Annotated in this window: 39 protein-coding genes (1 of these 39 running past the window's edge); 19 read left to right on the top strand and 20 right to left on the bottom strand. The window is 70.2% G+C overall.

What is annotated here, in order from left to right:
- A protein-coding gene (locus BR39_RS0119590; protein ID WP_029915338.1) for a TetR/AcrR family transcriptional regulator crosses the window boundary here: on the top strand, positions 1 to 6 show its end. The gene continues 582 nt to the left of window position 1, outside the view; only the last 6 of its 588 coding nucleotides appear in the window; its start codon lies off the left edge, out of view; it ends in the stop codon at positions 4 to 6.
- A 73-nt stretch (positions 7 to 79) separates the two neighbouring features.
- A complete protein-coding gene (gene galA / locus BR39_RS0119585; RefSeq protein ID WP_051695940.1) occupies positions 80 to 2,521 on the top strand; it encodes a beta-galactosidase GalA in 2,442 nt (813 codons plus the stop codon).
- 16 nt (positions 2,522 to 2,537) lie between these two features.
- Here galA and BR39_RS25905 read toward each other — a convergent pair whose 3' ends face one another.
- On the bottom strand, positions 2,538 to 3,350 hold the full coding sequence (locus BR39_RS25905) for an OmpA family protein (RefSeq protein ID WP_081916923.1): 813 nt from the start codon (positions 3,348 to 3,350) through the stop codon (positions 2,538 to 2,540).
- 304 nt (positions 3,351 to 3,654) lie between these two features.
- On the opposite strand from BR39_RS25905, the gene BR39_RS0119575 reads away from it, so the two are divergent.
- Positions 3,655 to 5,586: a PAS domain-containing sensor histidine kinase gene (locus tag BR39_RS0119575; protein WP_051695937.1), complete on the top strand. Its 1,932-nt coding sequence runs from the start codon at positions 3,655 to 3,657 to the stop codon at positions 5,584 to 5,586.
- Here the strand turns inward: BR39_RS0119575 and BR39_RS0119570 are convergent.
- From BR39_RS0119570 to BR39_RS0119545, 6 genes are all read right to left on the bottom strand, one after another.
- A complete protein-coding gene (locus tag BR39_RS0119570) occupies positions 5,583 to 6,821 on the bottom strand; it encodes a polysaccharide lyase family 1 protein (protein WP_051695935.1) in 1,239 nt (412 codons plus the stop codon). The genes BR39_RS0119575 and BR39_RS0119570 overlap by 4 nt on opposite strands.
- 12 nt (positions 6,822 to 6,833) lie before the next feature.
- Positions 6,834 to 9,950 carry a sugar-binding domain-containing protein gene (locus BR39_RS0119565; protein ID WP_051695933.1) on the bottom strand — a complete coding sequence of 1,039 codons (3,117 nt, stop codon included), beginning with the start codon at positions 9,948 to 9,950 and terminating at the stop codon, positions 6,834 to 6,836.
- Positions 9,947 to 10,918: a pectinesterase family protein gene (locus tag BR39_RS0119560; RefSeq protein WP_231499520.1), complete on the bottom strand. Its 972-nt coding sequence runs from the start codon at positions 10,916 to 10,918 to the stop codon at positions 9,947 to 9,949. Before BR39_RS0119560 ends, BR39_RS0119565 begins: the two co-directional genes overlap by 4 nt.
- Before the next feature lie 2 nt (positions 10,919 to 10,920).
- A complete protein-coding gene (locus BR39_RS0119555; RefSeq protein ID WP_029915324.1) occupies positions 10,921 to 13,269 on the bottom strand; it encodes a glycoside hydrolase N-terminal domain-containing protein in 2,349 nt (782 codons plus the stop codon).
- Positions 13,270 to 13,293: 24 nt separating this feature from the next.
- On the bottom strand, positions 13,294 to 14,139 hold the full coding sequence (locus BR39_RS0119550) for a rhamnogalacturonan acetylesterase (protein WP_029915322.1): 846 nt from the start codon (positions 14,137 to 14,139) through the stop codon (positions 13,294 to 13,296).
- Between the two features lie 142 nt (positions 14,140 to 14,281).
- Complete coding sequence (locus tag BR39_RS0119545) at positions 14,282 to 17,773, bottom strand: TonB-dependent receptor domain-containing protein (protein ID WP_081916921.1); 3,492 nt, start codon at positions 17,771 to 17,773, stop codon at positions 14,282 to 14,284.
- A 309-nt stretch (positions 17,774 to 18,082) separates the two neighbouring features.
- On the opposite strand from BR39_RS0119545, the gene BR39_RS0119540 reads away from it, so the two are divergent.
- The 3 genes from BR39_RS0119540 to BR39_RS0119530 are packed head-to-tail and all read left to right on the top strand — an operon-like array spanning position 18,083 to position 22,800.
- Positions 18,083 to 18,727 carry an RNA polymerase sigma factor gene (locus tag BR39_RS0119540; protein ID WP_029915318.1) on the top strand — a complete coding sequence of 215 codons (645 nt, stop codon included), beginning with the start codon at positions 18,083 to 18,085 and terminating at the stop codon, positions 18,725 to 18,727.
- Entirely contained in the window at positions 18,705 to 19,691 is a 987-nt protein-coding gene (locus BR39_RS25900) for a FecR domain-containing protein (RefSeq protein WP_051695932.1), read from the top strand. Before BR39_RS0119540 ends, BR39_RS25900 begins: the two co-directional genes overlap by 23 nt.
- Positions 19,681 to 22,800: a TonB-dependent receptor gene (locus BR39_RS0119530; RefSeq protein WP_029915314.1), complete on the top strand. Its 3,120-nt coding sequence runs from the start codon at positions 19,681 to 19,683 to the stop codon at positions 22,798 to 22,800. Before BR39_RS25900 ends, BR39_RS0119530 begins: the two co-directional genes overlap by 11 nt.
- Before the next feature lies 1 nt (position 22,801).
- Here the strand turns inward: BR39_RS0119530 and BR39_RS0119525 are convergent, their stop codons facing one another.
- On the bottom strand, positions 22,802 to 23,836 hold the full coding sequence (locus BR39_RS0119525; protein ID WP_051695930.1) for a LacI family DNA-binding transcriptional regulator: 1,035 nt from the start codon (positions 23,834 to 23,836) through the stop codon (positions 22,802 to 22,804).
- A gap of 217 nt (positions 23,837 to 24,053) precedes the next feature.
- Here BR39_RS0119525 and BR39_RS0119520 point away from each other — a divergent pair, with 217 nt between their 5' ends.
- The 6 genes from BR39_RS0119520 (at position 24,054) to rhaT (ending at position 35,478) form a co-directional block, all read left to right on the top strand.
- Positions 24,054 to 25,619 (top strand): glycoside hydrolase family 28 protein, encoded by a 1,566-nt coding sequence (locus tag BR39_RS0119520; protein ID WP_231499519.1) that lies wholly within the window; start codon positions 24,054 to 24,056, stop codon positions 25,617 to 25,619.
- Positions 25,620 to 25,672: 53 nt separating this feature from the next.
- A complete protein-coding gene (locus BR39_RS0119515; protein WP_029915308.1) occupies positions 25,673 to 28,747 on the top strand; it encodes a TonB-dependent receptor domain-containing protein in 3,075 nt (1,024 codons plus the stop codon).
- Between the two features lie 163 nt (positions 28,748 to 28,910).
- On the top strand, positions 28,911 to 30,545 hold the full coding sequence (locus BR39_RS0119510; protein WP_051695929.1) for a glycoside hydrolase 43 family protein: 1,635 nt from the start codon (positions 28,911 to 28,913) through the stop codon (positions 30,543 to 30,545).
- The gene (locus tag BR39_RS0119505; protein WP_231499518.1) at positions 30,542 to 32,791 is read left to right on the top strand and encodes a hypothetical protein; all 2,250 of its coding nucleotides are present in this window, start codon (positions 30,542 to 30,544) and stop codon (positions 32,789 to 32,791) included. Before BR39_RS0119510 ends, BR39_RS0119505 begins: the two co-directional genes overlap by 4 nt.
- A gap of 68 nt (positions 32,792 to 32,859) precedes the next feature.
- A complete protein-coding gene (gene uxaC, locus BR39_RS0119500; RefSeq protein ID WP_029915301.1) occupies positions 32,860 to 34,311 on the top strand; it encodes a glucuronate isomerase in 1,452 nt (483 codons plus the stop codon).
- Between the two features lie 72 nt (positions 34,312 to 34,383).
- Positions 34,384 to 35,478: an L-rhamnose/proton symporter RhaT gene (rhaT, locus tag BR39_RS0119495; RefSeq protein ID WP_029915299.1), complete on the top strand. Its 1,095-nt coding sequence runs from the start codon at positions 34,384 to 34,386 to the stop codon at positions 35,476 to 35,478.
- Here rhaT and BR39_RS0119490 read toward each other — a convergent pair.
- Entirely contained in the window at positions 35,475 to 36,254 is a 780-nt protein-coding gene (locus BR39_RS0119490) for an IclR family transcriptional regulator (protein ID WP_029915297.1), read from the bottom strand. The two genes, rhaT and BR39_RS0119490, sit on opposite strands and share 4 nt — an antisense overlap.
- Before the next feature lie 178 nt (positions 36,255 to 36,432).
- On the opposite strand from BR39_RS0119490, the gene BR39_RS0119485 reads away from it, so the two are divergent.
- Positions 36,433 to 36,627: a hypothetical protein gene (locus BR39_RS0119485; RefSeq protein ID WP_029915295.1), complete on the top strand. Its 195-nt coding sequence runs from the start codon at positions 36,433 to 36,435 to the stop codon at positions 36,625 to 36,627.
- 180 nt (positions 36,628 to 36,807) lie between these two features.
- On the opposite strand, the gene BR39_RS0119480 is transcribed toward BR39_RS0119485, so the two are convergent.
- Positions 36,808 to 37,533: a glutathione S-transferase family protein gene (locus tag BR39_RS0119480; RefSeq protein ID WP_029915293.1), complete on the bottom strand. Its 726-nt coding sequence runs from the start codon at positions 37,531 to 37,533 to the stop codon at positions 36,808 to 36,810.
- A 137-nt stretch (positions 37,534 to 37,670) separates the two neighbouring features.
- Between BR39_RS0119480 and BR39_RS0119475 the strand changes: the two genes are divergently transcribed.
- Complete coding sequence (locus tag BR39_RS0119475) at positions 37,671 to 38,390, top strand: YafY family protein (protein ID WP_029915292.1); 720 nt, start codon at positions 37,671 to 37,673, stop codon at positions 38,388 to 38,390.
- Here BR39_RS0119475 and BR39_RS0119470 read toward each other — a convergent pair.
- The 4 genes from BR39_RS0119470 to BR39_RS0119455 all read right to left on the bottom strand — a co-directional run bounded on the left by BR39_RS0119470 (position 38,387) and on the right by BR39_RS0119455 (position 42,161).
- On the bottom strand, positions 38,387 to 38,800 hold the full coding sequence (locus tag BR39_RS0119470; protein WP_029915290.1) for a hypothetical protein: 414 nt from the start codon (positions 38,798 to 38,800) through the stop codon (positions 38,387 to 38,389). The two genes, BR39_RS0119475 and BR39_RS0119470, sit on opposite strands and share 4 nt — an antisense overlap.
- 51 nt (positions 38,801 to 38,851) lie before the next feature.
- Positions 38,852 to 39,832: an alpha/beta hydrolase gene (locus tag BR39_RS0119465; protein ID WP_029915287.1), complete on the bottom strand. Its 981-nt coding sequence runs from the start codon at positions 39,830 to 39,832 to the stop codon at positions 38,852 to 38,854.
- Between the two features lie 232 nt (positions 39,833 to 40,064).
- Entirely contained in the window at positions 40,065 to 40,871 is an 807-nt protein-coding gene (locus tag BR39_RS0119460; RefSeq protein WP_029915285.1) for an RNA methyltransferase, read from the bottom strand.
- Positions 40,872 to 40,889: 18 nt separating this feature from the next.
- Complete coding sequence (locus tag BR39_RS0119455; RefSeq protein ID WP_029915283.1) at positions 40,890 to 42,161, bottom strand: MFS transporter; 1,272 nt, start codon at positions 42,159 to 42,161, stop codon at positions 40,890 to 40,892.
- Positions 42,162 to 42,387: 226 nt separating this feature from the next.
- Between BR39_RS0119455 and BR39_RS0119450 the strand changes: the two genes are divergently transcribed.
- On the top strand, positions 42,388 to 43,443 hold the full coding sequence (locus BR39_RS0119450; RefSeq protein ID WP_029915281.1) for a LacI family DNA-binding transcriptional regulator: 1,056 nt from the start codon (positions 42,388 to 42,390) through the stop codon (positions 43,441 to 43,443).
- Positions 43,444 to 43,449: 6 nt separating this feature from the next.
- On the opposite strand, the gene BR39_RS0119445 is transcribed toward BR39_RS0119450, so the two are convergent.
- The 3 genes from BR39_RS0119445 to BR39_RS0119435 all read right to left on the bottom strand — a co-directional run bounded on the left by BR39_RS0119445 (position 43,450) and on the right by BR39_RS0119435 (position 48,925).
- Entirely contained in the window at positions 43,450 to 44,745 is a 1,296-nt protein-coding gene (locus BR39_RS0119445) for an MFS transporter (RefSeq protein WP_029915273.1), read from the bottom strand.
- On the bottom strand, positions 44,738 to 45,820 hold the full coding sequence (locus tag BR39_RS0119440) for a LacI family DNA-binding transcriptional regulator (protein ID WP_029915271.1): 1,083 nt from the start codon (positions 45,818 to 45,820) through the stop codon (positions 44,738 to 44,740). Before BR39_RS0119440 ends, BR39_RS0119445 begins: the two co-directional genes overlap by 8 nt.
- A gap of 252 nt (positions 45,821 to 46,072) precedes the next feature.
- The gene (locus BR39_RS0119435) at positions 46,073 to 48,925 is read right to left on the bottom strand and encodes a TonB-dependent siderophore receptor (protein WP_231499517.1); all 2,853 of its coding nucleotides are present in this window, start codon (positions 48,923 to 48,925) and stop codon (positions 46,073 to 46,075) included.
- Between BR39_RS0119435 and BR39_RS27115 the strand changes: the two genes are divergently transcribed.
- Positions 48,906 to 49,043: a hypothetical protein gene (locus BR39_RS27115; RefSeq protein WP_231499516.1), complete on the top strand. Its 138-nt coding sequence runs from the start codon at positions 48,906 to 48,908 to the stop codon at positions 49,041 to 49,043. The two genes, BR39_RS0119435 and BR39_RS27115, sit on opposite strands and share 20 nt — an antisense overlap.
- 153 nt (positions 49,044 to 49,196) lie before the next feature.
- On the opposite strand, the gene BR39_RS0119430 is transcribed toward BR39_RS27115, so the two are convergent.
- On the bottom strand, positions 49,197 to 52,235 hold the full coding sequence (locus BR39_RS0119430) for a glycosyl hydrolase family 28-related protein (RefSeq protein ID WP_029915267.1): 3,039 nt from the start codon (positions 52,233 to 52,235) through the stop codon (positions 49,197 to 49,199).
- A gap of 70 nt (positions 52,236 to 52,305) precedes the next feature.
- Positions 52,306 to 55,311 (bottom strand): glycosyl hydrolase family 28-related protein, encoded by a 3,006-nt coding sequence (locus tag BR39_RS0119425; protein WP_029915265.1) that lies wholly within the window; start codon positions 55,309 to 55,311, stop codon positions 52,306 to 52,308.
- Between the two features lie 168 nt (positions 55,312 to 55,479).
- Here BR39_RS0119425 and BR39_RS0119420 point away from each other — a divergent pair, with 168 nt between their 5' ends.
- Positions 55,480 to 56,058 carry a gluconokinase gene (locus BR39_RS0119420; RefSeq protein WP_029915263.1) on the top strand — a complete coding sequence of 193 codons (579 nt, stop codon included), beginning with the start codon at positions 55,480 to 55,482 and terminating at the stop codon, positions 56,056 to 56,058.
- On the opposite strand, the gene BR39_RS0119415 is transcribed toward BR39_RS0119420, so the two are convergent.
- The gene (locus tag BR39_RS0119415) at positions 56,055 to 56,732 is read right to left on the bottom strand and encodes a FadR/GntR family transcriptional regulator (protein WP_029915262.1); all 678 of its coding nucleotides are present in this window, start codon (positions 56,730 to 56,732) and stop codon (positions 56,055 to 56,057) included. The genes BR39_RS0119420 and BR39_RS0119415 overlap by 4 nt on opposite strands.
- A gap of 278 nt (positions 56,733 to 57,010) precedes the next feature.
- Between BR39_RS0119415 and BR39_RS0119410 the strand changes: the two genes are divergently transcribed.
- Both BR39_RS0119410 and BR39_RS0119405 read left to right on the top strand, forming a co-directional pair.
- Positions 57,011 to 57,271, top strand: coding sequence for a helix-turn-helix transcriptional regulator (locus tag BR39_RS0119410; RefSeq protein WP_029915259.1), 261 nt, complete (start codon positions 57,011 to 57,013; stop codon positions 57,269 to 57,271).
- Positions 57,272 to 57,410: 139 nt separating this feature from the next.
- Positions 57,411 to 57,671: twin-arginine translocation signal domain-containing protein (locus tag BR39_RS0119405; RefSeq protein ID WP_029915258.1), on the top strand; the 261-nt coding region annotated here is incomplete at its 3' end.

Below are 57,671 nucleotides of genomic sequence, written 5' to 3'. Positions count from 1 at the left end.
CGCTGAAGGCGCGGCTTTTCTCCCTTTTCGTCCACCCTTATTGTCGTACAAATAGGGCGACAACGACAGGGAGACGGGAATGCGCCGACGGGACCTGCTGACGCTCGGCGCGATGGCGATGGCCTCGCCCGCCCTGGCCCAATCGAAACCCGTCGGGGGCAAGGAGCCGTCGGGCGATGCGACCTCGGCCGCGGCCCCGGCCGGGCCCAGCGGCCGCGAGACGATCCTGCTGGACGCCGACTGGCGCTTCCATCGCGGCGACATCCCCTTCCCCAAGGTGCGCGGCGACAGCCCGACCTATGAGAGCACCAAGGCCGGGGCGGCGCGCGGGGCGGCGGCGATCAAGTACGACGACAGCGCCTGGCGCGCGCTGGACCTGCCGCACGACTTCGTCGTCGAGGGGCCCTTCGATCCCGACGAGAACCCGGCCCAGGGCTACCGCCCCAAGGGCGTGGCCTGGTACCGTCGGACCTTGACCCTGGACCCGGCCGACCGCGGCAAGCACCTGGAGCTGGTGTTCGAGGGCGTGGCGGTGAACGCCACGGTCTGGGTCAACGGCGACGTCGTGGCCCACAGCTACAGCGCCTACAGCGCCATCACCGTCGACCTGACCGCCATCGCCCACTACGGCGACACGCCCAACGTCATCGCCGTGCGGGTGGACGCCGATCCGATCGAGGGCTGGTGGTACGAGGGCGGCGGCCTCTATCGCCACGTCTGGCTGGTCAAGCGCCCGCCCGTCCACCTGGTCGCCGACGGGGTCTACGCCCACCCGCGCAAGCGCGACGACGGCCGCTGGATCGTGCCCGTCGAGGCCACCGTCGGCAGCATCGCCGACACGGCCAAGGCGGCGACCCTCGACGTCGCCCTGCTCGATCCGGAAGGCCGCGTGGTCGCCCGCGCCCAGGCGTCGGGATCGGTCGCGCCGCTGGACACCGCCGTCCTGCGGACGGAGCTGGCGGTGGCGGCGCCGCGCCTGTGGTCGGTCGACGATCCCGCGCTCTACAGCGTGCGCACCCGGGTGCTGGTCGATGGCCAGCCCGCCGACGAACTGGTCACGCCCGCCGGCTTCCGCACCCAGCGCTTCGATCCCGACAAGGGCTTCTTCCTCAACGACAGGCCGCTGAAGATCCAGGGCGTCTGCATCCACCAGGACCACGCCGGCCTGGGCGTGGCCCTGCCCGACTCGATCATCGAGTTCCGGCTGCGGCGGCTGAAGGCGCTGGGCTGCAACGCCATCCGCAGCTCGCACAACGCCCCGACCAAGGCCCTGCTCGACGCCGCCGACCGGATGGGCTTCCTCGTGATGGACGAGAACCGGATCTTCAACGCCAGCCCCGACTACGCCCGGCTGCTGTCATGGCTGGTGCGGCGCGACCGCAACCATCCCAGCGTGATCCTGTGGTCGGTGTTCAACGAGGAGCCGCTGCAGGGGACCGAGGCCGGCTACCAGCTGGTCCGGCGCATGGCCAAGATCGTCAAGGACCTGGACGACACGCGCCCGGTCACGGCGGCGATCAGCGGCGGCATGTTCAACCCGGTCAACGTCACCCAGGCCGTCGACGTGGTCGGCTTCAACTATCAGATCAAGGACTACGACCGCTTCCACGCGGCCCACCCCACCCTGCCGCTGACCAGCTCGGAGGACACCTCGGCGATCATGACGCGCGGCGAGTGGGCCACCGACATGAAGCGCAACCTGCTGGCCGCCTATGACGACGAGTTCCGCCCCTGGGGCGCCACCCACCGCGCGGCGTGGAAGGCCATCGCCGAGCGGCCGTTCCTGGCGGGCGCCTTCGTCTGGACGGGCTTCGACTATCGCGGCGAGCCCCAGCCCTTCACCTGGCCGACGGCCAGTTCGTCCTTCGGGATCATGGACCTGTGCGGCTTCGAGAAGACCGCCTTCTACATCCACCAGTCGCAATGGGTGCATGACCGCCCGGTGCTGCACCTGGTCCCGCACTGGAACTGGGCCGGGCGCGAGGGTCAGCCGATCAAGGTGATGGCCTTCACCAACTGCGACACGGTGGAGCTGCGCCTGAACGGCAAGCTGGTCTCCAGGCAGGCCAACGACCTCTACGAGGGCGTGACCTGGCAGGTCCCCTACGCGCCGGGTCGGCTGGAGGCGATCGGGGTGACCGGCGGCAAGGTCGTGGCCCGCGCCGTCGTCGAGACCACCGGCGCGCCCGTGGCCCTGCGCCTGACGCCGGACCGCGCGAGCCTGGCCGGCGACGGCCGGGACGCCGCGCCGATCCGGGTCGAGGCCATCGACGCCAAGGGTCGGCCCGTGCCGACGGCGCAGCACGCGGTGCGGTTCGCGATCGAGGGCGGGCGGATCATCGGCCTGGGCAACGGCGACGCCAATAGCCACGAGCCGGAACAGGGCGACCGCCGCAGCCTCTACAACGGCCTGGCCCAGGTGATCGTCCAGACCCGGAAGGGCGGGTCCGGAAACGTCCTCGCCGTCACCGCCCAGGCGCAGGGCCTGAAGCCGGCGACGGCTCGGATCGCGGTGACCTGATCGGTTCGAGGCTCGATCAGTTCCCGGCCGGCACGCTGGCCTTGCTGACCAGGATCGTCACGGTCACCCGACGGGCTTCGCCGTCGTTCTTGGGCGGATCGGGGTCCTGGGCGACGGTGCTCTCGCCCAGGGCGGCCGGCGGGACGAAATAGACCGGCAGGACGCCCGCGCTCTCGATCAGGTACTCCTTCACGGCGACCGCGCGGCGGGCGCTGAGGCGCTTGTTGGCGGCGGCGTTGCCGGTCGGATCGGCGCGGCCGACCACGGCCAGGCGGTAGCCCGCCTTGATCGTCTTGGCCTTGGCCGCGATGTCCTGCAGGTCCTGCTTGCCCTGGTCGGTGAGCGTCGCGCTGCCGACCGCGAAGAACACCTTGGTGCGGCCCGCCGCCACCAGGTTGCCGATGTTGTTCAGCCGTTCTTCCTGCTCGGCGATCGCCTGCTTGTTGGCCGCGACGCCCTCTTCGGTCTGGTTGATCCCGGCCGCGATCTGCCGGGCGGTCTTCAGATCGGACTTCTTGAAGGTGACCGATTGGGCGACCAGGCCGGTGTCGGTCGGTATGCCCCTGAACTCGATGGCCAGGCCGCGGATCAGGTCCTCGGGCGAACCGCTCTCACGCTGCAGCACGCCCGCGCCGGCGGTGGCCGTGATCTTGGTGTCCGGCGTCAGGGTGAGGGTCTGCTGTTCCGTGCCGATCTTCACCCCCAGGGTGTTGTCGGTATGCGACGTGATGATGCCCTTGTAGACCGTGGCCTCCTGGGCGAATGAGAGTCCAGGCAGGGCCATCAGCACCGCCCCGAACATAGCGACCACCGCTTTGCGGATATCCATGTTGCGCGTTCTCCATCACCCGCGCTCCGGCCTCCCGGTGCGGCGGCGTCGTAGCGGCGCAGGCTCGCTCAGGTGGTAGCGCGGCCAAAACTCGCGCGACATCCGTTCAACACCTGAGCTCGGCCTCAGACATCCCCCGAGTGCGCCGTGGGTCCGACCGTCGATTTGGCCGGGTCGCGCGCGCCGGTTGCGTGCGCCCGCCAAGCGCGCGATGCTGCCCCCTCGATGATACCGTCGCCTTGCGGAACCTCGTCGGAACAGTCGGGTTCCACCTCAGCACAGCGCCCCAGGTATGTCTGATTTAATGCTCTCTCGTCGTCTGACGGACCTCGCCCAGGCCGAGCGCTTCCAGCTGCTGCTCGGGGCGGTGAAGGACTACGCGATCTATCTGCTCGACGCCGAGGGCCACGTCGCGACCTGGAACACCGGCGCCCAGCTGTTCAAGGGCTACACCGCCGACGAGATCATCGGCCGGCATTTCTCGACCTTCTACACCGAGGAGGACCGCGCCGCGGGCCTGCCCGAACGCGCCCTGCGGACCGCCGCGGAGCAGGGCCGCTTCGAGGCCGAGGGCTGGCGGGTGCGCAAGGACGGCACGGGCTTCTGGGCGCACGTGGTGATCGACCCGGTCGTCGAGGACGGCGAGCTGATCGGCTACGCCAAGATCACCCGCGACGTCTCCGACCGGCGCGCCGCCGACCAGGCGCTGCGGGACAGCGAACGGCGCTTCCAGATCCTGGTCCAGGGCGTCCACGACTACGCCATCTACATGCTCGATCAGGAGGGCGTGGTCACCAACTGGAACGCCGGCGCGCAGGCGATCAAGGGCTACGCCGCCGACGAGATCGTCGGTCGCCACTTCTCGCTGTTCTACACCCCCGAGGACCGCGAGGCGGGCGCCCCGGCCAGGGCCCTGGCCACGGCCCTTCGCGAGGGCAAGTTCTCGGGCGAGGCCCAGCGCGTGCGCAAGAACGGCGAGCGGTTCTGGGCCAGCGTGGTGATCGACCCGATCCGCGACGAGTCCGGCCAGCTTCTAGGCTTCGCCAAGGTGACCCGCGACATCACCGAACGCCGCCGGGCCGAGGAAGAGCTGGAGCAGTCGCGCGAAGCCCTGGTCCAGGCCCAGAAGATGGAAGCCATCGGCCGGCTGACCGGCGGCGTCGCCCACGACTTCAACAACCTGCTGACGGTGATCCGCGCCTCGGCCGACTTCCTGCGCCGCCCCGGCCTGGCCGAGGACAAGCGCGCCCGCTATGTCGAGGCGATCGCCGAGACCGCCGAGCGCGCCGCCACCCTGACCGGCCAGCTCCTGGCCTTCGCCCGCCGCCAGCCCCTGCAGCCCGAGGTCTTCGACGTCTGCGCGCGCCTGCAGGGTCTGCTCCGGATCATCGGCAGCACGATCGGCTCGTCGGTGACCATCGAGATCGACCTGCCCGAGACCGAGCACGTGGTCGAGGCCGACCCCAGCCAGTTCGACACCGCGGTCCTCAACATGGTCATCAACGCCCGGGACGCCATGCCGCGCGGCGGGACGATCAGGATCGCCGCGCGGACCGTCGACGGGGTCCCCGCGGTGCGCGGCCACGCCCCGGCCCTCGGCGCCTTCGTGGCGGTCGACATCGCCGACGACGGCACGGGCATGTCGCCCGAGACGCTGAAGAAGATCTTCGAGCCGTTCTTCACCACCAAGCCCGTCGACAAGGGCACGGGCCTGGGTCTCAGCCAGGTCTACGGCTTCGCCAAGCAGTCGCGGGGCGAGATCGACGTCGAGAGCCGGCTGGACGTGGGCACGACCTTCACCCTCTACCTGCCCAGCGCGGACGGCCGGGCCCTGAGCGGCCCCGCGCCCGATCCGGCCCTGGTCGATCTGGCGACGGTCGCCCGTCGCCGCATCCTGCTGGTCGAGGACAACGAGGGCGTCGGCCGGTTCGCCGCCGGCCTGCTGAAGGAGCTGGGCCAGGCGGTCACCTGGGTGGGCGACGGCCAGGCCGCGCTCAAGCAGCTGAACAACAGCCGCGACGCCTTCGACCTGGTGTTCTCCGACGTGGTCATGCCCGGCATGAGCGGGATCGAGCTGGCCCAGCACATCCAGCAGCGCTGGCCCGACCTGCAGGTGGTGCTGACCAGCGGCTACAGCCACGTCATCGCCGAGCAGGGCTCGCAGGGCTTCCCCCTGGTGCGCAAGCCGTATTCGATCGACGGCCTGCTGGCGATCCTGGGGTCGCGGTCGACCTAGGGCGGATAGCCTCCGACGTCCTTCTCGTCGTCGATCACCCGGCCGGTCCCCGCGCGCACCTCCGCGACGATGCGGCGGTCGACGGCGTCGCGGTCCCACGGTCGGGCGCCGGCATTGGCCAGGACCTTGGCCTCGACCTTGCGGGCGTCGATGGCCTGAAAGCCCTCCGGCCATACCGGCGGCTTGTCCAGCGACCGGATCTTCGCCAGCGGCTCGGCGGGGATCACGCGGTTGGCCGGCATCGGCCGGCCGTCGGCGTAGGCGGCCAGGTTGTCGTGGGCGTAGAGGTCCAGGTCGCCCTGCCCCTCGACGATCAGGAACGGCAGGCGAAGGTCGGTCGAGGCGCCGCCCTTGACCACGTTGCCCACCAGGGCCAGCCGCCCGTTCCGCCAGGCGTGGCCCTTCCACTCCTCCGCATTGAGCGCGTAGTGCATGGCCCGCGTGCCGGGGTCGTAGATCAGGTTGTTGGCCGACACCGCCTCGACCCCGCCCTTGAACAGCTGGTTGCGCTCGCGGTTGTGGGCGTAGAGGTTGCCGACGATCAGCACCTGGGTGGCGTTGTCGTGGATCAGGCTGCCTTTGGAATGCTCGCCCTTGGCGTGGCTGGCGTTCGACAGGCCCTCGGCGACGATGTTGTTGCTGAAGGTGATCCGGTGCGAGGTCCCCTCCCGCCAGCCCTTCGGGTCCTCGCCGCCGGTGAAGCGCGGGCCCGAGGCCGACAGGTTCTCGTCGGTGGCCCAGCTGATCGAGCAGTGGTCCACGATCACGTCGTGGGCCTTCCAACAGGTGATGCCGTCCACCTCCCAGCCGCTGCGCGCCGCCGCCCCGTCGCGGCCGGCCCGCACGCGGAGGTGGCGGACGATGACGTCGTGGGTCTCGATGGCCAGGTCGCCCTTGATCAGGGTCACGCCCGGCGACGGCGCGGTTTCGCCGGCGATGGTCAGGAAGGGCTCGACGATCCGGACGTTCCTGCGGCCCAGGTCGATCACCCCGGCCACATCGAAGACCACGGTGCGCGGGCCCTTGGCGGCGACCGCCGCGCGGAACGAGCCAGGACCGTCGGCGGCCAGGGTGGTGACCCGGATCACCGTCCCGCCGTCGCCGCCGGGCGTGCCGGCCGCCCAGCCCAGGCGCTCGAACATCCGCGGCGGGGGCGCCGCCGCCAGGACGCCGGACGCCGGCAGCACGAGGGCGCCGCCCAGCAGCAGGGCGCGACGGGACAGGGCGTGGGTCATCTTAAATCTCCCTCAAGCGCCGCGCGCCAGCCAGTCGACGGCGTTGGCCAGCCAGCGCCGCTGCAACGGACCGGCCATGTCGGGCAGCCGGTGCACCAGCACCCGCATGCCGTCCTTGCGGGCGATGAAACTGGCCGCGCCGTTCCTGCGGTCGTGGTCGCGGCTGTAGGCGGCGATCACCTCCACGCCCGCGCCTTCGACCAACAGGCCGTTCGAGGGCTGGCCCTCGACCTGGTGCAGCACGCTCATCCCCATGTCGACCGGCAGGCCAGCGAAGGTGGGATGGGCGCGGACATAGTTCCAGTTGCCCATCCAGGGGGCGCGCAGGCCGCCGACCGCGCCGGCGTGGTCGAACAGGCCCAGGCCCGAGAGCTGCCGGGCGACGCCCTCGGCCAGGCCGTCCTCCTGGACCATGGCCAGCAGCGGCGCGCCGGCCTTGACCGCCGCCAGCACCTCGGCCGGCAGGTCGCCCAGGACCACCACGGGCTTGTCGCCCTTCTTGGGCTGGGCCTCCAGACCCGTCTGCTCGCCCACCTGCCGGCGGACGATCTCGTCGCTCTTCAGGCCCGAGGCGATGATCCCGTCGTAGCGGACGCCCGGCTTGAACTCCTCGACCAGCAGGCCGGCGACGCCCGCCAGCTGGTCGCGCAGGCTCTTGGCGATGCCCGAGACGCCGATGCGGATCGGCTTGGCGGGCTTGGCCGCCGGGGCCGTCACCCAGATCTCGCGGTCGGAGACGACCTCCCCCAGGGCGATGCGGATGCGGTTCAGGCCCGGCCGGGTCAGGGCCGGCGTCTTCACGCTCTCGGCGACCAGATAGCTGAAGCGGTCGGCCGTCTGGGCCGGGACCGGCCAGCGGCCCAGGGCCTCGACCACGCCATCGGGCCCGACCAGGCTCAGCACCATCTCGCCCGACGCGGGCTTACCGGTGTCGTTCAGCAGATAGAGGTCCAGCTCGGCGCGGTCGCCGACCCCATAGGCCAGGGCCCTCGGCTTGGCGATGGCCAGCACCGGCCGCAGGCTCTGGCTCAGCAGGGCCGGATCGGCCTTGAAGCCGCGCAGCACGTCGACGATGCCCGAATGGTTCTCGATCGCGGTCGACTCCCATCCCGAGATCGCCGCGACATCGACCGTCTCGCCGATCCGGATGTTCTCCAGGTACTCGCGCCACGCCTCGTAGGCCTTGCGGCCCACCGACAGGAACAGGGCCTCGCTGGTCGGGAACGCCTTCTGGAAGCCCCAGCGCTCGAGATAGCTGTTGGTCGCCGCGACGATGGCCCTGTGGTCCTCCAGGTCGTAGCTCTTGCCGCCCTTGGCCAGGATCTCGACCAGCATGGCCGGGTGGTTGTCGGCCACGGCGCAGCCCTGCATCTCGCCGAACTCGACGATGAACGGCTTGCCGGTCTGGCGGTGGATGTAGTCGTCCTTGCCCTGGTAGAACTTGTCGTACCACTGGTCGCCGGCGCCCTGGTGGTTCACCCACCAGCCGCCCCACGTGTCCTTGTCCGAGCGCCAGTAGCGGTTGTCATAGGGCAGGTACATGGCCTGGGCCGCGCCGCGCGCCACGAAGCCGTCGTTGAGGATGACCGTCCGGCTGGGATCGATGTCGTGGATCGCCTTCAGCACCGCCTGGACGTCGGGGTTCTCCAGGTTGGCGCCGATCTCGTTCTGCAGGGTGTACTGGACCAGCGACGGGTGCGAGCGGAAGGCCCGGGCCATGGCCCGGCACTTCTCGACCAGGAAGTCGCGGCTGAAGGCGTCGGCCGGCGACAGGGTCTCGCCCGGCTTGAGGTCGCGGCCGATGGCGTGGCGGCCGCCGCCGGGCTCCATCACCCGCAGCAGGCCCATCTCGTCCATCGCCGTGAAGACCTCGGGCTTGCCGACGTTGCGGTGGAAGTGGAGCGTGTTGAGGCCCAGGGTCTTGGCCGAGGTCACCTCGCGGCGCGCCAGCTCGGGCGTCGGCCACAGGCCGTTGAAGCCCCAATAGCCCCACGAGATCGCCGAATACAGCCGCACCCGCCGGCCGTTCAGGCGCAGCAGGGCGTCGCTGCCCAGGCCCTCGGGCGCGAACCAGCGGAAGCCGAAGCGGACCTCGCGGGCGTCGACGGCGCCCTTCCCTTCCGTCCACCGCAGTCGCAGGCGATGGAGGACGGGCGTGTCCAGGTCCCACAGCTTGGCGTCAGGCGCATGGACCGCGAACCGGGCCCGCAGGCGACGGTCGTCCAGCCGCTCCAGAGCCTCCAGCCTGACCTCGGCGGCGACCGGTCGGCCCTGGTCGTCGACCACGGCCGCCGAGGCCTTGGCCTTCAGGCGGTCCAGCCCGCTCGCGGCCAGAGGCTTCTCCAGCGCGATCTCCATGAAGGCGGTGACGCGGCGCGGGTCGGGGGTGTTCAGCACCCAGGCCTCGTCGATCCGCGCGGCCAGGGGATGGACGCTCAGGGTCAGGCCCCGGTCCAGCCCGCCGAAGCCGTGCGAGGCGAACAGCTTGGCCTTGCCCCAGGTCATGGTGGTGCTGTCGCGCCAGTCGAACCGGCCGCCGGGATTGGTGATGCGGATCGCCAGGCGGTTGGGCTGGCCGGGCCGCATGGCCCGCGTCAGGTCGCAGGCGATCGGCAGCTCCGACATGATCGAATAGCCGACCAGCTGCTCGTTCAGGAACACCTCGGCCCGCAGGCGCGCGCCGCGGATGTTCAGCATCACCCGCCGCCCCTTGGCGCCGGCCGGGATGTCGATCGTCCGACTCCACCACGACACGCCCTTGTAGGCGCCGTAGCGCGGCACGTCGTCGTCCTCGGCGTAGCGGTATTCGTCCGGGCCGTAGGGCCGCGTGCCGAACTGGCCCCAGACGTGCTGCTCGACCGTGGTCGGCAGGGTCACGGCGATCGCGTCCGGCGAGGCCAGGGCGCCCCAGCCGCCGGTCGGCGGATTGACCGGCAGGGTCGCCAGGTCGAAGCGGCCCGGCAGGTGGATGTCGTCGTCCTTCCAGGCGGCGGCCTGGTCGATCCACAGCTTCCAGCCGTCGTCGGGGATCGACAGGTCGTCGGTCGCGGCCAAGGCGGCGCTCGGAGCCAGGCCGGCGGCGGCGCTGACGCCCGCGAGGGCGAGGAAATTCCGGCGATCCAGGCTCACGGACGCCACCCGTCGGCGCCGGCCAGGAAGACGTCTCGAGACCAGACCTTGGCCTCGTCGGCGGTCAACTGCCGGCTCTGCGGCGCGCGGGTCGAGGGACTGGCCCCCTGCCCCGTCGAGGCGAACTCGCGGTAGGTCGCGGTGCTGAACGTGTCGGTCTTGCCCGGCGTCCACTCGCGCCAGCCCGCCGGCTCCAGCTCGGCGTCGATCCGGGTGCGCATGAAGATCACCGTGGCGTAGGGCCGCCAGGCGCGGCCGAACCACAGCTCGCCCACCTTAGGGTCGGCGGTGATCCGGCAGCGGTCGAAGACATAGGCGCTGTCCTGGTCGGGACGGACCTTGCTCTGGGCGGTGATCATCACGGTCTCGTGGGCGATGCCGTGGATGTGGCAGCGGTCGAAGAAGGCCTTGGCGTCGCCGAAGATGAAGTCGACATGGCCCTCGATGTAGCAGTCCTTGAAGTACTGGCGGCTGGGGGCGGTCTTCTTGCTGGCGGCGTAGAGGGTGTCCTGGGCGCCCAGCAGGCGGACCTTTTCCAGCACGGCGCGGTCGGCGGTGATGGCCAGGGCCACGGCCTGGGACGGGCGGCTGTCCTTGAGGTGATAGTCGTTCTGGATGGTCAGGTTGCGGGCCCGGAAGCCGTCGCCCGACACGTTGACCGAGGCCGACTTGAAGGTGCCGCCGGCGGTGATCGCCCCGTCGCTCCAGACCAGCACCACGTCCTGCGGGCGCTTGCCCTTGCCGACCAGGCGAACGTTCGGCTTCGAGATCTCCAGCTTCTCGCGATACTCGCCGGGCGCCAGCTCCAGGGTCCCGCCGTCGGCCGGCAGGGCGTTCACGGCGGCCTGGACGGTGGCGTAGGCCCCGCCCTTGCCGACCTTCAGGGTGGCGGCCCGGGCGTCGCCGCCGACGCATAGCGCCGCGACGCCGCAGACCAGGGCGAGACGCCGGTTCAGGAGGGTGGTCACGCTCAGGCTCTCCGCAGCACGCCGTCGCGCGCCGTCAGGCGGACGCGCTGGCCCTTCTTGAGGTCGAGGTCGATCGCGGCGGCGCCGTAGCGCACGTGGTGGCGGCCATCGGCGGCGGCGGTCAGCACCGCCGTCTCCAGCTTGCCGCGGGACCAGATCACGTCCACCCCCACCGCCCCCCGGGCCCGCAGGCCGGTCAGATGTCCGGTCGGCCAGGTCGACGGCAGGGCCGGCAGCAGCAGGATCTGGTCGTTGCGGCTCTGCAGGATCATCTCGGTCATGCCCGAGGTCCCGCCGAAATTGCCGTCGATCTGGAACGGCGGGTGGGCGTCGAACATGTTGGGATAGGTCCGCTCGGGACCCAGCAGCAGAGACAGGATCCTGTGCGCCCGGTCGCCGTCGCCCAGACGCGACCACAGGTTCAGCCGCCAGGCGATGGCCCAGCCGGTCGAGATGTCGCCCCGGGTGTTCAGCGACACCTTGGCCGCGTCGGCCAGCTTGGGCGTGGTGTCGACGGCGATCTGGTCGCTGGGGAACACGCCGTACAGGTGCGAGACGTGGCGGTGATGGATGTCGTCGGCGTCGGCGTCCCAATCCTCCTGCCACTCCTGCAGCTGGCCGTCCTTGCCGATCTTGTAGGGCGCCAGCTTCTCGCGGGCGGCCGTCAGCTGGGCGGCGAAGTCGGCGTCGTTCCCCAGGATGGCGGCCGACTTGATGCAGGCGGTGAACAGGTCGCGGATGATCGCCTGGTCCATGGTCGGCCCCGCGGTCAGGGACGAGCCGTGGCCGTGGCTGTTCTCCGGCGAGATCGACGGGTTGGTGACCAGCTTGCCGGACTTGGGATCGACCACCAGGGCGTCCAGGAAGAACAGGGCCGAGCCGCGCATCAGCGGATAGACGTCGGCCAGGTAGGCGCGGTCGCGGCTATAGTCGTAGTGATCCCACAAGTGCTTGCAGAGCCAGGCCCCGCCCGTCGGCCACACGCCGAACTTGGCGCCGTCGATCGGCCCGCTGGCCCGCCACAGGTCGGTGTTGTGGTGGGCGACCCAGCCGCGGGCGTCGTACATCACCTTGGCCGTGCGGGCGCCGGTGACGGACAGATCGCGGACCATCTCGATCAGCGGGGTCACGCACTCGGCCAGGCCCGTCGGCTCGGCCGGCCAGTAGTTCATCTCGGTGTTGATGTTGATGGTGTACTTGCCGCCCCACGGCGGGAAGGTCTTGTCGTTCCACACGCCCTGCAGGTTGGCGGCCTGACCGCCGGGTCGCGAGCAGGCGATCAGCAGATAGCGGCCGTACTGGTAGTACAGCGCCGCCAGGGCCGGGTCGTCGGTGGTCTGCGAGACCTTAATGCGCTCGTCGGTCGGGTTCAGGGCCGCCGTGGTGGTCCCGAAATCGACGCCCACGCGGCGGAACAGCGCCCGGTGGTCGGTCTGGTGGGCGGCCAGCAGGGTCCGCCAGCCCTTGGCCGAGGCCTTGGCCAGCACCGCCTTGTTGATCGCGACCGGGTCGCCGCCCACGTCGTCGAAGCGGCGATAGCTGGTGGCGGCGGCGATCAGCAGCAGCACCTCGTCGGCGTCCGCCACCGACAGCACGCCGTCCTTGGCGCTCAGCGTCCCGCCCTTGTTCAGCACCTGGACGCGGCATTCGAACGTCAGCTTCGCCGGGATGTCCTGCTGGCTGTCGTTGGCGCCGGCCAGGATCAGGGTGTCGCGTCCCTCGACGCTGGAGACCGGCTTGGACTTCAGCGGGCTGTCGAACGACAGGTCGACCGAGATCGCCCTGCCCTTGTCGGCGCTGAGCCGCACGGCGATGACCCGGTCCGGATAGCTGCCGATGACCTGGCGGGTGTAGGTCGTCCCGCCGACCGCGAAGCGGGTCGTGGCGATCGCGCCGTCCAGGTCCAGGTCGCGGACATAGCCGGTCGGCTGGCCGTCCAGGCCGGGGAAGGCCAGCTTCAGGTCGCCGATGGTCTGGTACGACATCTGCCGCTTGGGCGTGGCCATGAAGCGGGCGTCGGCCACCTCGGTCGCCTTGGCGTAGTCGCCGGCGTCGATCAGGGCGCGGATCTCCGGCAGGGCCTTCAGCGCCTCGGGATTGGCCGGGTCGTAGGGCCCGCCCGCCCACAGGGTGTCCTCGTTCAGCTGCAGCCGCTCGGCCGCCACCCCGCCGAACACCATCGCGCCCATGCGGCCCGAGCCGATCGGCAGGGCCTCGACCCACTCCTTGGCCGGCTGGCGGTACCAGAGGCGCAGGGGCGAGGCCGGCGCGGCTGCGCGCGCCGAGCTCAGGCCGCCGGTCGCGGCGGCGCCGGCGGCCAGCGCCAGGGTGGTTCTACGGGTCAGGCGCACGGCGAGGTCCTTCGAGACGCGGAACTAGGGGATCAGGAAGCGGCGCAGGGCCGGCACGGCCTTGGCCAGGTCGGCGGTGACGATCGTCGCGAAGTAGTCCGCGCCGGTCTCGCCCAGGTGGGTGTAGTCGAACGACAGCTTGGCCTGGCCCATCGGCTCGACGGCGGCGTTGTTCTGAGCGGGCGGCGGCGTGTCGGCGGCGATCGTCGTGCCCGTCCGGGCCGCCTCCAGCACGTGGGACGCCGGCGGGCGCTGGGCGAAGCGCGTCGCCTCGGCCGCGCCCATCGCCTGGACGGCCGCGTGGCTGTCGGCGTGCAGGTCGACCAGGGGCGCGCCGGTCTCGGCCGCGACCTTGCGGACCGCCTCGGCCCAGGGGCCCAGGTCGTCGACCAGCTGGCCGCCCTTGAACTGGCGGCGGGTCAGCGGGGTCACCAGCACCGGCTTGCCGCCGGCCGCGCGGATCTCGTCGACATAGGCCTTCAGATTGGCCGGGAATTCCGTGGCCAGGTCGGTCGAGCGCCCCGGCTTGCCGGGCTGGTCGTTATGGCCGAACTGGACCAGCACGTAGGTGTCGTTGAAGCCGCCTGATTTGATCTCGTCCAGCGCCAAGGCCCACGATCCTTCCGTCCGGTAGTTGCCGCTGCTGCGGCCGCCCCGGGCCAGATTGATGCAGGCGGCGAACGACGTCACGTGCTTGGCGCAGAAGCTGGGTCCCCAGCCGCCCTGGACGGCCGTCGTGGAGTCGCCGACCAGCACGATCTTGATCGCGTTGAAGTGCGGCGGCGGGTTGGGGACCGGCGTCTGGGCCCGGGCGGCGGAGGCGGAACCGACCGCCAGGCCGGCGGCGAGGACAAGGGCCGTGAAACGCATCCGTCGACTCCGGACTCGGTACAGGAAAAAAGGTGACGGACGGCCGGAAAGGACGGCCATCCGCCGAAGTCACCGCGGGAGGCGGCTTGGCGATCGGCCGCGATCGCGCCGGCGTCGAGCCGGGCGACCGCGCCGGATGGGGTCAGTACTTGTAGCGGATGCCGATCCGGTAGTTCGGGCCGGCGCCGCCGTAGGACTGGATGACCGGGTCGTTGTAGCTGAACCGTTCGGACATCTCGTTGGTGATGTTCAGCGCCTCGAAGGTGATGCTGACCTGTTCGATCGGCGAGTAGCGCATGGAAAAGTCGACGTTCATGGTCGACTTGGCGCCGTTGAACTCGTTGATCAGCGGGCTGTCGCACGCCGCGCCGGTGGATTGCAGGCCCGGATCGCAGTTGCCCGCCGCCAGCGGATAGGCGGTGTAGTACTGGTCGCGATAGGCCGTGGAGATGCGGGCGTTGAACTTGTCGGTCTCGTAGTAGACCGTGAAGTTGACGCCCTTGGGCGACGAGCCCAGCCACGGCGCCTTGCCGTAGGTCGGCGCCTTGGTGACCACGCCGGTCGTGGCGTTCACCGACCCCGGATCCAGGATGTAGGTCAGCTCGGTGTCCAGCTTGGTGGCGTTGAACTGGATGCCCAGGTTCTTGAAGTACCAGGGCAGGAAGGTCAGGTCCTGCTGGAAGTTGAACTCCCAGCCCTGGAGGACCCCGCCGGGCGCGTCGCGGACCTGACGGGCCAGGAACGGATAGTTGGCGTCGATATAGGCCCGGCGCAGCACGTCGGCGCCGGTCGCGCCCGGGAACTGGGCCTTCAGCGCGGTGATCGCGTCGGCGTCGAGGAACTCGGTCAGCGGCGCTTCGTAGAAGATCGTCTGCGGGTACGACGAGATGTCCTTGCGGAAGTAGGCCAGGCTGATCAGGCCGCCCGGACGGAAGTACCACTCGGCCGCCAGGTCGTAGGCCTCGCCGCGGAACGGCGACAGCTTGGGATTGCCCACCGTCAGCGTGCCGCCCGTCGTCGAGCCGTCGCCCGGGACGCTGATGCCGGTCACGGCCGGCGACAGGTTGCCCAGCAGCGGACGGGCCATGACCTTGGCCGCGGCGGCGCGGATGTAGAAGTTGTGGAAGGCCTCGAACGTCACGTTGCCCGACGGCAGGGTGTCGTCATAGCTGTTGCCGCCGTAGATCGGCCGGCCGGCGGTGGTTTCGCCCTGGGCGTCCACGGCGGTGTGGGTCTGGCGGATGCCGACATTGCCCGACAGGCGCCGCCCGTCCAGGACGTCGTAGTTGAAGTCGAACTCGGCGTAGTAGGCGTAGTTCTTCTCGCTCACCGCGAACGAGGCCGAGCGGTTGCGCTTCCGCGTGATGCGGTAGTCGCCGTACTTGTTGATGCAGTTGCAGGTGAAGCCGAAGACCTTGTCGAAGGCTTCCAGGCTGGGCGCGAAGAAGCTGGTCGTCGTACCCTCCGGCACGTCCAGGCCCTGACCGAACTCGATGACCTGGCCCAGCGAGGCGATGCTGACGCCGGCTTCCTTCTCGGTCGGGTTCAGCAGGTCGCTGTTGCGCTCGAACTGGTTGGTGCTGAACTCGTACTTGCGCCCGGTGGCGCCGAACTTCAGCGACCAGTTGTCGTCCACCTCGTAGGTGAAGTCGGCCTTCACGCCCTTGTAGGTGTTGTCGGTCTCGCGCTTGTAATTGCGCATGGCCGAGAAGCCCTTGATGATCCCCCACTTCTTGGGATCGGCGGCGTTGAAGCCGGCGTCGAACCGCGGCATGCCGGTGGCGCCGCGCTCGTCGAAGATGAAGGCCTCCTGGGCGTCCATGTAGTTGAACTCGACCAGGGTGCCCTGGTTGTCGTTCTTGGACTCCGACATGCCCGCGCTGAACTGGCCGCGGAACTTGTCGCTGAACTCGTGGGTCAGGTCGAGCGACACCTGCTTGAAGTCGGTCGTGTAGGCGCCGCGGTCGGCGTACGAGCGCCAGTCGACGTTGCCCAGCTTCAGATATTCGGCGTTCTGGCCCACGACCTCGGCGTCGAGCAGCTTGACCGACGGACGGCCGATCAGGTCGCCGCGGAACGGCAGCGAGGCTTCGGGTCCGGCGTAACCGGGCGACAGCGGGTTCGTATAGTACTCGTACGGATCGAGGTTGTAGGGCGTGTAGCTGAAGCTGTAGCCCGGCAGCGGGGTCGTGCCGTACAGCGACTGGCCGCAGTCCTGGCCGGGGTTCAGGTCGGTCTCGTCGGCGTAGGTGCAGGTGCCGGGATACAGCGCGCGGCGCTGGGCCGCCGTCATGGCCGTTCCGGCGCGCGCGGTCGCCGTGGGGACGTTCGCGCCGTACTGGTAGCTGGCGTTGGTGTTGTTGCGGTTCAGACCGACGGGCGAGAGGCCGTAGTTGGTGGTCTCGCTCTTGAAGCGCGAATACAGGGCGTCGACCGTCAGCTTGGTGCGTTCGCTGATCTCGATCTGGAACGCGGCGGTCAGGCCCAGGCGCTCGGTGTCGACGTCCTTCTCGGTCAGCGACGGCAGGGCCGGGAAGCGGATCAGCGAGTCGTTGCAGCCCGGGCTGGTCGGGGTCACGCCCGCGACGGGCGCCGCCGTGGCGGCCGCGCAGTTCGGATAGAGCTTGGCGTAGGCCGCCGGGTCCGAGCCGGTCATCTCGGCGTAGGCGGCCGGGTTGGCCAGCGGGTTGTAGTAGTTGGCCGGGTTGGCCTTGTAGGCGTCCAGCGCCGCGCCCGTCAGGGTGGTCGGGATCAGGGCGCGGAACACCGTGCCGGTCGGGGCGGCGAAGCCGGCGCGGCCGGGCAGCTCGTCGCCGGTCCAGGTCGAGCCGCGATAGGTGTAGTCCGACGAGCCGCCGCCGCGCGCATAGCTGTCGTCCACCGACTTGCGCTTGGCGTAGGCGCCCGAGACCAGCATGCCGACCTTGCCGTCGAACCACCGGTCAGAGGCCAGGGCGGTCAGGCGCGGGCTGTGGGTCTTGCCGTTCTCGTAATAGGAATCCTCGGCCGAGGCCGCGAAGGCGGCGCCCTTGTAGTCGAAGGGCTTGCCGGTGATCAGGTCGACCGTCGCGCCCAGCGAGCCTTCGTCCGCAGAGGCCGACGACGACTTGGTCACCCGCACCGAGCTGAACAGCTCCGAGGCGAAGGCGTTGAAGTCGAAGGCCCGCGAGCGGTTGGGGCTGGAGCCGGAGTCGTTGGCGGCGCCCGTCGACAGCGCCTCCATGTTGTTGATCCGCACGCGGCTGAAGTCGCCGCTCAGGCCGCGGACGCTGATCGTGCGCCCCTCGCCGTTGTCGCGGTCGATCGAGATGCCGGGCAGGCGCTGCAGGGATTCGGCCAGGTTCGAATCCGGGAAGTCGGCGATGTCCTCGGCGTTGATGGCGTCGAGCATGACGTCCGAGGTCTTCTTGGTCTCCATCGCGCTGCGCAGCGAGGCGCGGTAGCCGGTGACGACCACCTCGTCGACGGTGTTCTCGACGGCGGCGCCCTGACCGGCCGGGGTCTGGGCCGTCTGGGCCTGGGCGGCGGTCGTCGCCAGACCCATCGAAAGGCCCGCCGTCAGAGCGGCCGTCAGCGCCAGGCGCGATGAGTTGCGCAGCAGGGCGCAGGTGTGCGGATGCATGGACTTGGTCATGGACTCTTCCTCCCCAGATCGTCCTGGCGGTTCGCGAGCCGCCATTTTTCGTCCGGCCTTTTGTCACCGGTGTCATTAGGATAGACATGGCGAGAACGCGGAGAAAAGAGGAAAAGTTAGCGGTATCATACTAAAATTGCTGAATATTTTTCCCCTTTTCAGAGCGGAAGGAAACGACGATTTCGCCATGTCGATCCGCACAAAAAAGTTCGTGTCGCTCCGATTTTTTTCGCTTCCGGTTGATCGCGGGGCCCTTCCCCCTCATCGTCGCGGCCTCAAGAAAAAGACCGACGTGACTGGGGAGCACCGGTGTTCGAGGCGAAGACGCCCAAGCTTCGAATCGTCAGGCCAAGCCGCGTCGAGCCAACCGGCGTCGGGCCGGATCGCGTCGAAGGCCGATGGCGCGACCGTCCGTCCTATTCGGCGACCTACGCCCGCGAATGGCGCGACGTCTGCGCCTTCCTGCGCGCCCGGTTCGGCCCCGGCCCTCCCGATCCGGAGGACGTGGCCCAGCAGGCCTTCTTCAAGCTGGGCGAGCTGCAGGGCGCCGAGCGGCTGGAAAGCCCACGGGCCTTCGTGTTCCGCGTGGCGATCAACCTGATGCTGGACGAACGCCGCAGCCTGGCGCGGGCCACCCGGACCCTGGACTCCTCGGCGCCGCTGCTGGCGATGGACAGCGAGGAGGCCCCGGACCTGGAGCGCAGCCTGATCGCCAAGCAGCAGATGGGCCTGCTGGAGAAGGTCGTGCAGGGCCTGCCCGACCGGCACCGCCAATACCTGCTGGCCAACCGTCTGGACGGCCAGAGCTTCGTGGCGATCGCCGAGCGCTTCGGCGTCTCGCAGTCGCTGGTCCGCAAGACCGTCGAGGAGGCCCTGGCCGTCTGCCAGCGCGCCCTGATCCATGGAACCGCCGATTACCGAGGACTGTCGCGTGAACGAAGCCGTCGATCCTGACTCGCCGATCGGCCGGACCGCCCGCGCCTGGGCCCTGGCGGTGGCGGGCGAGGACTTCCCGCCCGAGCGGTCGCGGCTGTTCGGCGCGTGGCTGGACGCCGACCCGCTGCACCGTCGCGCCTATGAGGAGGCCGAAGGCGTGGTCCTGATGCTGGGCGACCTGCGGAGCCTGGGCGTCGCCCCGGCCGCGGCGCGCCCCGCCGCGCGCCGCCCCTCCCCCTGGCGGGTTCCGACCCTGGCCACCGCCGGCGGTCTGCTGGCGGCCTGCCTGGCCCTCGCCGTCTTCGCCCTCCCCGGCCCCGCCTACGACACGCGACCGGGCGAGACCCGCCAGATCGCCCTGAACGACGGCAGCCAGATCACCCTGGCGCCGGCCTCGCGCCTGCGGGCCGCCTCGCGCTGGCGGCCGCGCGCCCTGTCGCTGGAGCGCGGCGAAGCCTTCTTCGTCGTCGCCCACCAGGACGGCCATCCGTTCACGGTCCAGGCCGGCGACGCCTTGGTGCGCGTGGTCGGCACGCGGTTCAACGTCCACCACGGCGCCGACCGCGACGTGCGGGTCGAGGTCGAACAGGGCGTGGTCCAGGTCTCGGACGGCGACGAGGAGCGTGCGGTCACCCTGCGCGCCGGCCAGACCGCGCTGGCCGACGCGCGCGGCGTCAGCGTCGGCGCGCTGGCCCGGCCGGACCTGGCCGGCGGCTGGCGCCAGGGCCGCCTGGCCTACGAGGACGCGCCCCTGGCCGAGGTGGTCGCCGACCTCAACCGCTACGGCCGGAGCCCGTTGGCCATCGGTTCGGCCTCGACGGGCCGGATGAAGGTCACCGCCGCCTTCGACATCGCCCAGGCCGACCGCTTCGTCGCCGAACTGCCGCGCGTGCTGCCCGTGCGCCTGGTCCCCGACGGCCAGGGCGGACGGGTCCTGGTGGCCGCCGATCCGAAACGCGCGCCGGAGCCTCATGCCCGGTGACACCCGCGTCGCCGGTCTCGGCTTCCGACTGGCCGGCCTCTCGGCGGCGCTGGCCCTCGGCCTGAGCCTGGCGCCGGCGACGGTCCAGGCCGCGCCGGCCAGGCCCGTCGACCTGCCCGCCCAGCCGCTGTCGACCGCCCTGCTGGCCCTGTCGCGCCAGACGGGCGCCATCATCATCGCGCCCGCCGCCCTGGTCCGGGGCCGGTCGGCGCCGGCGGTGCGCGGCCGCCTGGAGCCGGCCGAAGCGGCGCGGCGGCTGCTGCGCGGGTCCGACCTGGAGCTGTCGGTCAGCGCCGACGGGGTGATCAGCATCCGCCCCGCCGCGCCCCCGCCCGCCGTCGCCCCCTCGCGGCCCCGCCTGCTGCCGCCCGAGGACAGCGAGCCCGCCGCCCTGGGCGCCGTCCAGGTGATCGCCCGCGACGCCGTCAGCGAGGCGCTGTGGCGCAAGCGGCTGTCCGCCGAGAGCAGCGACATCCTCCTGGGCGACGACCTGCGCGGCCTGGCCGAGCCCAGCCTGGGAAACGCCATGCAGATGCTACCCGGCGTGGCGGTCACCAACGACGGCGGCGAAGGCCGGCAGGTCAGCGTGCGCGGGGTGGGCAGCGAGTTCACCCGAGTGCGCATCAACGGCATGGAGACCCTGGCGACCTTCGGCGGCTCGAACGCCGGCGGCGGCACCAATCGCGGCCGGGCCTTCGACTTCAACGTCTTCGCCAGCGACCTCTTCAACCAGATCCGCGTGCAGAAGACCCCGTCGGCCGATGTCGACGAGGGCTCGCTGGGCGCGACCGTCGACCTGCAGACCCGCTCGCCGCTGGAAGGCCCCCGCTCCCGGGCCCAGCTGACCGTCGAGGCGGCGTACAACTTCGGCAGCGACAAGGCCGTCCCGCGCGTCTCGGCGATCCTGTCGCGCCGCAGCCAGGACGACCGGTTCGGGGTCCTGGTCTCGGGCGCCTACGCCAAGCGGGCGGTCGCCGATGTCGGCACCAACGCCGGGCAATGGCAGGCCGGCGACACGGTCTATCCCGGGTTTGGCGAGGCCGCGCCCGGCGCGCCCGACCTGGCCGCCCTGAACGCCGCCCTCCATCCCCGCATCCCCCGGCTGGAGGCCTTCAGCGTCGAGCAGGAGCGCCTGGGCCTGACCGGCAGCCTGCAGTGGCGGCCGACCGACCGCACCGACCTGTCCCTGGACCTCCTCTATTCTGAACTGTCCTCGGAGCGGCGCGAGGACCTGCTGGAGAGCTTCACCTTCCGCACGTCGGGCGCCTGCCGCGCGCCGCTCAACCCCGACTGCGGCCTGGCCGCGGTGCGGGTGCGCGACGCCACGATCGTCACCCCGCGGCCGGGCCTGTCGGCCCTGGTCGCCGGCACGTTCGACAATGTCGACGTCCGCGCCGAGTCGCGGCTGGACCGGCTGAAGACCATCTTCCGCCAGACCACCCTGTCGGTCAGCCAGCGGCTTTCGGACCAGCTGACCTTGAAGGCCCTGGCCGGCTACAGCCGGTCCGATTTCGGCAATCCGCTGCAGGCCACGGTCCAGCTGGACCAGTACGACGTCCAGGGATTCCGCTACGACTTCAGCGACCGCCGGCGGCCGCTGATCGACTTCGGCTCGGCCGACCTGACGAGCGGCGCCGGCCTGACCCTGGCCGAGGTCCGCTCGGAACCCAACTGGGTGGACAACAGCTTCAAGACCGTCGGCCTCGACCTGGAATGGACGCCGTCGAGCGTCCTGACCGTTCGGGGCGGGGCGCAGCACAAGGTCTATCGCACCGACGCCATCGCCAAGGCGCGGTCGGACGGCAGCATCGCCAACCTCAACGCCGACATCCCGCCGACCCTGGCGGCGATCCCGCCGTCCGCCTACCTGCGCCAGGCCTGGTCGGACCGCTTCGCGACCGCGGCGGGCACGCCCGACGCCTGGCTGGCGCCGGACGTCGCCAAGGCCTTCGCCCTGTTCCAGGCGGCCTGCGCGTCCGGCGCCTGCGGCGCGCTGGACCTGGGCCCCGAGCCGCTGCTGGGCCTCAACTACGCGGTCGAGGAGCACGACACCTCCGCCTATCTGCAGGCGGCCTTCGCGGTTCCCGCGATGCTGTCGCTGCACGGCGACCTGGGCCTGCGCTACGCCCACACCCGCCAGGCGTCCCAAGGCTTCACCACCGATCCCGCCGCGCCCGGCTTCGTGGCCCCGGTGTCGGCGACGCGGGACTATGACGACCTGCTGCCGTCGCTCAACCTGGCCGTCGAGCCGCGCCACGACCTGCTGCTGCGCTTCGCCGCCGCGCGGGTGATGGCCCGGCCGGACCTGCGCAGCCTGCGCCCCGGCATCAACGTCTCGACCGGAGGCCTTCGGTCGGTCTCGTCCGGCGACCCGTTCCTGCGCCCGGCCCGCGCCGACACCCTGGACACCGCCCTGGAATGGTACTTCGCCCCCGGCGCGATCCTCTCGGCGGCGGTGTTCCACAAGACCATCCATTCCAGCGTCCAGGTCACCTCCACCGCGCCGACGGTGTTCTCCGACAATCCGTTCGACCTGCCCGACAGCATCGCGACCACGGCGTGCGGCCGCCTGCCCGGCTGCGCGGCGGACCTGCCGATCTGGCAGTTCCTGACGCGGACCGACCAGGGCGGCGGCCATCTGGACGGGATCGAGCTGGCCTTCCAGGCGCCGCTGGACCGGGTCAGGCCGTCCCTGCGCGGCTGGAGCGTCCGGGGCGGAGTGACCTACACCCGCTCGCGCATGCGGTTCTGGGCCCTGGACGGCACGCCGTTCATCGCCCACGACAGCCTGGGCTCGCCGCGCGTCGTGGGCACGATCACCACCGCCTATCGCCGCAACGGCCTGGACCTGCGCGCGACCCTGTCGCATCGCGGCCGCTACCTGACCGCCGTCCCCGCCCCGACCGGAGGCGACATGGACGGGGTCAACGCCTACACCAGCCTGGACCTGTCGGCCCGCTACCGGATCGCGCGCGGCTGGTGGCTGACGGCGGCGGGCGGCAACCTGCTGGACCGGGCCCAGCGCCAGTTCACCGACAGCAGCGACCTGGCCAACTACCAGCACCACACCGGACGCGAGGTCCGCCTGGGGCTGGAAGCGCGGTTCTAGCCTAGACCGCCCCGGGGGCGGCCATCGACTGGCGCTGGATCAGGCTGAGCGCGATCGGCTCGTGCGACGATGCGCTCTTCGGGTCCTCGATCATGGCCAGCAGGCTCTCCGTCGCCAGCCGGGCCATCTCGGTCAGGGGGCGGCGGATCGTGGTCAGGGCCGGCGTGATCATCGCGGCCAGGTCGCTGCCGTCGAACCCGGCCACCGACAGCTGGCCGGGGACGTCGACGCCGCGCTCGCGGGCGGCCTTGATCACCGCCGCCGCCATGATGTCGTTGCAGGCGAAGATGGCCGTGGGCGGCTGGTTGAGCGAGAGCAGCGCATCGGCCGCGGCCAGGCCGCTGTCGAAGCCGTAGTCGCCCTTCTGGAGATAGGCGTCCGGCATCGGCCCGGGCAGCGCCGCCAGGAAGCCGGCCTTGCGCTGCTGGGCAGAGCGGAAGTGCGGCGGGCCTTCGATCATGGCGATCCGGCGATGGCCCAGCTCGACCAGTCGCCGGCCCAGCTCGAACGTCGCCCCCCGCTCGTCGCTGACCAGCATGCAGGGATATTCCGGCAGCGACACCGAGGCGATGCCCACCGAAGGCACGCCCAGCTGGGTCAGGCGCGCCGGGATCGCGGCGATCTCGGAGGTGGGCGGCAGCACGATCAGCCCGTCGACCCGCGAGCGCCGCACGAAGCTCTCGACGTCGGCGGCCACCTCGGGATCGCCGAACCGCACCGGGTGGACGACCAGCTCGTAGCCGTGCCGCGAGCAGGTCTCGACGATGCCCCGCTGCAGGGCGCTGATCACGTGGGCGTTGGGGTCGTCCTGCACCACCGCGATCAGGAACGAGCGCCCCGAGGCCAGGGCCCGGGCGCGGATGCTGGGGCTGTAGCCGAGCCGCGCGATGGTCTCCAGGACCGTCTTGCGGGTCTCGTCGCCGACATTGGGCGCCTTGTTGAGCACCCGCGAGACCGTGCGAATCGAGACGCCCGCCGCCTCGGCCACGTCGTCGATCGTCACCGACAGTGTCGCGCCGAATTCGCCTTGAGCCACCGAAGCCCTCCCGTTTTCCCACCATATGGCATAGCGCGCCTTTGACAGCGTTGCCAGCGCTAGCAGCTCATGTGCCAGCGCTGGCATTTTCAATGCTACCGGTACCAAAATCATTTGACACCGGTGGTATCCGACTGTTTCCTGCCTGCAACGAGCCTGCGGAAGACAGGTTTTCAACGAGGGGACGCGCAGGATGAGACTGGATCGAAGAGGGCTCGTGCTCGCGGGCCTGGCCGGCGCCTCGGCGCTCTCCGCCGCCCCTGCTTCCGCCCAACCCCAAGACCTTCGGGCCAAGCGCACCGACCCGGCCGCCCACTGGTTCAACATCCGCGACTTCGGCGCCGTGGGCGACGGCGCGGCCGTCGACTCCCCCGCCGTCAACAAGGCCATCGACGCCGCCGCGGCCCAGGGCGGCGGCGTCGTGCATTTCCCGCCCGGGACCTACGCCTGCTACACCCTGCGCCTGAAGAGCAGGGTCACCCTGCACCTGGGCGAAGGCGCCGTGCTGCTGGCAGCCGCCCCGACCGGCGTCGCGCCCAACGGCTATGACGATCCCGGCCCCGGCGCCGGCAACGCCTATCAGGACTACGGTCACAGCCACTGGACCAACAGCCTGATCTTCGGCGAGGGCCTGCACGACATCGCCATCGTCGGGACCGGCCTGATCTGGGGAAAGGGCCTGACCCGCGGCCACCGCTTCCCCGACGATCCGCCGGACGTTTCCGGCCCCGGCGTCGGCGACAAGGCGATCGCCCTGAAGAACTGCCGCAACGTGCTGCTGCGCGATTTCAAGATCCTGCAAGGCGGCTGGTTCGCCCTGCTGGCCACGGGCGTGGACAACATGACGATCGACAACCTGATCGTCGACACCAACCGCGACGGCCTGGACATCGACTGCTGCCGCAACGTGCGGGTCACCAACTGCACGATCAACTCGCCGTGGGACGACGGCATCTGCCCCAAGAGCTCGTTCGCCCTGGGCTATGCCCGCCCCACCGAGAACCTGACGATCTCCGACTGCCTGCTGACCGGCAACTACGAGATGGGCTCGGTGATCGACGGCACCTGGAAGACCATGCCGCCCGGCTTCCACGGCTACGGCCGGATCAAGCTGGGCACGGAGTCGAACGGCGGCTTCAAGAACGTGACGATCACCAACTGCGTGTTCGACCACTGCTACGGCATCGCCCTGGAGACGATGGACGGGGCGCTGACCGAAGACATCGCCATCAGCAACATCACCATGCGCGGCCTGGGCTTCCCGCCCCTGTTCCTGCGCCTGGGCAGCCGCATGCGCGGCCCGGCCGGCGTCGAGGTGGGCAAGCTGCGGCGGATCACGATCCAGAACATCGTCAGCCACGGGGCCACGTTCCAGCCCTCGATCATCGCCGGCGTGGCCGGCCATCCGGTCGAGGACGTCAAGATCAGCGACGTCTACTTCCATTCGCAGGGCGGCGGCTCGGCCGAGCTGGCCCGCCGCCAGCCGCCCGAGGCCGACAAGGCCTATCCGGACCCGGACATGTTCGGCGACCTGCCCGCCACCGGCTTCTTCATCCGCCACGCCCGCAACATCGAGATGAGCAACGTCGAGATCGCGGTCGAGGCGCCCGACGCCCGCCCCGCCTTCTGGATGCGGGACGTCCAGGACATCGACCTCTTCCGACTCCGCCTGCCCAAGGCCCCGGCCAACTTCGCGCTGGACCAGGTCACGGGCTTCCGGAGCTTCGGCGGCCGCTGGCTCGAGGATCACCGTTTCGACGGGACCGTCAGCCAGACCTTCTAACCGACCTTATGCGCAACGAGCGGCCCCAAGAGCCGCCTCAGGAGGGAACGACAATGAACAAGCACTACTTCGGCGCGGCTTCGCCCGCCGTCCTGGCCGCGGCTCTGCTGCTTGTGCCAGCGCTGGCACAAGCCCAGGCCACGCCGCCGGCGACCGCCAACGACGACGCATCGACGGTCGAGACCGTGGTGGTCACCGGCTCGCGCCTGGCCTCGCGGGGCTTCAGCGCACCGACGCCGGTGTCGGTCGTGGGGGCCGAGGAGTTCAAGCTGTCCGGCACTGTGAACGCCGAACAGCTGCTGGGCACCAACCCGCAGTTCGTGGGCTCGCAGAACAACGGCCAGACCGCCAACACCGTGCCCGGCGGCACCGCCACGCTGAACCTGCGCGGCTTCGGGGCGCAGCGGAACCTGGTGCTGGTCAACGGCCGGCGCTTCGCCATCGCCGGCGCCGACCAGACCACCGACATCAACACGATCCCCGTCTCGCTGATCAAGCAGACCGAGGTGGTGACCGGCGGCTCGTCGGCGGTCTACGGCTCGGACGCCATCACCGGCGTCGTCAACTTCATCATGCGCGAGGATTTCGAAGGGGTCGAACTCAACGGCCAGACCAGCTGGGACAGCCACACCACCACCCCGACCTACAACCTCGACCTGACGGTGGGCGGCAACTTCGCCGAGGGCCGCGGCAACGCCGTGGTCTCGGTCAACTACCTGGATCGCGGCGCCATCTCGCGCGGCATGCGCGGGCACTGGACCTATGACTCCCTGTCGGACGGCTGCGTCACCGCCGGCTCGTTCAGCAAGAGCAAGGCCGGCGTGCCGCTGGCCATCCCGGCCGGCCAGACCTGCGCCCAGGCCGGCGGCCGCATGGGCCTGATCGCCGGCGGCAGCGGCGACATCCCCAACGGCCGCTTCACCGGCGTGCCGACCGTCGGCGGCGCGGGCTCGACCCCGGGCCTGGACGCGGCCCTGATCGCCGCCGGCCTGAGCGGCATGGGCTCGCGCGGCTTCACCTTCGACACCGCCGGCACGACGGCCCGCCCCGCCCTGACCCCGCAGGACGACTTCAACCTGGGTCCCGACAACTACCTGATCATCCCGCAGAAGCGCTGGATGCTGAACGCCTTCAGCCACTACGACTTCAACAGCCGGATGACGGGCTACGTGGAGGGCCACTTCAGCAACAACGTCGTCGACATGCAGCTGGCGCCGACCAACATCAACGGCCCGTTCCTGTTCAACACCAACAACCCCTATCTCTCGCCCCAGATGCAGGAGGTGCTCCGGCAGATGGACCTGAAGGAGGTGGGGACCACGACGGTGACCACCGGCACCGCCACCCGCACCACCGTGGCCGGCGACGGCCTGGCGGTGATCAATGTCGGCCGCCGCCTCAAGGAGATCGGCCTGCGCCGCAACAACGCCGAGCGCAACGTCTGGCGCTTCGCGACCGGCCTGCGCGGCGACCTGGGCAGCGTCTCGGACAGCTTCCTGCGCAACCTCAGCTACGACGCCTACTACACCTACGCCCGCACCTCCGAGACCGACCACCAGGAGGGCAACGCCTCGCGCAGCCGCTTCCAGGCCAACCTGCTGTCGGTGGGCGGCGCCCCGCCGGTGCTGAACATCTTCGGGGCCAACATCTCGACGGCCGGGGTCCAGGCGATCTCGATCGCGGCCACCAACATCACCGAGGCCGAGCAGCAGGTCGCGGCGGCCAACCTGTCGGGCGAGGCCTTCAGCCTGCCGGCCGGCCCGGTCGACTTCTCCACCGGCTTCGAGTGGCGCTACAACTCGGCCCGCTACACCCCCGACGAGTTCCTGCGCTCGGGCGACGTGGTCGGCTTCAACCCCGGCCTGCCGACCGGCGGCAGCACGATCGTCAAGGAAGTCTACGGCGAGGCCCGCGTGCCGATCCTGGCCGACCTGCCGTTCGTCAAGAACCTCAGCGCCAACGGCGCCTTCCGCTACTCCGACTATAACCTGAAGGGCGTCGGCGGGGTCTGGACCTACTCGGTCGGCGGCGCCTGGCAGGTGACGTCCGACGTCAACTTCCGCGGCCAGTTCCAGCACGCCATCCGCGCCCCGAACGTCGGCGAGCTGTACGGCGGCCTGGCCCAGAGCTTCGACGCGGCCACCGACCCGTGCTCGAGCCGCGCCCCCGTCGCCCAGCAGACCGCCGCCGTCCGCGCCGTCTGCGTGGCCACCGGCGTCCCGGCCGCGGCGGTCTTCACGCCCGGCGTGCAGTCCAACACGATCATCGGCAACCTGCAGGGCGGCAATCCGAACGTCGGCATCGAGAAGTCGGACACCTACACGTTCGGCGCCGTCATCACCCCACGCGCCCTGCCCGGCCTGGCCGTCAGCATCGACTACTTCAACATCAACCTGGACGGCGCGATCTCGGCCTTGGGCGGCGGCCTGAACAACACCCTCAACCTCTGCTACAACATCGTCCAGAACGCCTCGAGCGAGTTCTGCCAGGCGATCAAGCGCAACCCGGTCACCGGCGAGATCGCCCCGCCCTATTACGCGACGATCACCAACGCCAACACCGGCGGCCTGAAGACCGCCGGCGTCGACTTCGTGGCCAACTACCGGTTCAGCGCCGACTTCGGCATCCCGGGCCTCAGCCAGGACAGCCGGTTCGAGATCTCCACCCAGTGGACCTGGCTGGACGAGTTCACCTCGACCCCCGTCCAGGCCTTCCCGAACATCAAGAACTACTGCGTGGGCGCCTACGGTCCGACCTGCGGCCAGCCGATCCCCGAATGGAAGGGCGGCACGCAGGTGATCTGGCGCACCGGCCCGCTGACCCTGAACCTGCGCCACCGCTATGTCGGCGAGGTCATGACCGACAAGTACATCCTGCCCAAGCGCGCGGGCGGGACCGTTCCGAGCCTGGACACCCTGACCAACCCCAAGCTGCCGGCCCAGAACTACTTCGACGCCTCGTTCACCTACGACATCGTCGAGAACGTCCAGGTGTACGGCGGCGTCAACAACATCGCCGACCGGGACCCGCCGGTCCTGGGCAGCTCGTCGCCGTCGGCCAACACCTACGCGGCCACCTACGACGTCCTGGGAACCACCTTCTTCCTGGGCGGCAAGCTGAAGTTCTAGAGACGTCCGGAGGAGACGTGTGTTTCTGTTCGAGCGGGACCGGGCCTGATCACCCCGGACCGCTCGACGCTTCCTCCTGACCCGGGCGCGCGTCCGTTCGGCGGTCCTTCCCCGCCCTGCGCGCGCCCGACCGCCCTCTGATCGTCGTGATGGGACCTGTGCGATGCGCGTGAAGCAGCTTGGACTGGCGGGACTTTCGGCCCTGGCGCTGGCGATGGCCGCCGCGCCCGTCTTGGCCGCGCAGCCGGCGGCGACCTACCGCAACCCGATCCTGCACGCCGACTATTCGGACCCGGACGTGATCCGGGTCGGCGACCGCTACTACATGGTCGCCTCGACCTTCCATTTCTCGCCGGGCCTGCCGGTGCTGGAGTCCCGGGACCTGGTCCACTGGACGATCCTGGGCCACGTGCTGCCGAAGCTGATCTTCGCGCCGGAATACGACCTGCCCGGTCCCGTCCCCACCGACGACACGGGCGCGCGGATGCCGCGCGACCAGCGGACGGTGGGCCAGCGCTACGCCGGCGGCGTCTGGGCCCCGTCGATCCGCCATCACGACGGGCTGTTCTACGTCTACTTCCCCACGCCCAACGAGGGGATCTTCGTCTCCACCGCCAAGCGGCCCGAGGGGCCGTGGAGCGCGCCGGTCGCGGTGATCGCCCAGGCGGGCCTGGAAGATCCCTGCCCCTTCTGGGACGACGACGGCCAGGCCTATCTGATCCACGGCAAGGTCGGGGCCGGGCCGCTGGTGCTGCATCGCATGGCGCCTGACGGCAAGTCGGTGCTCGACGCCGGCAAGGTCATCGTCGAGGACCCCAAGACCCTGCCCGTGCTGGAGGGACCCAAGCTCTACAAGCGCAACGGCTGGTACTACATCTTCGCGCCGATCGGCGGGGTCGAGACCGGCCCGCAGGCGGTGCTCCGCTCGCGGAACATCTGGGGTCCCTACGAGCACCGCGCGGTGCTGGCGCCGGGCCGGACCGCCTGGAAGGGCCCGCACCAGGGCGGCTGGGTCGAGACCCCGTCCGGCCAGGGCTGGTTCGTCCACTTCAACAGCGCCGGCGCCTATGGCCGCATCGTCCACCTGCAGCCGGTGTCCTGGAAGGACGACTGGCCGGTCATGGGCGAGCCGATCCCGGGGGCCGGGCCCGACGAGACCGCCGGCCAGCCGGTGGCCGAGCACGCCATGCCCGATGTCGGGGGGCGCTTCCCGCCGGTCCAGCCCCAGACCTCCGACACCTTCGCCGCGCCCCGGCTGGGGCCGCAGTGGGAGTGGAACCACAATCCCGACGACCGCCGCTGGAGCCTGACGAAGCGCCCCGGCTTCCTGCGCCTGACCTCGGCCCCGGCGCCGAACCTGGTCTCGGCCCGCAACACCCTGACCCAGGTGCTGCAGGCCGAGCATTCGGTGATCACCGCGCGCCTCGACGCCGGCGGCCTGGTCGACGGCCAGCGCGCGGGCCTGGCGATGTTCGGCCAGGGGATCAGCTGGATCGGCGTGGTCCGGAAGGACGGCGCCGCGCGCGTGGCCTTCTCGTCGGCGGGCGTCGAAGGTTCCGGTCCCGCCCTGGCCGCCAAGGTCCTGGACCTGCGGGTCGAGGTCGCCGACCAGACCGCGCGCTACAGCTACAGCCTGGACGGCGGCAAGACCTTCGTCGCCTTGGGCGGCCCCGCCCCGCTGCGCTTCAGCTGGTGGAAAGGCGCGCGGCCGGCCCTGTTCACCTACAGCGACCCGGGCCAGGCGAAGCCGGGCGTCGCCGACTTCGATTGGGTGACGGTCAAGGCGGTGACGCCGTGATCCGCCTTGCTTCGCTGGCCGCCCCGCTTGCCATTGGCCTCGCCCTGGCCGTCGCGGGTCCCGCCCTCGCCCAGCCGATCGACCGCCACGCCCTGGTCTCGCGCCACGACCCCAGCCTGACCGCCGTCGATCCGCACGCGCCGATGATGGTCGGCAACGGCCGGCTGGGCTTCACCGCCGACATCACCGGCCTGCAGACCTTCCCCGAGCAGTACTCGCCCCTGGCCCCGCTGCTGACCATGGCCCAGTGGTCCTGGCACAGCTTCCCCAACCCCAAGGGCTACACCGAGGCCGACGGCCTGACCCCGGTGGACGTCCCGGGGCGCGGCAAGCAGCCCTACGCCTGGATGAAGGGCGGGCTGGAGAAACCCGATCCGGCCGACGCCTGGCTGCGCGAGAACCCGCACCACTTCTCGCTGGGCCGCGTCGCCCTGGGCCTGCGCGACGCCCAGGGCCGCCCCGCCGCCTTCGCCGACCTGTCCCAGACCCGCCAGACCCTGGACCTGTGGACCGGCGTCCTGACCAGCACCTTCGTCTATGACGGCCAGCCGGTGCGCGTGGAGACGAGAGTCCAGCCCGACCGCGACGTGGTCCTGGTCGAGATCGTCTCGCCCCTGGTGGCGGCCGGCCGGCTGGGCGTTTCGGTGCGCTATCCCGGCGTGTCGTCGAACCTCAATCCCGACCCGTCGGACTGGACCCATCCCGAGCGCCACACGACCACCGTCACCGGCCGCGCGCCGGGCCGCCTGGTCCTGTCGCGACGTCTGGACGGCACGGTCTACGGGTCCAGCATCGACGCTCCCGGGGCGACGATCGCGGCCAGCGGCCCGCATGCCTTCACGGTGCGCCCGGGGGCCGGCGACCGGCTGGTGGTGATGGTCGGCTTCAGCCGGACCGCGAAGGCGCCGCCGCCCCTCGCCTACGCCCAGGCCCGCGACGCCGTCACCGCCCGCTGGCGCGACTACTGGACCCAGGGCGGGGTCGTCGACTTCACCGGCAGCACCGATCCCCGCGCCGCCGAGCTGGAGCGCCGGGTGGTGCTGTCGCAATACCTGTCGGCCCTGAACGGCGCGGGCGACACGCCGCCCCAGGAGGAGGGTCTGTTCTCCAACAGCTGGAACGGCAAGTTCCACCTGGAAATGCATCCCTGGCATTCGGCTTGGTTCGCCCCCTGGGGCCGCCCCGCCGAGCTGGAGCGCGGCCTGGCCTGGTACCTGGCCGACCTGCCCAAGGCCCGGGCCGAGGCCCGGCGGCACGGGATCGAGGGCGCCTGGTGGCCGAAGATGGCCGGGCCCGAGGGTCGCAACAGCCCCAGCTCGATCTCGCCCTTCATCATGTGGCAGCAGCCGCACCCGATCCTGATGGCCGAGTTGGCCTTCCGGGCCCATCCCGACCCGGCGATCCTGGCCCGCTACGGCGAACTGGTCGACCAGACCGCCCGCCTGCTGGCCGCCTGGCCGCGCTGGGACGCCGCCGCGGGGCGCTACGTGCTGGGCCCGCCGATCATCCCGGTGCAGGAGAACTACGATCCCCTGACCACCGTGAACCCGACCTTCGAGGTCGAGTACTTCCGGCGCGGCCTGCAGATCGCCCAGACCTGGCGGGTGCGCCGGGGCCTGCCGCGCGAGGCGCGCTGGGACGACGTGATCGACAAGATGTCGAAAGCCCCCCAGCGCGACGGCCTCTACCTGGCGACCGAAAGCTCGCCCGACCTCTGGACCCGGGCCGCCTCGCCCGCCTGCGACGGCCACGCGACGGGCGCGTGCGAGAACCGCGACCACCCCTCGTTCCTGATGGCCTACGGCCTGATCGGCGGCGACCGGATCGATCCGCAGACCATGCGCCGGACGCTCAAGGCCACCGAAGACCACTGGGACCTGCGCCAGACCTGGGGCTGGGACTTCCCGATGGTGGCCATGACCGCCGCCCGTCTGGGCCAGCCGGAGGACGCGGTCGACTGGCTGTTCAAGGACCTGAAGAACAACCAGTGGGGCGTCACCGGCATGACGCCGCGCGTTCACGCCGACGAGCACGCCATCGCCTTCACGCCCGGCGCGCCCGGTGGGGTCGGTCCCGACGGTCCGGGCTATCGCCGCGCGGCCGAGACCTATTTCCCGTCCAACGGTTCGCTGCTTCTGGCCGTCGGCATGATGGCCGCCGGCTGGGACGGCTCCAAGGGGCCAGCCCCCGGCTTCCCCCGGTCCGGCTGGACCGTCCGCGCGGAGGGGCTGACGCCCCTGCCCTAGACCCCCTTTCGTCCTCCCCCTGCGGCCGGCGTCCCGGCGTCGGCCGCCCTTTTTCCAGGTGCAGTTCCATGACCCGGCCTCTGGTTTTTCACGACGACCGCCTGTTCCCGGCCGACGAGCGCACGCGGGGGATCGCCCGGGCGCTGTACGGCCAGGTCAAGGCCCTGCCGATCATCAGCCCGCACGGCCACACCGATCCGGCCTGGTTCGCGACCAACGCCCCGTTCGAGGACGCCACCGATCTGTTGCTGGCGCCGGACCACTATCTCTTCCGCATGCTCTACAGCCAGGGCGTCTCGCTGGACGCGCTGAAGGTGCGCTCCAAGGCCGGCGTGCCCAGCACCGACCCGCGCGAGGCCTGGCGGCTGCTGGCCCAGAACTTCCACCTCTTCCGTGGCACGCCGTCGTGGCTGTGGCTCAACCACGTGTTCAGCCAGGTGTTTGGGTTCAAGGTGTTCCTGAGCGCGGAGACCTCCGACCTCTATTTCGACACCATCAACGAAGCCCTGGCCACCGAGGCGTTCCGGCCCCGGGCCCTCTTCGACCGCTTCAATATCGAGACCCTGGCCACCACCGAGGGCCCGCAGGATCGGCTCGAGCACCACAAGGCCATCCGCGAGAGCGGCTGGGGCGGCCACGTGGTCACCGCCTATCGCCCCGACGCGGTCATCGACTTCGAGGATGAGCGCTTCGGCCGCTCGTTCGAGCGCTTCGCCGAGGTCTCGGGCCAGGACGTCACGACCTGGAAGGGCTATCTGGAGGGCCACCGCGTGCGGCGTCAGGCCTTCATCGCCGCCGGGGCCACGTCTTCGGACCACGGCCACCCGACCGCCGCCACCGCCGACCTGTCGGCCGTCGAGGCCGAGGCCCTGTTCCAGAGCCTGCTGAAGGGCGATGTCACGCCGGCCAAGGCCGAGCTGTTCCGCGCCCAGATGCTGACCGAGATGGCCCGCATGAGCCTGGACGACGGCCTGGTGATGCAGATCCACCCCGGCTCGCACCGCAACCACAATGTCGGCCTGCTGGCCTCGCACGGTCGCGACAAGGGCGCCGACATCCCCATGCGCACCGAATATGTCGAGGCGCTCAAGCCGCTGCTGACCAAGTTCGGCAACGACCCGCGCCTGTCGATCATCCTCTTCACCCTGGACGAGACGGTCTACAGCCGGGAGCTGGCTCCGCTGGCCGGGCACTATCCGGTGCTGAAGCTGGGCCCGTCCTGGTGGTTCCACGACAGCCCCGAGGGCATGATGCGGTTCCGCGAGCAGGTCACCGAGACCGCCGGCTTCTACAACACCGTCGGCTTCAACGACGACACCCGCGCGTTCCTGTCCATCCCCGCCCGCCACGACGTGGCCCGCCGCGTCGACAGCGCGTTCCTGGCCCGCATGGTCGCCGAGCACCGCATGGACGAGGTCGAGGCCGCCGAGCTCATCGTCGACCTCACCTACACCCTGCCCAAACGCGCCTACAAACTCGACCAACGACCCGACTGGGCCCGGCCCGTCGCGGCGGGTTGACGCTCAAACTCCAAACTATAAGATATTATTCCATAATGTGAGACTTTAGATCTCACCGGAGGGGACGACGCCATGACACCCAACCCGCTGCTCGGCGTGCTGTTTCACTGGTTGGGCGGGCTGTCGTCCGCCAGCTTCTACGTCCCCTATCGCGGCGTGCGCCGCTGGTCGTGGGAGATCTTCTGGCTGACCGGCGGGATCTTCAGCTGGCTGCTGGCCCCCTGGCTGTTCGCCGCCCTCCAGACCCACGACCTGCTGGGCGTGATGGCCCAGGTCCCGCCGAAGATCGTCGGGCTGTGCGTGATGTTCGGCGTGCTGTGGGGCTTCGGCGGCCTGACCTACGGCCTGACCATGCGGTATCTCGGCCTGTCGCTGGGCATGGCCGTGGTGCTGGGCCTGTGCACGGTGTTCGGCACCCTGGTCCCACCGCTCGTCCGGGGCCAGTTCGGCGAGACCCTGATGGGTACGCTGTCGGGGCGGATCATCCTGCTGGGCCTGCTGGTCACCCTGGCCGGCATCGTCGTGGTCGCCTGGGCCGGGGCCAAGAAGGACGCCGCCCTGTCGCCCGAGCAGAAGAAGGCCGCCGTCGCCGAGTTCGACTTCCGCAAGGGCATCGCCGTGGCGGTGTTCTCGGGGATCATGTCGGCCTGCTTCGCCTTCGGCCTGTCGGCCGGCGAGCCGATCAAGGCCCTGACCGCGGCGGCCGGCACCGGCCCGCTGTGGACCGGCCTGCCCACCCTGTGCCTGGTGATGTTCGGCGGCCTGATCACCAACGGCGTCTGGTGCGCCTGGCTGATCTTCAAGAACCGCAGCGCCGGCCAGTGGCTGGGCGCGGTCAGCCCCGCCGAGGCGGCCGACAAGCCCGAGGTCGCCGCGCTGAAGCGCTCGCCGTTGGCGGCCAACTACCTGCTGTGCGCGGTGGCGGGCACGGCCTGGTACTTCCAGTTCTTCTTCTACACGATGGGCGAGAGCCAGATGGGCCGGTTCGGCTTCTCCAGCTGGACCCTGCACATGGCCTCGATCATCATCTTCGGCACGCTGTGGGGCTTCGCCTTCCGCGAATGGAAGGACGCCCGTCCAGGGGTCAAGGCCATGGTCTGGACCGGCGTGGCCCTGCTGGTCGGCGCCACGGTGATCATCGGCTACGGCAACCGCCTGGGCGGCTAGGGGGCCAGGCGCGACGGGTTGAACCCCAGGGCCATGCCGATCTCCAGGGCGGCCGCGACCACCTGGGGGACCAGCTCGGCCATCCGCGCCTCGTCCATGTACTGCGGGACGCTGGACAGGCTGATGGCGGCGACGATCGCGCCGCTGGCGTCGCGGATCGGGGCGGCGATGCAGCGGATGCTGTCGCCCCCGTCCTCCAGGTGCAGCGCGTGGCCGGTCTGTCGGGCGGCCTCCATGTCGCGCTGGAAGGCCGCCGCTTGCGGCGCGTCCGGCGCGTCGGCGAACAGGGCCGCCCAACGCTGCGGCGAGGCGTCGATCAGCAGGGCGCGGCCCAGGGCCGTGTCGCGGATGCGGTTGCGGTCGCCCACCCGGTGCCGAATCTCCAGCCGGCGCCGGCCGGGGACCTGGGCGACATAGAGCACGTCGTCGCCGGACGGCGTCCCCAGGTTGGCCGCGTCCTGGGTGTCGGCCGCCAGGGCCGCCAGCACCGGCCGCGCCACCTCGGCCACCCCCAGCCGCTCGCTGGCCTGGTGGCCCAGCTGGACCAGCCGGCCGCCCAGCCGATAGTCGCGCCCGACCGCCGACAGCAGGCCGCGATCGACCAGGGCCGAGGCCAGGCGATGGGTGGTGCTGCGGGTCAGGCCGACCCGCTCCTCGAAGGCCTTGAGGCTATGGGCGCCCTCGGCCACGGCTTCCAGGATGTCCAGGGCCCGATGCAGGGTCTGGCTGGCGCGATCCGCCGCGGCGGAGACTTGGGGGGCGGCTGAATCCGACAAGGGGGCGTCCTATCCCGATCACGCCCTTAGATAGCATCGCAACGCCGATTCCGGCGATGGCCAACCGCCGTTTCCGCCCGTCTCCGCGCCCCATTTTTCCAAGGGCGTCCGAACCGTGACCGGAGGAACTTCACCGGCCGCGCATCGGTTCACAAAGGGCGAGACATGGAGGAACCCGATGTCCAAAGCCCCGCCCATCCCGCCCGAGCAACGGGCCTTCAAGGGCCAGAAACCGCAGATCGAAGGCCAGAGCGGTCACGACGACCTGCAGTCGCCCGATCCCGGCAACGCCGACGTGAACCTTCAGGAGCAGGGCCGCCACGGCAACCTGCGCCAGAACACCAGCCATTCCGGCAACGTGCAGGACCGCTGAGGGGCGCCCTCTCCCAGAGGGAGAGGGAGGGACCCAAGCGCAGCTTGGGAGGGTGAGGGGTTACACCCTCACCGCTTTCTCTCAGTCGCTTTGCCGGCACGCCGTCGAACGTCGTACCCCCTCACCCTCCCACGCCTTCGGCGCGGGCCCCGCCCTCTCCCCATGGGAGAGGGAGCCTTCTCACGCCGCCGCCCGCACTTCCGGCGCGAAGTCGGGGTAGTAGCCCGCCATCATCCGCTCGGCGAAGGCCACCAGGTTGGGCAGGGCCTCGGCCCGGCGGCGCAGCGGCGAGTCGAAGAACGGCGTCAGGATCTGGGCCAGGATGGCGAAGACGATGGCGTCGACGCTGGTGGGCCGGTGGCCCATCATGAACGACTTGTTGCCCAGCATCTCCGACAGGGCGTTCAGCGACCAGGCGCCCAGCTCCACGATCTCGTCGGGCGAATGGCGGCCCATGCCGACGGACTTCAGGGTGGTCTGCACCGTGTCCAGCAGCCCGTCGATGGCGTCGGCCCGCGCCTCGCCGGGCATGCCGTCGAACCAGCGCGCCGGACCCTTGGCGAAATTGTCGTCGTCGAAGAACCGGAAATAGCAGCTGGCCCAGCCCAGGTGGTTCTCGACCATCCGCTCGATCGCCCAGGCCTGGCCGCGCTGGGCCTTGGTCAGGCCCGCGTCCAGGTCGACGCCGTAGCTGCGCTCGATATAGGCGCGGATGAAGGTGGAGTCGGCGACCTTGATCCCGTCGTCGTCGATCCACGGCAGCTGGCCCTTGGGCGAGGTCTCGGGATGGGCCGGGACCTTCTCGTACCAGAGGCCCGCCATCTTCAGGTGGATCTCGGTCTTGGTGACATAGGGGCTGCCCTCGGGCAGGCCGTAGGCGGGTCCGGCGCAGTAGAGCGTGATCATGGTGGTCTCTCCCTGTTGAGCGAGCCGCTTGGGCGGGCTTCCGAGCCGCCTCTGGAAGCCGCCGTATTGCGACAATCGGACGCTACCGCCATCCTGCTGCCAGCATGCTGTCAGCATCGGTCGAGCACAGTGAAGCCATGAGACGCGCCGAACGCCTTTTCCAGATCATCCAGATCCTCCGCCGCAGCCGCCAGCCGGTGACGGCCGACGCCATGGCGTCCGAGCTGGAGACCTCCAAACGCAGCGTTTATCGCGATATCGCCGCCCTGATCGGCCAGAGGGCGCCCATCCGCGGCGAGGCGGGCGTCGGCTACGTGCTGGAGGCCGGATACGACATGCCGCCCCTGATGCTGACACCCGACGAGATCGAGGCCGCCGTGCTGGGGGCCCAGTGGGTCGCCGGACGCGGCGATCCCGTCCTGGCCACGGCCGCCAACGACCTGATCGCCAAGATCGCCGCCGCCGTCCCCGAACAGTTGCGCCCTTACGTCCTGCAGCCGGCCACCGAGGCCTCGCGCGCCTGGAAGGCCCTGCCCGACGGGATCGACATCGCCCAGACCCGGGCCTGGATCCACGCCGGCCGCAAGATCCGCCTGGACTATCGCGACGAGAAGGGCGCGGTCAGCCAGCGCGTCGTCTGGCCGGTGACGGTGGGCTATCTGGAGACCGTCCGCCTGCTGATCGCCTGGTGCGAGCTGCGCAACGACTTCCGCAACTTCCGCACCGACCGGGTCGAGCACGCCGAGTTCCTGGACGAACGCCACGGCCAGCGGCCCGGCGTGCTGCGGGCGAAATGGCAGCGGGCGCTGGAGGAGGAGCGCAAGCGCTGGCGCGAGGCCAACGGCGGAAGCTGCTAGTCCTTGGGCTGGAAGGCGGCCAGGATCTGGTCGCCCTTGCCGTCGCAGTTCCAGTCGGCCGAAACGACGCCGGTCCTGGGATTGTACAGCGCCCCGGCGTCGACCAGGCCGTCGCCGTCGCGATCCGCGTAGAGATGGCGCTGGGTCAGGGCGCGATAGTCGCCCTTGCGGCTGTAGACCTTGGTCCGCCCCAGCGTCCAGACCATGGCCAGGGACTTCATCTCGACCCTCTCGCCGCCGAAGCCGCCCCACAGCTTCAGGCGGGTCTCGGCGAGACTGACACCCAGGCGGTCGGAGTCGGCGTGTTGGGTGTAGGACGGGAAGGTCGGCTTGGGCAGGTGGGCCCGAAGGTCGTCGACCGCCGTGGTCGAGCCCGTCGAGACGGCCAGCAGCGCGACAAGCATCATCATGGACAAAGCCCCCTATCCACGGTCCCGGCGAACACCATGGGCACGGAAAGCCTAGATTCCGTGACGCTTGGCGAAGGCCACGAACAGGTCCGGCCAGGCCGCCACCGTCTTGCCGGCGATCGAGCGCAGGCCAAAGCCGTGGCCGCCTTCCTCGAAGACGTGCATCTCGGCCGGGATCGCCTTGGCGCGCAGGGCGGTGAACATCATGATCGTGTTGGCCACCGGCACGGTCTTGTCGTCGGCGGCGTGGACCAGGATCACCGGCGGCTCGCGGCCGGTCACGGTCTGGTCGGGCGAATAGGCCGTGATCTGCTCCGGGCTGGGCGAGGCGCCCAGCAGCTGCTTGCGCGAACCGGCGTGGACCGGGCCGTCGGCCATCGAGACCACCGGATACATCAGGCAGGACAGGTCCGGACGGGCCGACAGGTCGTCGACGGCGTCGGCGCGATCATAGACCTTGGCCTCGAAGCGCACGGTCAGGCTGGCGGCCAGGTGCCCGCCGGCCGAGAAGCCCATGATCGCCACGCGGGCGGGGTCGAAGCCCAGGGCCTTGGCCTTCGAGCGGGCCAGGCGCAGGCCGCGCTGGGCGTCCTGCAGCGGCGCGTCAGGACCCGCGCCCCAGCCGTCGCCGGGCAGGCGGTACAGCAGGACGAAGCAGGTGTAGCCGTGATCGGCCAGCCAGCGGGCGGTCTCGAAGCCCTCCTTGTCGGTGACCACGCGCTCGTAGCCGCCGCCGGGCATCAGCACCACCGCCGCGCCGTTCGGCTTGGCCGGGCGGAACACGGTCAGGGTCGGCTTGCGGGTGTGGGTGACGGCGCGGTCGCGCAGGCCGCCGGCGACGGTGCGGTCGATCAGCGTCTCGACGGCGGTGACGCCGGCCGAGCCGGGCGGATCGCCGGGCCAAAGGGGCAGGACTTCGGTGGGGTCCATCGGGGCCTTCGCGGGCTTGGTCTGGGCCGCGGCGGCGCTGGCCAGCAACGATGTCAGCAGGCCGCCCGTCAAGGTGGCCAGGGTTCCCCGGCGATTGAACAATGCGACCTCCCTAAGCGACGCGGGAGGACCCTAGGGCGGGGTTGCGATCCGGGCAAGTCACCGGTGTCATTCCCCCAAACCGTCATCCTCGGACTTGTTCCGAGGATCCCTCGTTCAACCGCGAAGAAGGTCGATCCATGGAGCGGTGAGGCCGCGGATCAATCAAGAGCGGCAAACAGGCGGACAGAGGGGTCCTCGGAACAAGTCCGAGGATGACGGGCGTTTGAGAGCCCTACGAACGCACGAACTTCAGGTGGTGCAACACGATCCCGCTGGTGGTGGCCACGTTCAGGGAGTCGAAGCCGTTCGCCATCGGGATGCCGACGGTCCGCACACGGTCCATCACCGACCGCGACAGGCCCGGCCCTTCCGCCCCCAGCAGCACCGCCGCCCGCGCCGGTGGCTCCAGCCGCGCCAGGGTCTCGCCGGCGGCCGGGCTGAGGGCCAGGCCCTGGAAACCGTGGCGCTCCAGCAGGCCGACCACGTCCTCGCCCGGCGCCAGCCAGGCGGTGGGGACGCTGAGCGTGGCCCCGATCGAGACCCGGATGGCCTTGCGGTAGAACGGGTCGCAGCAGTCGCCGTCCAGGATCACCCCGTCGACGCCGAAGGCGGCGGCGTTGCGGAAGATGCCGCCCAGATTGTCGTGATTGGCGATGCCCATCAGCACCAGCACCACCGCGCGCGGCCCGGCTCGCGCCAACAGCGTCTCGGCCGACAGCGGCGCGGGCTTCTCGCCCACCGCCAGCACGCCGCGATGCAGGTGGAAGCCGGCGATGGCGTCCAGCACGGCCTGGCCGGCGGCGAAGACGGGAACGCCCTCGGGCAGTCCGGCGAACACCTCGGCCAGCTTGTCGGCGCGCTTGCCGTCGATCAGCAGCGACCGCACCCGCCGGGGCGCGTCGCGGACGAAGGCGCGCAGGACCGTCTCGCCCTCGGCGATGAACAGCCCCTGGCGGCCGACCAGGTCGCGCTCCTTGATGTCGCGATAGGTCGCCACGCGCGGGTCGTCGGGATCGTCGATCGGGATCAGGTCGGCCATGGGGCCCTCGGAAACGGCTTAACGCACGCCCCGTATCGGAAGGATGGCCAGACCGCCAGCCGCCGCGAGGCCGGCCGCCACCAGATAGAGGGCGTGATAGTTCACGTGGGCCGGGCCCAGCACCCACATGGCCAGGATCGGGGCCATGGCCTGGGGCAAGGTGTTGGCCAGGTTGATCACCCCCAGGTCCTTGCCGGCGTCCTTCTGCGAGGGCAGCACCTGGCTGACCAGGGCGATGTCGACGGCGTAGTAGCAGCCCACCGCGCAGCCGAAGATCACGAAGCCCGCCACCACCACCGGCCAGCCGGGCACCATCGAGAACACCACCATCGCCCCCGACAGGACCAGGGCCGCGCCCGCCGCGAACAGCTTGCGGCGCTTGAGGCGGTCGGACAGCATCCCGCCCAGCATGCCGCAGGCGACGTTGGCGCAGGTGGCCACGGTGGTCAGCAGGGCCATGCCCTGCTCGGCGCGGCGTCCCGGGAACAGGTCGGGATAGTGCAGCGCGTCCTGCAGGTAGAACAGCATGTAGCACTGGGTCAGGGTGATCGCGACCAGCACCATGAACCGGCTGACCCAGGCCAGGGCGAAGTCGGGATAGGCCCGCGGATTGATCCAGAACCCGGCCAGGAACTCGCGCCAGTCGAACGGCGGCCGCTCGCCGCGCGGCAGCGGCGGGTCGTTCAGGGCCAGGGCGAACGGGGCGATGGCGATCAGCAGCACCACGCCGATGGCGAAATAGCGCGAGGCCTCGCCGACCAGCAAGCCGCCCACCAGGATGGCTCCGGCCATGGCGCCGATCGGATGGCCCAGACTGAGGAAGGCGGCCACCCTGCCCTTCTGGGCGTCGGGCACCCGATCGGGCAGCACCGCCAGCAGGGCCGAGAACAGCAGGTTGAAGGCCAGCTGGAAGCAGACGACCCCCGCCATCAGGTGGGCCGCGTTCCGCGCCATCATGATCAGGAAGTACGAAGCGACCGTGCCCAGGGCGCCGACCACCATCCACGGACGACGGCGGCCGAAGCGCGAGGTCGTGCGGTCGCTGATCGCGCCGGCCAGCAGGTTGGCGAAGCTGGCGGTGATCGAGCCCAGGATGGCGACCTGGCTCAGCACCACGGCCTTGTTGGCCGAATCGATGACCTCGGCCTTCAGCGGAAGCAGCACCTGGAAAAGGGGCATGAAACTGACATAGGCCCCGATCTGGGCCAGGGTGAAGGCGGCGATGAAGCTCGGCTTCACGGGTGTTGTCGGTCTTGCCCTGTCGATCCCGATCGCCTCCGCCGCTGTCATCACGCCTCCCCGCACACACGCGGTCTTCGCCGCGATTGGCTCGGACACTGGCCTTCCGCGCGGGGGGACACAAGCGGCCAGACGCGACAAAGCTCGCACTACGACGTTTGACAGCGCAATTTTTTCAGTCGCGAGCGTCGCCTTATGGCGCGCAGTTGCTCTAGGCTGCCGGAATGGAGATGAGTCCAAGCAAACTGGACCCACGAAGCGGGAGTTGGGCGAGCTGATGGCGTCGGTGACGATCTATGACGTTGCGGCGCGCGCCGACGTGTCGATCAAGACCGTCTCCCGCGTGATGAACAACGAGCCCAACGTGCGTCCGCAGATGCGCGAGCGCGTCCTGGAGGCGGCCGCCGCCCTGGGCTACGCGCCCAACCTGTCGGCCCGCAGCCTGGCCGGCTCGCGCTCGTTCGTGATCGCCGTCTTCGTCGACGCCTCCCTGACCCTGGACCACTGGCGCAGCGAGCGCGGGTCCGACTACCTGCAGCGCATCCAGCTGGGCGCCACGGTCGAGACCCGGCAGGCCGGCTATCACCTGCTGGTCGAGCTGATCGACCACGACGGCCCCCGGGTGCGCCAGGAGGTCGGCGCCCTGCTGGCCGCCCTCAAGCCCGACGGGGTGATCCTGACCCCGCCGTCGTGCGACAACGAGGTGGTGCTGGAGCTGCTCGACAAGGCCGGCACGCCCTATGTCCGCCTCGGCCCGGAAAAGCCCGAGGGCCTGGGCCCGCGCGTGCACATGGACGACGTCGCCGCCGCCCGTGAGATGACCGAGCACCTGGCCGACCAGGGCCACACGCGCATCGGCTTCATCATGGGCGACCCGCGCTACGGCGCCGCCCCGGCCCGCCGCGAGGGCTATGTCGCCGCCATGAAGGCGCGCGGCCTGAAGGTGGACAAGGCCTGGATCCGCGACGGCGACTTCACCTTCGAGTCCGGCCACAAGGCGGCGAGCGCCCTGCTGGCCCTGCCCGACCGGCCGACGGCGATCTTCGCCTCCAACGACGACATGGCCCTGGGCGCCCTGGCGGCCGCGGCCGAGGCCGATCTGTCCGTCCCCGGCGACGTCTCCGTCGCGGGCTTCGATGACAGCCCTGTCTCGCGCCTCAGCCGTCCGCAGCTGACCACGATCCGCCAGCCGCTGGTCGAGATGTCGACCCTGGCGACCAAGATGCTGATCAGCGGGGTCGCCCGCAATTCCGGGACCGAGCAGCGGCCGCGCGACGAACTGCTGCCCTTCACCCTGATCCACCGCGCCTCGACGGCGGCGCCGAAGGCCTAGGCGCGCTCAGCCGGCGGCGGCCCGCGCCTTCTCCAGCCGGGCCATGGCGTAGAAGATCAGCAGGCTGGTCACCACCAGCACGCCGGCCAGGGCCAGCATCGGCGCCAGGTTGCTGCCCGTCGCGTCGCGCACCATCGGCACCAGGTTCTGGGCGATGAAGCCGCCCAGATTGCCGATCGCATTGATCGCCGCGATGCCGGCCGCCGCGCGCGGTCCGCTGAGGAAGCTGGGCGGCAGGCTCCAGAACACCGGCTGGGCCGAGAAGATGGCCGGGGCGGCGATGCACAGCATGGCGAACTTCAGGGCCGCGCCCGGCAGGACCACGCTCAGGGTCAGGGCGACCGCGGCCACCAGGCAGGGTCCGGCGATGTGCCAGGCGCTGGCGCCGTGGCGCGCGGCGTGGCGCGGCACGAACCACAGCGCCGCCCCGACCAGGATCCACGGGATGACGTTGATGAAGCCGTTGACGGTGTTGGAGACGCCGAACGACTTGACGATCGTCGGCAGCCAGTAGCTGAGGCCGTAGGCGCCCAGCGGCATGCCGATATAGAGGCCGGCCAGCAGCAGGACGCGCGGGTCGAAGATCGCCTTCCAGGCCCCGCGATGGTCGTCGACCACCCCGCCCTTCTCCGCGTCCAGGACGCCGGCCAGCCAGGTCTTCTCGGCCTGCGGCAGCCAGCGGGCCTGGTTCGGGCCGTCCGGCAGGCGCCACAGGACATAGGGGGCCAGCAGCACGGCCGGGACGCCGGTGACCAGGAACACCCATTGCCAGCCGGCCAGGCCCAGCGTGCCGTCCAGGTCCAGCAGCAGCCCGCCCACCGCCGCCCCGACGGCGTTGGCCAGGGCGCTGGCGATCATGAACAGGCCCACCATCCGGGCGCGATGCGCCTGCGGGTACCACAGGGTCAGGACGTAGAGCACGCCGGGGAAGAACCCTGCCTCGGTCACCCCCAGCAGGAACCGCAGGACGTAGAACATCGCCGCGTTCTGGGTGAAGCCCAGGGCCAGGGTGACCAGGCCCCAGGTGAACATGATCCGCGCGAACCAGACCCGCGCGCCCACCCGGGCCAGGATCAGGTTCGACGGCGCCTCGAACAGGAAGTAGCCGATGAAGAACAGCGACGCGCCCAGGCCGTAGGCGGCCTCGCTGAGCCCCAGGGCCTGGACCATGTCGAGCTTGGCGTAGGACACGTTCTGCCGGTCGATATAGGCGATCAGGTACATCAGGCAGAACAGCGGCATCAGCCGCCGCGTCACCCGCCCGACCGTCGCGCGTTCCATGTCGGGGGACGGATCAGGCATGCGGGGACCTCTCTTGAACTGTCGTGTCCGCGGCCGGGACGGGGCGTCCGGGCGGGGCGGCGGATTGGCGCTGGATCAGGGCGTGGTCCAGCACGTAGTCGGCGGGAGCCTTCGCGGCGGGCTCGGTCGAGCGCAGGGCGCGCAGCAGCCGGTCCAGCGCCACGGCCGCCATCTGGCGCACCGGCTGGCGGACGGTGGTGAGCGGCGGCCACAGCGTGGTGGCCACGGTCGTGTCGTCGTACCCGACCACGGTCAGGTCGGCCGGCACGTCGAGATGGCGGCGGTGGGCCACCGAGACGGCGGCGGCGGCCATGTCGTCGTTGCTGGCGAAGATCGCGGTGGGCGGCGTGTCGGACTCCAGCAACTGCTCGGCGGCGCACAGGCCCGAAGCATAGGTGAAGGCGCCCGGGGCCAGGATCAGTTCGGCCCCCTTCACCTGAGCGACCGCCGCCCGCGCGCCTTCCAGGCGCTCGGCGCTGGAGGTCTGGTCGGGGTTGCCGGTGATGAAGCCGATGCGGCGATGACCGAGGTCCAGAAGGTGCTTGGTCAAGGCCTGGCTGGCCTGGCGGTCGTCGATGCGGACGTTGATCGCGTCGGCCGGGGGACGTCCCGCGGCGACCACCGCGACGGGCAGGTTGGCGGAACGGAGGACCTCGCGCACGATGACGCACTCGCCCAGCGGCGGGGCCAGGACCACGCCCTGGACGCCCGAGCCCAGCAGCCTCTGCAGCTCGTGCGGCGCCGGCGGCTGGCCGTTCTCGCCCCGCAGCAGGATCAGCCGCGCGCCGGCGTTGGTGGCCTCCTCGAACACGCCGATCAGGAAGTCGCTCATGAAGGCGGCGCTGGGATTGGAATAGATCACCCCGATCCGCAGCTCGCCGGCCATGACCAGGTTGCGGGCGGCCAGGTTGGGCTCGTAGCTCAGTTCTCGGATCGCGGCCTGGACGGCCAGGCGTGTCGGCTCGCGGACCCGGGCGTCGCCGTTGATCACCCGCGACACCGTCATGCGCGAGACGCCGGCCAGCTGGGCGACGTCGACGAGGGTGGCGCCCCGGGCGCGCTCCAGCCTGCTCAAGGGACAACCTTCTGAAGGTCCGCCGACGCCACGGCGACGAGGTGTTGGTCCGATCGTCGAGGTCGCAACCCCGACGCCGGGCCATAGGGGCGTGACGCGCCCGATAAGGCAAGCACGAGACGGCCCAGCTTCGGACGAGCGCTTCCAGCGGGCTTCCCGGCCGTCAAAAAAGTGCGCCCGGATCGACGCGGCAGGAGAGCCGTTTCGATCCGGGCGGCGCCGCCCAGGGGGAGGTGGTGGAAGCGGCTCAAGTTAGAATTCGTAGCGAAGACCGACGTGGTAGAACCGGCCCAGCAGGTCGTAGAGCGCCGGGTTGGCGTCGAGACCGGTATTGGTCTGCGGCGAGGGCGTCGGATCCTTGTTGAACAGGTTGGCGACCTTGAAATAGGCCTTCAGACCATCCCTGACCTCGTACGAACCGCTGAGGTCGACATAGGTCGCGCCCTTCATCCGGTTGTAGTCGATGGTCGGATAGTTGTTGTTGTCCGCCGCGCTTCTGCCGGTCGGGCAGCTGCCGGGGGCGCACTCGATGTACTGGCCGCCGATGACACCGTCGCTGAACCAGCGCTCCTGCAGGCTGAGCATGAACCGGTCGGAGGTCCAGGTCTGCACGGCCAGCACCTTCCAGTCCGGCGTGTTGCCCGAATTCTGGCCCGCGCTGTCGATGACGGAGCCGCCGGGGAAGCCCTGATTGGTGACGTACTTGTGCACGTTCGTCGCCAGGGCGCGCAGATCGAAGTGGCCCGGCACGCCAGGCATATCGAAGCGGTAGCTAGCCTCCATGTCGAAGCCGCTCGTCTTGATCGAGGCCAGGTTGAACACCTGGGCGGTCACGAACGGGGAAGGCTGGTTGAGGTTGAAGTTGCCGCAGTACTGCGTCAGGCCCGCATAGCAGAAGTTGACGACCTGCTGGGCGCTGAGGCTGGAGATGCCGCCGTTCAGCACGATGTTGTACCAGTCGACGGAGGCGCTGAAGCCAGGGAACCACTTCGGGTTGGAAAGGACCACGCCAAGCGAGACGTTCTTGGCGATTTCCGGCTTCAGGTCCGGGTTGCCGATCACGTTCTGCAAGAGCGTCAGCGCGCCGGGTCCCGCCGGTTGACCCGCGGGGGGCGTGCCGGTGGAGGGAATGGTGAAGTTGGGCTGCGTCGTCGTGACCGGCGCGGCGAACAGCTCCGACAGGTTGGGCGCCCGCACGTCGCGCGAGGTGACCGCCCGCAGGCGGATCCCCTCCAGCGGCGTGTCCCAGGTGCCGCCGACCTTCCAGGTATAGACGGTGCCAGAGGTGCTGTAGTCGGTCCAGCGGCCGGCCATGTTGAGGTTGGCCTTGCCGGCGGCTTCGGAGTCCACCAGCGGCACGTTCACTTCCGCATAGGCTTCCTTGACGCTGTATTTGCCGGCGCCCGAGTGATAGTTGCCCGCGAACCAGTTGTTGCCCTGGGTGTTCAGGATCGGGTCGGCCGGATAGTCGACGGTGTAGGGCGAGGCCGCCGAACCGTCGCCGTAGGGGTCGCCGTGAACGTGGTACTGCTCGCGGCGATATTCGGCGCCGACGGCCAGCGAGATCGGGCCGGCCCAGCCCTGGATCGGCTCGCCGGTGACGTTGATGCTGGCCACGTCCTGCTTCTGGACCGAGTGCTGGTACGGGCCGTTCTTTGGGGTGATGTAGGCCAGGGCCGCGTCGCTGGGCGTCTGGCCGCCGAACACGTTGATCGGCTGGCACCCGTTGGCCCGCGCGGTCGCGTCGGCGCAGACGATCTGGCCGTTCAGCAGGACCGCCTGGACGGCCTGCCGGTAGCGCGGGGTCAGCAGGATGTCGCGGACATGGATGTTCGTCGTGTTCTGGCCGTGCGTGTAGTAGGCGTCGTACGACCAGTCCTTGTCGAAGGCGTTGAACTTGCCGTCGGCGCCGATCACCGCGCGGACCTGGGTCCGGGTCGGATGGACCGAGATGTTCCGCGGCAGCAGCGCGTTGCTGGTGCCGAAGGTGAACTGGGTGATGCCGTTGTTGGCGCAGGCCGTGACGACCGAAGCCGGCAGGTACGGGTTGGAGCACTGCAGCGTCAGGCCGGTCGTGGCCGCGCCCGGATTGGGCTGGTTGGCGCTCTCGACGCGGGCGACGTTCAGGGTGCCGTAGATCTCGTTGTTGTCGTCGATGTCGTAGGCGACGCGGGTATAGCCGTTCAGGCGCTTGATCTCGGACTGCAGCGACGTGCCGACGCCGACGTTGCCCGACAGATCGCCGCCGACGCAGAAGCCGCCGTTCGAGTAGCAGTTGGTCACGTTGCCGGCGGCGTTCTTAACCGGCACGCCGTTCGAGCCGTACTGGAACTGGAACGGATTGCCGGCCTTGTCGAAGGCGGTGCCCTGCAGCGGCCCGGCGCTGATCAGGCCGTACTTGGTGTACTGATAGGCCTGGGCGTGCTCGCGATAGAGGTACTGCGGCGAGCCGTCGTTGGTGACGCCGCGGTTGACCAGGGTGGCGGTCGTGTACCAGTCGCGGTCGCCGGGCGCGTCCTCGCCGAACCCGCCGGCCGGAACGCCTTCCTCGTCATCATATTCGCCGCTGAGCTGCACGTGCAGCTTGCCGCCCATGAAGGACTTGCCGACCGCGACCTGGGCCAGGAACTGCTCGTTGTCGCCGTAGGTGGTGACGCCGGCCGCGAAGTTCGACTTGAAGCCCTCGAAGCGCTTGTCGGTGATGAAGTTGACCACGCCGCCGACCGCGTCCGAGCCGTACGAGGCCGAGGCGCCGCCGTTCACGACGTCGACGCGCTGGACCAGCAGTTGCGGGAACAGGCTGATGTCGGGGACGCCCGTGACGTTGGCCGGGACCACGCGCTGGCCGTCCAGCAGGGTCAGGGTCCGGATGGTGCCGAGGCCCCGCAGCGAGAACGAGGAGAGGCCCTGCTGGCCGCTCGAGGTGCTGAAGGTGCCCGTCGTCGCGCCGGTCGACCCCTGCAAGGAGGGCAGCTGGGCGATGGTGGTGAAGACGTTCGGCTCGGCGTTGCGTTGCAGATCCGCCTCGCCCAGGGCCTGGGTCGGCGTGGGGGCGGTGAAGTTGGTGGATTTGATCCGGCTGCCGGTGACGATGATCGTCTCCACGGTCGAGGATTCCTGCGCGGCGGCAGGCGCCGGCGCGGACGGCGCCGTCTGGGCGCTCGCGGCCCCCGCCATCGCCATCAACGCCACCGCGCTCGTCGCGAACAGAGCGCTCAAATAGGACGGTCCCCCGCCGGCGCGACCAACACCACTCATCCTGCTGCCTCCCTCATTTTCGTTGAGTCCATCGACCGATGGCCTTGAGGGAATTTGTCAGGCTAGCCGCGGGCAAACCATTAGACCATGGTCGTAGTCCCGGGCCGCGAGGGCGGCTTCAGCGCCCTCGCACCGCGTAAAGCGCGTGATGGGTCAGGACGAACAGGGTGCGCTTGTCCGCGCCGCCGAAGACCAGCTGCAGCGGCCGTTCGGGCACGTCGATGCGGCCCAGCTCCCGTCCGTCGGGGGCGTAGACGAAGACCTGGCCGTTGGCGACATAGACCCGCCCTTCGGGATCGGTCGCAACGCTCTCGCCGCCCCGATCGGCGAAGACCTTCAGGTCCGTCACCTCGCCCTGGGGCCCGACCAGGCCGCTGTAGGTCTTGTTCTCGGAACTGTTGGCGACGAACACCCGCTGGCCCGGCTTGGCCGTGGTGAAGCCGTAGGTGTCCAGCGAGTCCGAGAAGCGCAGGCCCCGGTAGTCGGGCGGCCCCTGCTGGAAGACGCGGTAGGCCGGCAAGGCCAGGCTGCCGTCGGGCGAGACGTATTCCTTGGCCTTGGGCAGCGCCATGTCGCGGGCGAACAGCTGGGCCAGGGTCGTGAACTGGTAGGTCTCCGGATCCAGCTGGTCCTTGAACTCGGCGTTGTTCCACCAGTTGACCGGCAGCACGGTCGCCGCCCCGGCATGGTCGGCGGTCGGGGTCGGCGCGATCACCGTGACCTCGGTGTCGGGGCTGCCCGGCTTGAAGCTGTAGACCGTGCCGTCGCGGCCGTCGGACGACAGGACCAGCAGGTTCCCCGAGCCGTCGACGGCCAGGTTGATCGGGTCCAGCGTGTTGTCGCGCACGATCGACAGCTTGCGCGCGTCCGACCAGCTGTAGATGCGCTGGTGGCGGCGGTCGGTGAAGTAGAGCGTCCCGGCCGCGTCCACGGCGCCGCCGCCCAGCGAGAAGAAGCCGTCGCCCAGCTTCTCGATCCGGGCCCCGGCGGGGAAGATCGAGGGCGTGACCGGCGACGGGTGGGCGGTCAGGTCCAGCACCGCGAACTGCCGCTCGCGCGCCTCCAGCCCGCTGGTGACGTCCTGGATGGCGTTCTCGTAGGGGTACTTGGTCAGGCGCAGGAAGGTCGCGCAGCCGTTCTCGTCGCAGGTGCTGAAGCCGCTCTCGCCGTTCACCGCCACGTTGCGGAAACGGATGTCCTGCGAGTTGTAGACCTTGACCGCCGCCGCCGCCGGCCGCCGCGTCCGGGTGACGCGATAGCCGTGGTAGTTGGCCACCAGGATGTCGCGGGAGTCGCGGATCTCCAGCGAGACGGTATCCTCGCCCTCCCCTGCCTCCTCCTCGGTCTGCGGCGCCAGGAGCTCCCAGTTGGCCACGCGGTTGAGACTGATCTCGGTGCGCACGTGGTGCTCGACCGAGGCCTGGTAGATGTAGCCGGGGGTCTGGGTGTCGGACACGTAGATGCCCGAATAGGCGTAGGTGCTGGGGCTCCAGATGTTGGCGAAGGTCCCGCCGCCGCCGTTGGTCACCCACAGGCTGGGATACTGGCCCGCCCAGCGCTTGGCCGGATCGGCGTCGGCCGTGGCGTTGGCGTTGTACGGATTGAACCGTTCGCCGTCGTACAGATTGGTGCCGTGGCCGCCCTGGAACTTGACGTCGTCGACCAGCGAGTTGGCGCCCGCCGTCCACAGCAGGGCCGTGGCGCGCGGATTGATCCCGCCGGTGTTGAGCCCCAGGCCGAAGACGATGTTGTCGCCCTTGTCCGCCGAGGCGACCAGGGCCTTGGGCGCGCCGGCGCCCTGGTAACCTTCGGTGCGGTCGGGCAGCACGATCTGGGTGAGGCTGGGGTGCAGGCCGATCAGCACGGTGTCGGGCCGCAGCTTCAGGGTGTCGGCGACGCGGTAGAAGCCGGTCGGGAAATAGACCACGCGATGGGCGTCGATCGCCTTCTGGACAGCGGCGGTGTCGTCCGTGGCGTTGTCGCCCTTGGCCCCCAGCGTGCGCACGTTCACCCAGTCGGCGACAGCCGGCAGGGCCCGGATCGCCGGGGTGCGCCGCGCCGGCAGGCCGGGAAGCGCCTCGGCCTTCATCTCGGTCTTGTAGGCGCCGACCTGGCCCAAACCCGGCAGGGTCAGGCCGTGGGTGAACGACGAAACGCGATAGGCCTTGCCCTTGCCGGCCTCGGTCTTGCCGCTGTCGCGGAAGCGGGCGAACACCGGGGTGTTGGAGGCCACGGCGTTGTCGAAGCCCACCTGGGTGTAGACGTTGTTCTCGTTGGAGATCACGACGCCGGCCTTGGAGACGTTCTCGAAGCGGACGTCCTTGCCCCACAGCCAGTCGCCGTAGCCGCGGTCGATCTCGATGCCGACCGGTGTGTCGCGCAGGGTCACATTGACCAGGGTCAGGCCGGCCTCGTGCTCGCGGATGGCCGCGTCGCGCTGGCCCTCGAAGGTGGAGTCCAGCAGCACGAAGCCCCAGGCGGGCGAGGTCTTCTCGGCGAGGATGCCGTAGCGCCCGCCCTTGAAATGCAGGTCCTCGGCCTCGTTGCCCACCTGGTACAGCCCCGCCAGGCCCGAGCCGATGTCGAACTCCATGTGGCTGACGAAGGCGTGCTGGGCGGCGTGGAAGCGGATCGCGGTCGCGGCAGGATTGCCGTCGCCGATCTTGAAGTCGATGTTGGCCATCGCGCTGTAGAAGGTGCCCGAATTGGCGTCGGCGATGGCCTTGTCGAACGGCACGCTGCCCGGGACCGGGAACGGCACGCGGCGGGCCGGGTCGCGCTTGGCCCCGGCGAAGATCACCATGTTGGCCACGCCCTTCTGGAAGCCCGCCGTCCTGTCGCCCAGTTCGATCACCGGGCGCGTGGCGCCGACGCCGAACACCCGCACGCCCGGCCACAGGAACAGCGTCTTGCTGATCCGGTAGCGGCCGGACGGCAGGAACACCACGCCGCCGCCGGGCTTGGCCGCGGCGGCGTCGATCGCGGCCTGCAGGGCGGCGGTGTCGTCGGCGCGGCCGTCGCCCTTGGCCTTGACCGTCACGGCGGCGGGATCGTCGGGCGCGGTCGCGAAGACCGAGACCGAAGCCCAGGCCGATCCGGCCGGGACCACGACGGACGCGATCGAAGCCGCGCCCAGCGCGACGAGCCAAGTCTTCATGGCGAAACTCCCCTACCCGCGACGAACCGCCGGATGTCGGCCCGTCGCGCGAACAAACGCAAGCCCCCGGTCAGGGCGTGACCGCATAGAGCGAATGATGGGTCAGGACGAAGAGGGTCTTCTTGTCCGGCCCGCCGAAGATCAGCTGCAGCGGCCGCTCGGGCACGTCGATGCGGCCGGCCGGCTTGCCGTCGGGCCCGTACTGGAAGATCTGGCCGTTGGCGACGAACACCCGGCCCTGGCCGTCGACCGCGACGCTCTCGCCGCCGCGATCGGCGAAGGCCTTCAGGTCGGTCAGCGTCCCGCCGGGGCCGATCTGGCCGCTGTAGGTCTTGTTCTCCGAGCCGTTGGTGACGAACACCCGCTCGCCGACCGCGCCGCCGATCAGGCCGTTGGCCTGCAGGCTGTCGGCCCAGCGCCAGCCCACATGGTCGGGCGGCCCCTGCTGCCACACCCGGAAGGCGGGCAGCGACAGGCTGCCGTCGGGCGAGACGTATTCCTGGGTCTTGGGCGTGCCGACGTCGCGGGCGAACATCTGCGCCAGGGTCGTGAACTGGTCGGTGGCCGGGTCGTACTGGTCCCGGAACTCGCCGTTGTTCCACCAGTTGACCGGCAGCAGGGTCTTGCCGCCCGCACGCGGAGACGCGGGCGTCGGGGCGATCATCGTCATCTGGTCCTTGGGACCGTCGGGATCGATCGAATAGACGCTGGCCTGCGGACCGTAGGACGACACCACCAGCAGCTTGCCCGAGCCGTCGACCGCCAGGTTGGTCGGGTCCAGCGAATTGTCGCGCACCACCTCCAGACCCTTGGCCGCCGTCCAGCGATAGATCCGCTGGAAGCGCTTCTCGACGAAGTACAGCGCCCCGTCCGCGCCCACCGTCGCGCCGGAGATCGACCAGAAGCCGGTTTCCAGCTTGCGGACCTTAGGGTCGGCGGCCGTGGCGACGGGCGACGGATCGCCGGTGACGTCCAGCACCGCGAACTCGCGTTCGCGCACCTCCTGCTTGCGGCTCTTGTCCTGGATGGCGTTCTCGAACGGATACTTGCTGGCCCGCAGATAGGTGCCGCAGCCGATCTGGTCGCAGAGGGCCACGCCGCTCTCGGCGTTGATGTGGACGTTGCGGAAGCGGATGTCGGTCGAGTTGAACAGCTTCACCGCCGTCTCGGCCGGATGGTACGACCGCGTCACCCGATAGCCGTGATAGTTGGCGAACAGGATGTTGCGCGAGTTGCGCACCTCCAGCGAGACGGCGTCCGGGCCGTCGCCGACCTCCTGCTCGGTCTGGGGCGCCAGGAATTCCCAGTTCTCGACATTGTCGAGCACGAACTCGTTGCGCACGTGGTGCTCGACCGAGACCTCGTAGATGTGGCCCGGCGTCTTGGTGTCGCTGATGTAGAAGCCCGCCGAGGCGAAGGTGTTGGGGCTCCAGACGTTGGCGAAGGTGCCGCCGCCGCCGTCGGTCACCCAGATGCTCGGGTACTGGCCGTCCCAGCGGCCGTCGGCGACGGGATCGCCGCTGCGGGCCTGCAGCGCGCCCAGCGGCTTGCCGTCCATGGTGGGCGTGCCGCCGCCGCCCATGATCTTGACGTCGGTGACCTGCGAGGTCGCGCCCGACCGCCACAGCAGGGCCGAGGCGCGCGGATTGACCCGGCCGGTGAAGATCCCGAGCCCGAACAGGATGTTGTCGCCGCCCTTGGGCGTCTCCAGCACGGGCGTCACCGGCCCGACGCCGGCGTGGCGCGGGTTGTCGTCGGGGATCACCAGCTGGGTCATGGCCGGGTGCAGGCCGATCAGCACGGTGTCGGGCCGCAGCTTCAGGGTGTCGGTGACCTTGTAGAAGCCGATCGGCAGATAGAGCACGCGGTGCGTGTCGATCGCCTTCTGCAGGGCGGCGGTGTCGTCGGTTTGGCTGTCGCCCTTGACGCCCAGGGTCCTGACGTTGGTCCAGTCGGCGACCGGCGGCAGGGCGCGCAGGGCCGGCGCGGACGCGGCCGGCAAGGCCTTCAGCGGCGTCACGTCGGCGACGGTCTTGTACTCGCCCGTCTGGCCCAGGCCCGACAGGGTCAGGCCGTAGGTGAACGCGCCCACCCGATAGGCCCGGCCCTTGCCGGCCACGGTCTTGCCGCTGTCGCGGAAGCGGGCGAACACCGGGGTGTTCGAGGCCACGGCGTTGTCGAAGCCGACCTGGGTGAAGACGCTGTCCTCGGCCGAGATCACGACCCCGGCCTTGGAGACGTTCTCGAACCGGACGTTCTTGCCCCACAGGCTGTCGCTGTAGCCGCGGTCGATGTCGATGCCGACCGGCGTGTTGCGGATCGCCACATTGACCAGGGTCAGGTCGACCTCGTGCTCGCGGATCGCCGCGTCGCGCTGGTCGTCGAAACTGGAGTCCACCAATGTGAACTGCCAGGCCGGCGAGGTCTTCTCGGTGACGATGCCGTAGCGCCCGCCCTGGAAGTGGACGTCCTCCATGATGTTGCCGGCCTGGTAGACGCCGGCGAAGGCCGAGCCCAGGCGGAAGTTCATGTGGCTGAGGAAGGCGTGCTGGGCCATGCGGAAGCGCACGCCCGCCGCGGCCGGATTGCCCTCGCCGATCTCGATGTCGATGTTGGCCATCGACGAATAGAAGGTCCCCGAATTGGCGTCGCGCACCTTGTCGGTCGGCGGGACCACGGTCGACACCGGTACGGGGATGTCGCCGACCTGGTACTGGTCGCCGCCCGTGAACACGATCATCGTGCCCACGCCCTTCTGGAACCCCGGCGTGTTGGGGGCCAGCAAGAAGACCGGCCGGGTCGCCCCCACCCCGAAGACGCGCACGCCCGGGGGCACCAGGATCGTGCGGCTCAGGCGGTAGCGGCCCGAGGGCAGGAAGACCAGGCCGTGGCCGGTGGGATCGCGCGCGGCGTCGATGGCCTTCTGGACGGCCTCGGTGTCGTCGGCGCGGCCGTCGCCCACGCCCTTGACGGTGATCGCGCGGGGATCGTCGGGCGCGGTGAGCAAGACAGAAGCGGCCTGGGCCAGGGCGGGAGTCGAAACCCCCAGGAACGCCGCCAGAAGGACCGCTCGCATGCCACTCTCCTCACCCTAATCCCTTATCGATAAGGAATCGCCGCCGCCGGGCCATCCTCGACCATGGTCGTAGTTACGCCTCGTCGGCGGCCCGGTAGAAACCGGTTTCCTATTGTGCGGCCGGCTTGTCGTTCGAGCGACGGGCCGGCCAGCTTTCAAGGAAGCCGCTTGCCGCCGCCATCCCGCCTCGCCCCGTCCGCCGGCCTCGCCATCATCGTCATGGGCGTGAGCGGCAGCGGGAAATCGACGCTCGGCGCCCTGCTGGCCGACAAGCTGGACAGCCCGTTCCTGGAAGGCGACGATTTCCACGACGCCCGCGCCGTCGCCAAGATGAGCGCCGGCCGGCCCCTCGACGACGACGACCGTTGGCCTTGGCTGGATCGCTTGGGCCGCGCCGTCGGCGAGACGGTCGCCGCCCGGGGCCAGGTCGTGGCGGCCTGTTCGGCGTTGAGACGCAGCTATCGCGAGCGCCTGCGCGACGCTATCGGCGCCCCGACGCGCTTCGTGCTGCTGGACGCCAGCTACGACGAACTCCTGCGGCGGCTCACCCGTCGCGCCGGCCACTACATGCCCGCCAGCCTGCTGGACAGCCAGCTCGCCACGCTCGAGCGCCCCGGCGCCGACGAGGCGGTCTTCACGCTCGACGCCGCCGCCCCGCCCGAACAGCTGTGCGACCTCGCCCAGACCTGGCTGGACGGCGCCCGCCACGACGTCCCGCGCTGGGCCGGCGACTCGGCGCGCGCCTAGGGCATCAGGCGCTTTCGTCCGCGCGACAGGTGCCAGCGCATGGCCAGGGCCGCGCCGTCGCCGTCCTGCGCGCGGATCGCCTCGACGATGAGTTCGTGCTCCCGCATCATCTCGGCGATCGCCTCGGGCGGCCGCGACCGCGAGATGTCGACGCCGGCGCGCATGATCCGGTCGACGTCGGGCTGCAGGGCCTCGAACGCCAGCAGGAAGGCGGGGTTGGCGGTGGCCTGCACGATGCGACGGTGCAGCTCCATGTCCTCGGCGTGGGCCGGGGCGTTCGACAGCAGCGCCTTGCGCAGATCCGACAGCGCCCCCTCGATGCTGGTCATCTCCTCGTCCGACCGCCGCGCCGCCGCCAGCCGCGCCGCCTCGGCCTCGAGCACGAAACGCACTTCATAGCTGCCCAGGGTCGAGGGCAGTTCGGACAGCGGCATGTAGGCGCCCAGCTTGTCCGACGGGCGATTCTTCACGAACGACCCGGCCCCGCGACGCGGCTCGGTGATGCTGTCGGCGGCCAGCCGGACCAGCGCCTCGCGCACGATCGTGCGCGACATGCCGAAGATTTCCGCCAGGCGCGCCTCGGACGGCAAGCGATCCCCGACCTCCATCCCGTCGGCGTTGATCATCTCGACGATGCCCGTATAGGCCCTGTCGGCCAAACGGCCCTCGCTCATCCACCCATCTCCACATTCGGCAAGCGCCGCCGTCGCGGGGGCGAGCTTGTTCCAACTCGCCACGCCCCGTCAAATCTGTATGACAGGTTTCGACATTACGCCTGTCAAAAACAAATGTTCACGTTCACATTTCGCAAATCGCTTGAACTTGTCCAACAGATAGCGTTACCATCCTGGAACACGACCCGCGTTCACCGACTCTGATCGGCGAACGGAAAACAAACGGGCGTCGCACCGCTGATGATGGCTGCGCTGGGATGAAACAGAGGGGTTCAAGCATGAGCACGACGGCAGTCCGCGTTATCGACCGCGATCTGGAAGCGGCGTTCGAGGAACTCACGCCGACCCAGCTGAAGGTGCTGGAAGGCGTCAATTCAGGCCTGCTGAACAAGCAGATCGCCTTCGACCTCGGCATCGCCGAGGCCACGGTCAAGGCCCACATGACCGCGCTGATGCGCAAGCTCAACGTCCACAACCGCACCCAGGCGGCGATCGCCGCCCAGGCCCTGGTGCACGGTCTGCGGTCCGTCGCCCGATAGACTCCGCGGCGCGGGCGGTCCCGGTTCGTCCGACGCCGGCCGCACAATCGCGAACAATCCCCAGCGCCACGAGGCCGCCCCTTGCCCGGCATCGGGAGGCGTAGTCTTTCCGGTATCCCGCAACCGAAGGATTCCGGCCATGACCTCAGCGCACCCCCAGGACAACGACCCGAGCCGCCGCGGCTTCCTCGGCGCGACCGCGCTGGCCGCCGCCTTCGCCGGACTGGCCTCCGGGGCGCGCGCCGCGACGCCGGTCCCCACCGCCTTCGACGCCGTCGAGCAGATCGACGCGGGCGTGCTGAACATCGGCTATGTCGAGATGGGCCCCAAGGACGGCCCGGCGGTGCTGCTGCTGCACGGCTGGCCCTACGACATCCACGCCTTCGTCGAGGTCGCCCCG

Origin of the sequence: Caulobacter sp. UNC358MFTsu5.1 (genome assembly GCF_000712075.1) — a bacterium.
In the GTDB taxonomy this organism is placed as follows: Bacteria; Pseudomonadota; Alphaproteobacteria; order Caulobacterales; family Caulobacteraceae; genus Caulobacter.
The sequence above is the reverse complement of the archived record's forward strand: the minus strand, read 5'-3'. Positions and strand labels throughout refer to the sequence as shown.

Coding starts and splice junctions, on each gene's coding strand:
- galA (WP_051695940.1), top strand. CDS start 80: ATGCGCCGACGGGACCTGCTGACGCTCGGCGCGATGGCGATGGCCTCG.
- BR39_RS25905 (WP_081916923.1), bottom strand. CDS start 3,350: ATGGATATCCGCAAAGCGGTGGTCGCTATGTTCGGGGCGGTGCTGATG.
- BR39_RS0119575 (WP_051695937.1), top strand. CDS start 3,655: ATGCTCTCTCGTCGTCTGACGGACCTCGCCCAGGCCGAGCGCTTCCAG.
- BR39_RS0119570 (WP_051695935.1), bottom strand. CDS start 6,821: ATGACCCACGCCCTGTCCCGTCGCGCCCTGCTGCTGGGCGGCGCCCTC.
- BR39_RS0119550 (WP_029915322.1), bottom strand. CDS start 14,139: ATGCGTTTCACGGCCCTTGTCCTCGCCGCCGGCCTGGCGGTCGGTTCC.
- BR39_RS0119545 (WP_081916921.1), bottom strand. CDS start 17,773: ATGACCAAGTCCATGCATCCGCACACCTGCGCCCTGCTGCGCAACTCA.
- BR39_RS0119530 (WP_029915314.1), top strand. CDS start 19,681: ATGCCCGGTGACACCCGCGTCGCCGGTCTCGGCTTCCGACTGGCCGGC.
- BR39_RS0119515 (WP_029915308.1), top strand. CDS start 25,673: ATGAACAAGCACTACTTCGGCGCGGCTTCGCCCGCCGTCCTGGCCGCG.
- BR39_RS0119510 (WP_051695929.1), top strand. CDS start 28,911: ATGCGCGTGAAGCAGCTTGGACTGGCGGGACTTTCGGCCCTGGCGCTG.
- uxaC (WP_029915301.1), top strand. CDS start 32,860: ATGACCCGGCCTCTGGTTTTTCACGACGACCGCCTGTTCCCGGCCGAC.
- rhaT (WP_029915299.1), top strand. CDS start 34,384: ATGACACCCAACCCGCTGCTCGGCGTGCTGTTTCACTGGTTGGGCGGG.
- BR39_RS0119485 (WP_029915295.1), top strand. CDS start 36,433: ATGTCCAAAGCCCCGCCCATCCCGCCCGAGCAACGGGCCTTCAAGGGC.
- BR39_RS0119480 (WP_029915293.1), bottom strand. CDS start 37,533: ATGATCACGCTCTACTGCGCCGGACCCGCCTACGGCCTGCCCGAGGGC.
- BR39_RS0119475 (WP_029915292.1), top strand. CDS start 37,671: ATGAGACGCGCCGAACGCCTTTTCCAGATCATCCAGATCCTCCGCCGC.
- BR39_RS0119470 (WP_029915290.1), bottom strand. CDS start 38,800: ATGATGATGCTTGTCGCGCTGCTGGCCGTCTCGACGGGCTCGACCACG.
- BR39_RS0119460 (WP_029915285.1), bottom strand. CDS start 40,871: ATGGCCGACCTGATCCCGATCGACGATCCCGACGACCCGCGCGTGGCG.
- BR39_RS0119455 (WP_029915283.1), bottom strand. CDS start 42,161: ATGACAGCGGCGGAGGCGATCGGGATCGACAGGGCAAGACCGACAACA.
- BR39_RS0119450 (WP_029915281.1), top strand. CDS start 42,388: ATGGCGTCGGTGACGATCTATGACGTTGCGGCGCGCGCCGACGTGTCG.
- BR39_RS0119445 (WP_029915273.1), bottom strand. CDS start 44,745: ATGCCTGATCCGTCCCCCGACATGGAACGCGCGACGGTCGGGCGGGTG.
- BR39_RS0119430 (WP_029915267.1), bottom strand. CDS start 52,235: ATGAAGACTTGGCTCGTCGCGCTGGGCGCGGCTTCGATCGCGTCCGTC.
- BR39_RS0119425 (WP_029915265.1), bottom strand. CDS start 55,311: ATGCGAGCGGTCCTTCTGGCGGCGTTCCTGGGGGTTTCGACTCCCGCC.
- BR39_RS0119415 (WP_029915262.1), bottom strand. CDS start 56,732: ATGAGCGAGGGCCGTTTGGCCGACAGGGCCTATACGGGCATCGTCGAG.
- BR39_RS0119410 (WP_029915259.1), top strand. CDS start 57,011: ATGAGCACGACGGCAGTCCGCGTTATCGACCGCGATCTGGAAGCGGCG.